The organism is Kingella denitrificans ATCC 33394, assembly GCF_000190695.1.
Lineage (GTDB): Bacteria > Pseudomonadota > Gammaproteobacteria > Burkholderiales > Neisseriaceae > Kingella_A > Kingella_A denitrificans.
Map to the genome: position 1 here is coordinate 1,296,253 of NZ_GL870929.1, position 47,664 is coordinate 1,343,916.

The following is a 47,664-nucleotide window of genomic DNA, read 5'->3' on the forward strand; positions in this document are numbered from 1 at the left end:
CTGAGCTACGGGTGCTTATTTGCGTCGCATTTGCTAGTGCAAATCAAGAAACCGTGATTATATGGACTTCGCATTTCCTTGTAAAGCCGAATTTGCGCTTTATTTTTATTCGGTTGTTTTATATCGGTATATTTATAGCATATTATTGCCGGAAAGCTCGCTGGACATCCGTGCGGCATAGTTGTCGGTCATGCCGCCGACAAAATCCAGCACTTTCATATACGCGGCATAAAGGCTGTCGCCCTTAGTAACCGATGTGCCGCCCAACAGCTCCAACGCAAGGCTGTGCTGGGGTTGCAGGCTGCCTTCTTGGGTGTTTTGGGCGTGCACGGCGGGAATCAGCACGTCCAAAATCGAGCCGATGCAGGGGAAGGCGGCCAATTCGTGAATCAGTTTGCTGCGGTGGCGGAAAATGCGTTCGCGCGCCAGTTTTTTGGCGGCCTGCAAGGTGTCGCGGATGTTGGCGGGGCACAGTTGCAGCAAATCGTGTTCGGGCAGCTGCCCGTGCAGCAAATCGTCGTGATGGGCGATGAAGGTGTCGGCCACGGCGGAAGCGGCGCGCCCGATGGACAAGCCGCGCATCATAGCGATGCGTTGGTGCAGGCTGCCTGCGGTTTGCAGCCGCTGCGGGTCGCACAGTGGGCCGAGCAAATCTTCAATATCCCGCGCGTGCAGCAATTCCAGGCTGACGGCGTCTTCCAAATCCATCAGCGCGTAGCAAATATCGTCGGCAGCCTCCATCAAATAGGACAGCGGATGGCGCGCCCATTGGTCGGCGTGAACGGCGTGCGCAATCAAGCCCAATTCGTTGGCGACGGCTTGGAAGATGGGCAGTTCGGTTTGGTAAATATTGAATTTCCGACGGCCTTTTTCGGGCTGGCTGCTGGTCCACGGATATTTGATGAGCGTGCCGATGGCGGCGGCCGTGAGCCGCATGCCGCCCTGCTGCTGATACATTTCCAAGCTGGCGATTTGCCGCAGGCTGTGCGCGTTGCCTTCATACGTTTGCACGTCGTTGCGTTCGGCTTCGGTCAGCCCGGCCAGATAGTGCTGATGTGCAGGCTGCTTGAACCAGTGGCGGATGGCCTCCTCGCCCGTGTGACCGAACGGCGGATTGCCCAAATCGTGTGCCAGACAGGCCGTCTGCACGATGGTGGCGATGTCGTGCGGGGCGATGTGCGGCGGGATATGCTGTTGCCGCTGCAACAAAATACCCACTTGGTTGCCTAAACTGCGCCCCACGCTGGCCACTTCGACACTGTGGGTCAGGCGGTTGTGCGTGTGGTCGTTTTGGGCGAGCGGGTGCACTTGGGTTTTCCGTCCCAAACGGCGGAAGGCGGGTGAAAATACCACACGGTCGTAATCTGTCTGATACGGGCTGCGGTATGGGTCGATGCTGCTTTCGTGCGGCACGATGCGGCCGTGTCCCTCTATGGGGAAGCGCGTGCTGGAAAGCAGTTGCCGCCAATTCATTTTGCTCATCATGTTTCCAATATCCATTCTGCAATACATGAAAAGTGCAGGCTGCTTTTGAAGGCCGAAAACGGCACCAAAAGCAGCCTGCACCCGCATCAACGCACGATACCGCGCTTCGATGTATTCAGAAAATCGCGTAAAACCAACAATTCAGGCTGGGTTTCCGCCAGCTTATCGATATTTGCCTTCGCTTCTTCCAGCGGCAAATCGCGTAAATAAATTTCTTTATAGGCGTGTTTCACATTGGTAATCTGTTCGGCGGAAAAACCGTTGCGGCGCATGCCTTCGCTGTTAAGGCCGGCCGGCTCGGCGCGATAGCCTGCGGCCATGAAATACGGCGGCACGTCTTTGTGTACGCCGGCGGCGAAGGCGGTCATGGCGTAATCGCCGATGCGACAGAACTGGAACACCAGCGTATAGCCGCCCAGCACGACATAATCGCCGATTTCCACATGCCCCGCCAAGCTGGAATTATTGGCGAAAATGGTGTGGCTGCCGATAACGCAATCGTGCGCGAGGTGGCAGTAGGCCATAATCCAGTTGTCGTCGCCGATGCGCGTTTCGCCGATACCGGTGACCGTGCCGGTGTTGAAGGTGGTGAATTCGCGGATGGTGTTGCCGTTGCCGATAATCAGCCGCGTGGGTTCGCCGCGGTATTTTTTGTCCTGCGGCTCTGCGCCCAAACTGGCAAATTGGAAAATGCGGTTGTTTTCGCCGATTTGGGTATGCCCTTCAATCACGGCGTGCGGGCCGATTTCGGTGTTCGCGCCAATTTGGACGTGTTCGCCGATAATGCTGTATGCACCCACGGAAACGCTGCTGTCCAGCTGTGCTTTAGGGTGGATGACGGCGGTGGGGTGGATTCGGGTCATTTTGTGTCTTTCGTTAAGGTGTGTGGGGTGCAGGCTGCCTGCACGGCGTGCCTCGGCAGATGGCAAATAGGCTTATTTACTGTTTGCGCTGTGCCAATGCGCACACTGCTTTGACCAGCGGATCGCCCGCATACATTTCGTGCAGCGTCCGCAGCTCATTGTGATCGTAATGTATATGGCGCAAGCCCGATTCGTACAGTTTCAACGCCCGATGCCGGCTGTCGAACGATACCCCTGCAAATGACTCGCTCATCCGGTATCTGCCGCAGGAAACATGATACGCCCAACGCACATAGCTTGCGCCTTTCACCAGCGGCCCGCCGAACGTGTTGTCCTCGCTCACCGGCTTGGCAAAGCGCGTTTCGCTGACAATATAATAGATTTTCCTTTCCGGATAGGCCGGGCGCAGGGTGGCGGGATAGATAAAATCAACGCCTTCTGAATCTGATGCTTTGCCCGGCTGAACGGCTTGCGCCGCGCCCAGTTTGTCGCCATCCAGCAGTGCGGCGGCAGCAGGGTTCTCGCGTTTGTCTGCCTCGCTGACTTGGGCGGCAACCAACGGGCTGCAAACAAGGATAATGACAGCCAACAATGATTTCATTTTACTTAATCCTTTTCTATTTGGCATGCTTGCTGGGCGGGTGCAGGCTGCTTTTTCATCCGCAGGCAGCCTGCACTTTCATCACACCGCCACTTTGCGTTTGGCGCACATAATTTCGGCTTCCACCGCCAGTTCGCCGGCCACAAACGCCTGCGCTTGGAATTTGCCGATGCCGCGTTTGCTTTGCAGCAGTTCGATTTTGAATTCGAGCTGGTCGCCGGGGATGACTTGGCGTTTGAAGCGGGCGTTGTCGATACCGGCGAAGAAATAGATTTCATCGGGGTTACGGCCGCCTTCGGTCAAAATGGCCAGTGCGCCGCAGGCCTGCGCCATCGCTTCGATAATCAGCACGCCCGGCATCACGGGGAATTCGGGGAAATGGCCGGTGAACTGCGGTTCGTTCATGCTGACGTTTTTAATCGCGGTGAGTGCTTTGCCGCTTTCAAAGGCGGTGATTCGGTCAATCAGCATGAAGGGGTAGCGGTGCGGAATGAGCTTTTGAATGTCTTTCGCTTCAATCGGGAGTGCGGGGGTGGTCATGGTGGGGTTCCTTGTTGGTTGGTTGGGTTTCTTCGCGTTTCAAACGGCGGTTGCGCAGCCGGATATAGGTCGCCCAAAAGGCGAACAGCGTGGGCAATACCGTCCAAAACACAAGATAAATCAATGCCCGTGCCAAGCTGGGCTGGGCAACGGAAAACATAAGTGTAACAAAAATATAGCCGATGAGTATGATGTGCCACATGGGTTTTTGGGGAAATGAAAAGCAGCCTGCACTTTATTCCGCGTCTGTTTCGGCCAGCTTCGCTTCCAGCGCCTTAATCCGCTTGTTCATTTCGTTCAAATGGTTGATGTGTACCGCGTTGCGCGTCCATTCGCGGAAGGTCTGCATGGGGAAGATGCTCGCATAATGCGTGCCGCTTTCCTTAATGCTGTGCGTTACCGACGTGCCACCGCCGATGGTGGTTTTGTCGGCAATCTCGATATGCCCCACCGTGCCCACGCCGCCGCCAATCACGCAATAACTGCCGACTTTCACGCTGCCCGAAATCCCCGTGCAGGAAGCAATCACCGTGTGTTCGCCGATTTGGCAGTTGTGTGCGATTTGAATCAGGTTGTCGATTTTCGTGCCGCGCCCCACTTGGGTGTCGCTCATTGCACCGCGGTCAATCGTGGTGTTCGCGCCGATTTCCACATCGTCGCCGAGCGTTACCGCGCCGGTTTGCGGGATTTTGAACCAGTCTTTGCCAGTGAACGCCAGCCCGAAGCCATCCGCGCCGATGACGCTGCCCGAATGGATTTCCACGCGTTCGCCCAAAGTGCAGCCGTGGTACACAGTAACGTTCGGATGCAGAAAGCAGCCTGCACCCAGCGTGCAGCCGTGTTCCACCACCGTGTTCGCCAAAATGCGGCAGCCTTCCCCCAGCACCGTATTTTCGCCGATATACACGTTCGCGCCGATTTCGCAGCTTGCCGGCACAACGGCGGTGGGCTCAATCACGGCGGTGGGGTGTACGCCCGCACGCGGTGCGACAATCGGATGGAACAGCCGCGCCACTTTGGCGAAATAAAGATAAGGGTCGTCCGCCACAATCAGGTTGCGGCCGGGGAAATGCTCTGCGGCTTTGGGCGACACGATGATGGCCGCCGCCGCGCTCTCTTCCGCTTCGGCCTTGTATTTGGGATTGGCCAGGAAGGTGATTTCCGTGGCGGCGGCGCGGACGGCAGGCGCGACAGCGGTGATTTCGGCGTCGCTGCCGATGAGTTTTCCGCCCAGTTTTTCAACGATTTGGGATAAGGTGTAGCGGGTCATCGTTTGTCCTTTCAATGAAGCGGGCGCAAAAGCAGCCTGCACTTTCGGCAAACCCGGTGCAGGCTGCCTGCATATTGCCAGACTTAATTTCGGTTGGCCGGGTCGTCTTGCGGGAGCACGGCTCGGGCGCGGACAACGTTCAGCGTGGCGCGCGCATTCGGTTGGCAGGCGAGTGTTTGCCCGTCCACGTTCAGCGCATAGCTTTCGCCTTTGCGGTTGAACGATGTGTCCGCGCGGGCATCGCCGCCGGTTTGCAGTATGGCGGAAATGTCGTGTTTCTGCGCCGCGTTCGGGCTCAAATGCAGGATGTGCACGGGCATTCCGCCTTGCGTGAACGTGCCGCCTTCATCGTCCGAACGTTCCACCGCGCCCTGCATTTGCGTGTAATACACCTGTTCGGCAGGCTGGCTGAATGCGATTTCGGGGCGGGCAAGGTTGGCGCCATAGCGGTACAGCACCGTTGCCGCACGCGCGCCCTTCGCCGCCTGATAGCGGATATCGACCCGTTTGCCGTTTTGCAGCGTGCAGGAGAATAGGGTTTCGTGATTCGATGCGGCTGCCGCATGAACGGCAGCAAAGGCAAGGATGGCGGCGAATGCAGATTTCTTCATTCAATCGTCCCTTTCATTCGTTTGAAAATATGTGCAGGCTGCTTTTGAAATACGCCAAAAGCAGCCTGCACCCCGTCATGGTTATTGAATCGCATCCAGCAATTTGATGACACGGTCGGTAATATCGTATTTACCGTTCACAAACACGGCTTCCTGCACGATGAAATCGTATTTCTCGGTTTCGGCAATGTTTTTGATGATGTCGTTGGCATTGCGTTGCAGCGAGGCAAATTCCTCATTGCGGCGCAGGCTGTATTCTTCCGCCAAACGTGTGGCCGCAATGCGGTATTCGCGGGCGGATTCCAGCAATTTGTTTTCGGCATTGCGTTGCGCCGCGCCGCGCAGTTTGCCCGACTGCACCTGCTGCTGCAACTGAATCCCGGCTTGCTGCATGGCGGCCAGCTTCTGCTGCTGTTGGCCGAACTCGGCCTGCAACGTGCGCTCAATGCGCTGTGCCGCCTGCGTTTCGGTATAGACGCGCTCCGGGTTCACATAACCCAGCTTTATATCCGCCGCCAAAGCAGAGCCGCTCAACAGGCAGCCTGCAACCGTCAATGCCAATGTACGTCTTGCAAAAGTGGATTTCATGATAAATGTCCTATGGAAAATGCCGCGCCTGCCGCCTTTCACAACAGGCCTGCGGAGTGGGGAAAATCAAAACACCGTGCCCAGCTGGAATTGGAAGCGCTGTACCAAATCGGTATCGCGTTTGCGCAGCGGATACGCATAACTCAATTTAATCGGACCCATCGGCGAAATCCAAGTGACCGCCGCACCGGCCGAATAACGCAATTCGTTAGAGAAGGTGGAACGGTGGTTGCCCGAATAATAGCCGTTGGTGCCGTTCGGGTTGGCGGAACTGTACGCGCCCGAATTATACGTTTTGCCGTCCCACACGCTGCCCGCGTCGGCAAACAGGCTCAAACGCACCGAACGGCTGTCTTTCACGCCGGGGAATGGGAACAGCAATTCCGCGTTCACGTTTGCGGCAAATTTACCGCCGTAGCTTTCCGTGCTACGCGAACCACTGGCATCGATATCGTACACTTTCGGGCCCAAAGAGCCGCTTTCAAAGCCGCGCACCGAACCCAAGCCGCCGCCGGTCTGATTATACATAAACGGCACTTCGCTGGTGCTGCCGTAATGGTTGCTGATGCCGATTTGGCCGTTCAGCATCAAGGTGAACGATTTGCTCAACGGGAAATACCAAGTCTGCTGGTGACCCAGTTGATAGTATTTGATGCCGCTGCCCGGAAGCGCAATTTCACCGGTGACGTTGGCTTGGTAGCCGCGTGTCGGCCAGTAGCTGTCGTCCGTCGTATTGCGGTACCAGCTCATCATACCTTTATACAGCCAGTTGCTCGCGCCGTGCGTGTCCACGAAATGCTGGTAGCGGTACGGCGGGTTGTTGCGCAGTTTCACCCGCATATTTTCCACGCCCAAACCGACATTGATACGGTCGTACTCGGTCACCGGAATGCCCATCATGGCCGTTGCCCCCAAGCGGCGCATGCCGTAGTTGCGCGGATTGTTGTCCAATTTGTAAGGCGAATAATTTGAACCGAACAGATTGTAGGTCATGCTCACGCCGTCGGTGGTGAAATACGGGTCGGTGAACGACAGGTTGCCGCTCTGGCGTACTTTACTACGCGACAGATTCAGGCTGGCCGATTTGCCCGTACCGAACAGATTGTCTTGCGACACGCCGGCCGCCAGCACCATGCCGTCGTCCTGCGACCAGCCGATACTGGCGTTCAGACTGCCGGTGGAGCGTTCTTTCACCACCACGTTCATATCCACCTGCTGCTCGTTTTCGGGCACGGTGACCATGTTGGTTTGCACGTCTTCAAAATAGCCCAGCTGGCGCAAGCGTTCCACGGAACGGTTAATTTTGGCCTGGTCGTATGTAGCGCCTTCCATTTGACGCAGTTCGCGGCGGATGACTTCGTCACGCGTTTTGTTGTTACCGCTGATGTCGATGTGGCGCACGGCAATGCGGTTGCCCAAAGCAGCCTGCACTTCGATATCGACAAAATGCTTGCCGTTTTCTTCGCGGCGTGTCGGCGAAGCCGTTACCTGTGCTTGCGCGTAACCGGCCGATTGCAGCTCCAGACGGACTTTGGCCAGCACTTCGTTCAGTTTGTCCAAATTGCTCAATTTGCCTGTTCGGATGGCCGACAGATGGCGCTGAACCGAAGCGGCCGGCACGTCCTTCAAATCGCCCGACAGGCCGACGTTGCCCCAATAATAACGCTCGCCCTCATAAACTTTGATGGTGATGTTTTCACGAGTTTTATCTTCGGAAAGCTGGCGGCGGAAACCTTCTTCGTCCAAGCGGAAATCGAAATAGCCGCGCTCATGGTAAAACGTTTCCAAACGCGCTTTATCTCGGGCGAATTTTTCCCATGAGAACACGTTGGATTTACTGAGCCATGAGAACAGTGTACCGTTGGTCAGGCCAATCACGCGGCGCAAACGTCTGTCGGTAAATTTTTCGTTGCCCTCGAAATCCAGCGTTTTGATTTTGGTGGTTTCGCCTTCTTTAATGTCGATGGTGATGGCGACGCGGTTACGCGCCAGCATTTGCACATCAGGCTTGATTTCCACGTTGTTTTTGCCCTGTTCGTGATACGCGCCCTGCAAAGAGGCCAGCGCGCGCGACAGCGATTCCTGATTGAAGAAATCGCCCTTCGCCAACCCGGAGCTTGCCAGCATTTGGGTGGCGTTGTCGGTAGCGGAACGGTCGAACGCGGCCAATTTTTGGTCATGACCCTGTTCGCGGCCGCCTTCAACCAAATCGGCGTCGTTACGAGTAGTGGCACCGGGCATTTGCGTCATCTGTTTCAGGATGACGTCGTTGGGCAGCACTTTCGCGCCGCGAATCACCAAATCGCTGATGATGGGGCGTTCCTGCACGGTAATAATCAACTGCGTGCCGTTTTGTTCCAACAGCACGTTTTCGTAAAAGCCGCTGGCATAAAGCGCGCGGATAATGCTTTCACCCGTTGCATCGGTATAAACATCGCCTGCTTTCACGGGAAGCAGGCTGCGCACGGTGGCTTCGGAAGTGTGTTGTTCGCCTTCGACGCGGAAATCGCTGATTGTAAAATCGGCTGCCCAAATCGGGGCGGCAAGACCCATGGCCATAAGTGCGATGGTAAGTTGCTTGAATTTCATCATCTCTTATCCAAAAAATAAACGGGTAATATCATTGAAAAATGCCAAAATCATCATGGTCAGCATGGCGGCCAACCCCAGCCGCAGCCCCATGTCTTGAATACGTTTGCTCAACGGGCGGCCGCGCAGCAGTTCTATCGTATAAAAAACCAAATGCCCGCCATCCAAAACGGGAATGGGCAGGAGGTTCATCACGCCCAGGCTGATGCTGACCAATGCCAAAAATTCCACATAAGGCTGCCAGCCGATTTGGGCGGTGGCGCCGGCCACTTCGGCAATGGTGAGCGGACCGGATATGTGGGACAGCGAGGCGTTACCGGTAATGAGTTTGCCAAAAAACGAGAACGTCATGCCAGAATAATCCGTCATTTTCTGCCAACCGTGCTGCAAGGCCTGCAGGCTGCTTGGTTGGTAGTGCACGCGGACTTGCTTGGCCCATTCTGGGTCGCTGCCCTGCCGCACGCCCGCCATGCCGATAATCTGGCTTTTGTCGGGCAACTCTATCGGCGTGGGCATGAGCTTCACCTGCATGGTGTCGTTGTCGCGCACGAAGCGCACGTCCAAATTCGCGCCGGCGTTTTCGCGGACGATTTTACTCCAACTCTCCCAAGTCGGCGTGGGCACGTTGTTGATGGCGATAATGCGGTCGCCCTTTTTCAGCCCTGCCCTGTCGGCGGCACTGCCGGGTTCCACCGCGCCAATCGCATCGGTGGTTTTAAAGGGCGACAGGCCGATGCTTTCGCGGCGTTTGGCAACGGCTTCGGCCTGTGGGCTGCCTACCGCGTCGATAATCCGTTGTGCAGGCTGCTTTTGTGCGGTTTGCACATCCACCGTTACCTTGCCGGCTTCCAATTCCAAAATGATTTGGGTTTGCGCATCGGAAAAATGGCGGATGGGTTTGCCGTTCACGCGCAGGATTTGGTCGCCCGGCTGGAAACCGGCCTGCGCGGCAATACTTTTGGGATACACCGTGCCCACCATTGGGCGCAGCTCATGGATACCGCCGATGCCGAAGCTGATCCAATACAGCAGCACGGCCAGCAGCAGATTGGTGAGCGGCCCTGCGGCCACGGTGGCGATGCGTTTGAGCGGATGTTGGCGGTCGAACGCATAAGGCAGGTCTTCTTCGGCCACATTGCCCTCGCGCGTATCGACCATTTTAACATAGCCGCCCAGCGGAATCGGCGCCAGGCACCAATCGATATTGCGCCAGCGTTTGGTATAAAACGGCGTGCCGAAGCCAACCGAAAAGCGCAACACCTTGATGCCGCACAGGCGCGCCACCAGCAAATGCCCCAGTTCGTGCAGGCTGACCAGCAATAAAATGGCCGCCAAAAACGCCGCTAATGTGTACAACAAAGACAAAGAAAACTCCTGAAATACAGCTTGGTTGCAGGCTGCTTCCAATGTGCAGGCTGCTTTTATCCTTGAGGGATGACCGATAGAAACACAGCTAGAATAACAGCTTTATGCCATTTTGTGTATGTTTTGCAGCCACAGTTTACCACAGCATCGGCAAACGCGCCCGCGCGCAAAAAAAGCAGCCTGCAATTTACATTTGCGTATGTATGTTTATAGGATTATAATCCTCCCCAATTCATCCGACACACGAAGCGCACAGCCGAACAGTGCGCTTTATTCATATATCACACAGGTAAACACAATGACAGAATCCACACGCACACCGCGCCGCAACAAGACACCGCTGCTGGTGCTGACCTTGATTTTCGCCGCCATCGGCATTTATTGGGGCGTGAAGCACTTCGGCACATGGCAATATCAGGAAAGCTCCGAAAACGCTTATGTGAACGGGCATCTGGTGCAGATTTCCGCACAGATTCCCGGCCGCGTCAGCCAGATTCTGGTGGACGACAACGACACCGTTCAGGCCGGGCAGGTGCTGGCGGTGCTGGACGACAACAACGCCGTGCTGGCATTGGAAAAAGCGCGCAGCCAGCTGATTCAGGCGGTGCGCCAAAACGCGCGGCTGCATTCGTCCGTGAACGCGGCGCAGGCACAATCGGCGGCGCAACTGGCCGACGTGAAGCGCGCCCAAGTCGCCGTGCAGAAAGCCGAAGCCGACTGGAAACGCCGCGAAGCCCTGCGCGGTGTCGATGCCGTATCGGCGGAAGAAGCGGCGCACGCCAAAAACGCTTTGGACAACGCCCGCGCCACATTGCAGGCTGCACAGGCCGCAGCACGTTCCGCCAAAGCGCAGGAACAGGCGCAACGCGACGCGGTGGGCAACGCCGTGCCTTTGGAACAGCAGCCCGACGTATTGGCGGCGGCCAGCCAGTTTAAAGAAGCATGGCTGGCGGTGCGGCGCACGCAAATTGTCGCGCCCGTGTCGGGACAAGTCGCCAAACGCAGCGTGCAGCTGGGTCAGCAAATCGGCGCGGGCGCACCGTTGATGGCGATTGTGCCGATGACGGAATTGTGGGTGGACGTGAATTTCAAAGAAACGCAGCTGGCGAATATCAAAGTCGGCCAAAGCGTGGATTTGGTATCGGATTTTTACGGCGATGACGTGAAATTCAAAGGCGTTGTGCAAGGCTTGTCGGCCGGCACGGGCAGCGCGTTTTCCCTGCTGCCGGCGCAAAACGCCACGGGCAACTGGATTAAGGTGGTGCAGCGCGTTCCGGTGCGCGTGCTGCTGGACAAACAGGAATTGGCGGCACATCCGCTGCGTATCGGCCTGTCGATGCACGCGGTGGTGGACACGCGCCAAGCCGGTCAGCTGGTCAATGCGGCCACACCGAAACGCAACAGCGCGCCGGTTTCGATTCCGGTGGAAGATTTGTCGCAGGCCGATAAATTGGTCGCCGAGATTATTGCTGCCAACCGTTAATGGAATGTGCAGGCTGCTTTTGGCGGGTTTCAAAAGCAGCCTGCACGGGTTATCCCCCCGTTCTGAAAGATATTTATGTCATCACAACCCAAATATTTAAGCGGCCTGCCTTTGGTGTTGCTGACAATGGCGCTGTCGCTGGCCGTATTCATGGAAGTGTTGGACACCACCATTGCCAACGTTGCCCTGCCGCACATTGCGGGCGACTTGGGCGCAGCCACATCGCAAGGCACATGGGTGATTACTTCGTTTGCCGTGGCCAATGCCATTTCCGTGCCGCTCACCGGCTGGGTGGCGCGCCGCTTCGGCGAAGTGCGGCTGTTTTTGACCGCCGTGCTGATGTTCGTCATCACTTCGTGGCTGTGCGGCATTGCCCACAACCTCACCGCGCTGATTCTTTTCCGCACGCTGCAAGGCCTGTTCACCGGCCCGCTCATTCCGTTGTCGCAAAGCCTGCTTCTGGCCGCCTATCCGCCGCACCGCCGCCACCTTGCCCTCGCCTTTTGGGGCATGACGGTGATTACCGCACCGATTCTGGGGCCGATTATCGGCGGCTATATCAGCGACCGCGTCCAATGGGGCTGGATTTTCTTCATCAACGTGCCCATCGGCATCCTCGCCTTCCTGCTGGCGCGGCATTTCTTGAACGGCCGCGAAACCCAAACCGAGCGCCATCCCATCGACACGGTGGGGTTGGTGCTGATGGTGCTGGGCGTCGGCAGCCTGCAATTCGTGCTCGACCACGGCCGCGAAGTCGATTGGTTTTCGTCCAACCTGATTGTCGCCATGTCGGTGGTGGCGGTGGTGGCACTGTCATATTTCATCGTGTGGGAACTGGGTACGCAAAACCCGATTGTCGATTTGCATTTGTTTAAAGAGCGCAATTTCACCGTCGGCACGCTGTGCCTGAGTTTGGCGTTTTTCCTGTATATGGGCACGGTCATGCTGCTGCCCATGCTGCTGCAAACCCAGTTGGGCTACACGGCGACTTGGTCGGGGTTGGCCGTCGCCCCTGTCGGCATCATGCCGGTGCTGCTCGCCCCCATCATCGGCAAACTGGGCAGCCGGCTGGATATGCGCTGGGTGGTCACATTCAGCTTTGTGATGTATGCCGTCTGCTTCTGGTGGCGTTCGGAACTGACCGCGCAAATCGATTTCTGGGGCATTGTGCTGCCGCAGTTTTTCCTGGGCTTTGCCATGGGCACGTTCTTTCTGCCGCTTTCCGCCATCACATTGGCCGGCATGGAAGGCAGCCGCATTGCCAGCGCCAGCAGCCTGTCGAACTTCACGCGCGTGCTAGCGGGCGCGGTCGGCTCGTCCGTCGCCATCACCCTGTGGGAAAAGCGCGAAGCCTTCCACCACGCGCGCCTTGCCGAAAACTTTACCCCATTCAGCCAGCAAACAGCCATGCTGCAATCCTTGCAGGAAACGGGCATCAGCAGCGCGCAAAGCTACGGCATTGCCGCCACCCAAATCACCCAGCAAGGCTTCATTATCTCGGCGGCGGAACTGTTTTACGTCTCTTCGGGCCTGTTCCTGTTCCTGATTATTCTGGTGTGGCAGGCCAAACCGCCGTTCGGCGCGCCGTCGGGCGGACATTGATTTTTTTCGGCAGACACGCAAAAAGCAGCCTGCACCTTGTTTTTCAGGGTGCAGGCTGCTTTTTGTTCTTGGAACGGATAAGGGTGCGGATGCGTATTCAAACATGGCAGACACTGCGCTTTGCCGCCGAACAAAGCAGCCTGCACATCGCCCCAATCAGCCCTTCCGCTTCACGCCGTCTTCAATCCGCTGTGCCATGCGCTCACTCGCGCCCTTGTGCTGCGCCACAAACTGCACGGCACGCTGCGCCAAAGCCACCGCTTCTTCGGGATTCTGCCACCAGCGGTACACCGTTTGCACCAGCTCGTCGGCAGACGCAATCTGCCGCGCCGCACCAAAGGCCAGCGATCCCGTGCAGGCTGCCTGAAAATTGTACACAGAAGTGCCGAACAGCACCGGCTTGCCGCACGACATCGGCTCGATAATGTTCTGGCAGCCCGTATCGACCAAACTGCCGCCCACAAACACCGCGTCCGCCAGCGCATAATACGCGAACATCTCGCCCATGCTGTCGCCCACCCACACCTGCGTGCCGGGGGCAACCGCTTCACCGCTGCTGCGCTTCTGCACCGTCAAACCCAGCGATTGCGCGCATTCCGCCGCCACACCGAAACGCTCGGGATGCCGCGGCACCAACACCAGCAAATCATCGGCGCAACCGTGCTGCCGCCATGCCCGCACGATTTCATGCGCCTCGTCCGTGCCGTCTTTTTCGCGCGTGCTGGCTGCCACAAACACGCGCCGCCGCCCCAACTGCCGCCGCCATTGCGCCGCCAGCTCGATTTTGTCTTCCGGCGGCGCAATGTCGTATTTGCTGTTGCCGCACACCGAAACATTCGCCGCGCCCAGTTGCCGCAGCCGTTCCGCGTCTTCATCGGTTTGCGCCAGGCAGCCTGCAAGGGTTTGCAGCGCGGGGCGGATAAGCGCGTCAATCCGCCGGTAGCCGCGCGCCGATTTTTCCGACAGCCGCGCATTGGCGACAAACATCGGAATCTTTTGCCGATGAGCTTCGTTCAGCAGGTTCGCCCACAATTCGGTTTCCATCACCACGCCGAACAAGGGGCGGTGCTCGCGCAGGAATTGCGCCACCCAATCGCGGCGGTCATACGGTAAATAGCGGCATTGCGCGTCGGGATAGAGCGCTTGCGCCGTTGCCCTGCCCGTGGGCGTCATTTGCGTGATGAGCAGCGGTGCATCGGGGAAACGGCGGCGCAATGCGGCAATCAGCGGCTGCGCGGCGCGTGTTTCCCCCACCGACACGGCGTGCAGCCAAACCGCGTCGGTAACGGGCGAAGGATGCGGCTGCCCGAACCGTTCCGCCCAATGCTCCGCATAAGCAGGGTTCTTTTGGGCGCGGCGGCGCAGATAATAACGGATGACCGGCGGCGCAATCTGCCACAAAATTTGATAAAACCAAGAAAGCATTGTCCAGAACCCTCGCAAAAAAGCAGCCTGCACTCTGAAAACCAAAGTGCAGGCTGCTTTTATACAGCAATCAATGATTATTTAACAGTCAATTTACCGTTCATCATTGCATAGTGGCCTGGGAATGAGCAGAAGTATTCGTATGCTTCGCCAGCTGCCAATTTAGACACGTCGAAAGTCAGAGTGTCTTCTTGACCGCCACCAATCAGTTTGGTGTGTGCAACTACGCGCTCATCGTTAGGTTTCACGAAGTTGTTTTCGATTTTTGCCGCAGCACCGTCAGCCAAAACGCCGTCTTTGTCGGCAGTTTTCGCGATAACTACGTTGTGACCCATTGCAGCGGCAGGCATTTTACCGTTGTGTTTCAATGTGATGCTGAACTGTTTGCAGCTTGAAGGCACAGTGATTTCTTTAGGATCGTATTTCATTGCATCGTCGCTGTCGATAGTGGCTTTGCAATCGCCGCTGGCAGCAGGTGCAGCGTCGGCAGTTTTCTCGGCAGGAGCAGCTTCAGATGCAGGTGCAGCCGGAGCAGCTTCGGAAGCGGCAGGTGCAGCTTCAGATGCAGGCGCAGCTTCGGAAGCAGGTGCAGCCTCAGAAGCAGGAGCGGCTTCAGATGCAGCAGCCGGAGTAGAAGAAGCAGCAGGAGCAGCAGGTTTTGAATCGCAAGCAGACAAAGACAAAGCGGCAGCCGCGATTAAAGACAGATACATTTTCATAATTCAATTTCCTCGGATGGAGAGTTAAAACAAAAAAAGATTTACAAAACACATCAGATATCTGGTCGGCCAAAATAGGTCATGCGTTTCATAAACGCAGTTATGCTGCGCGCATAATACTTGGCACATTGTTTCGTGTCAATAGACAGTAAAATCTTGTAAACACTTATTCGGGTTCGGACAAATGCTGCGCGAGCCGCTGCAATGCCTGCGACAGCTTGGGCGATGCCGCCACTTTCTGCGCCGTCTGTTCCAGCATTTGCGCCACTTGCGGGTCGGACGGGCGGCTGACGGGCGCTTTCGGCGCAATGTTGCGCGGTTGCAGATACACTTGGATTTGGCGGATATGCGGATTGATTTCCTGAATTTTCGGCAGCAGTGCAGGCAGCATCATTTTCAGGCGCGACGCCATGGCGGGCATATCGGCGTGCAACACCAGCGTTTGCTGCTCGATGCACGACACATGGAAATGCGCGTGCAAATTGGCCGGCAGCCACGATTTGAGCCGCCGGTCCAATTCGTTGAAATACTGGGACAAGCGCACCAAATTGTGCAGTTCGCTGTTAAATGCGCGGTCTTTGCTTTGGCGGCAGTTCGGAATCAGTTCCATCGGTTCTCTGCGGGGATTGGGTTGGCGGATTATATACCCAATTGGATTTTGCCGCGGCGGATTGCTGCTATAATGCGGCGTTTTCAAAGTGCAGGCTGCTTTTGAGAGTCAAACGGCCTGTTTCCGTTCAATCAGATACTAAGGAACAGTTTATGTGCGGTATCGTCGGCGCCATTCGCAGCGCCAATCACAATGTAGTCGATTTTCTCACCGAAGGCTTGAAACGGTTGGAATATCGGGGTTATGACTCATCGGGCATTGCCGTATTGTCCGAAGGCAAGGTAAAACGCGTGCGCCGTATCGGGCGCGTGGCCAATATGGAGGCCGCCGCCAAGGAAAAAGGCGTGTTCGGGCAACTGGGCATCGGGCACACGCGCTGGGCCACCCACGGCGGCGTGACCGAGCCGAACGCGCACCCGCATATTTCCGGCGGCAAAATCGCCGTGGTGCACAACGGCATTATCGAAAACTTTGAAGCCGAACGCGCCCGTTTGATTGGGCTGGGCTACGAATTCGAATCGCAAACCGACACGGAAGTCATTTCCCACAGCGTGCGCCACGAATACGACCGCAACGGCGGCGATTTGTTTGCCGCAGTGCAGGCAGCCTGCACCCGTTTCCACGGCGCATACGCCATTGCCGTGATGGCGCAGGACGATGCGGAACATATGGTGGTGGCGCGCATGGGCTGCCCGCTTTTGGTGGCATTGGGCGAAGGCGAAACATTTATCGCGTCCGACGTTTCCGCCGTGATTGCCTTCACGCGCAAAATCAGTTATTTGGAAGACGGCGACATCGCCCTGCTGGACGCGAACGGCTTTGTGAAGCTGACGGACAAATCCGGCAAACCGGCCACCCGCGCGGTGAAAAATTCCGAATTGTCGCTGGCATCATTGGAACTGGGCGCGTATAACCACTTCATGCAAAAGGAAATCCACGAACAGCCGCGCGCCGTGGCCGACACTGCCGAAGTGTTTTTATACGGCGGCTTCATTGCCGAAAATTTTGGCGCGAACGCCAAAGCCGTATTTGATGATATCGACAGCATCAAAATTCTGGCGTGCGGCACATCGTATTACGCCGCGCTCACCGGCAAATATTGGCTGGAAGGCATTGCCCGCATTCCGTGCGACGTGGAAATCGCCAGCGAATACCGCTACCGCGACGTGATTGCCAACCCGAAACAGCTCATCATCACCATTTCGCAATCCGGCGAAACGCTGGACACGATGGAAGCCCTGAAACACGCGCAATCGCTGGGACACAAGCACAGCCTGTCCATTTGCAACGTGATGGAATCCGCCCTGCCCCGCGCCAGCGAATTGGTGCTTTACACGCGTGCGGGCGCGGAAATCGGCGTGGCTTCGACCAAAGCGTTCACCACGCAGCTGGTGGTGCTGTTCGGCTTGGCGGTAACGCTGGGGCGTTTGCGCGGCCAAGTATCGGATGAGCGCACGGCGATGTACGCGCAGGAATTGCGCGAACTTTCGGGCAGCATTCAGCACGCACTGAATCTGGAACCGCAAATCGCCGCGTGGGCGCAGAAATTTGCCAAAAAATCCAGCGCGCTCTTTTTGGGACGCGGCATCCATTACCCGATTGCATTGGAAGGCGCGTTGAAATTGAAGGAAATCACCTATATCCATGCGGAAGCCTATCCGGCCGGCGAACTGAAACACGGGCCGCTCGCGCTGGTGGACGAAAATATGCCGATTGTGGTGATTGCGCCGAAAGACGGCCTGCTGGACAAAGTGAAGGCGAATATGCAGGAAGTGTCCGCACGCGGCGGCGAGCTGTTCGTGTTTACCGATTTGGACAGCGAATACGAAGGAGGCTCGGACAAAATCCACGTCATCCGCACGCCGCGCCACGTCGGCACGCTTTCGCCGATTGTGCATACGATTCCGGTGCAGCTTTTGTCGTACCACGCGGCTTTGGCTCGCGGTACGGACGTGGACAAACCGCGCAATCTGGCCAAATCGGTTACGGTGGAATAACAGCTTGACGATAGTTTGCCGATAAAAAAGCAGCCTGCACTTGGTTTTTCAATGTGCAGGCTGCTTTTTCAGATTCAGCGCATGAGTGGGGTGCAGGCTGCTTTTTATGCGTTATGCTATGCGGCTGATGCGGCGAACTATGGCACGGCGGCAACCTGCTCCCTCTCCCGTGGGAGAGGGCTGGGGTGAGGGCTTTTCGGGTTGCTTGCCAACTTGCGGGCGGGCAGCAGCCCAAAGAGTGGGTATGGCGGCGATACGCCATGCTCTGCCTTTGAATTTGCTGCCGCCGTTCGGATTTACTTTCTCTCATGATGTAATGGGGAATAGCTGGCGGAAACACATCAAAAAGCAGCCTGCACCCTGTTTTTTGCGTACAATTCGCCGTACCCGAACCATTCAGGAAATTGGATATGAAACTTTTCATCGCCCTATCCGCCACTCTGCTGCTTGCCGTGCATTCGTATGCCGCGCCTGTCGAAACCGTCGATTTTCAGCCCGACAATATCCCCGCTCAAGCGGTATTGAAACGCCATTCTCAAGGCTATTCGCTGACCGTTGCCCAAAAACAGTCGCGCAGAACCCTGCTGCACATCCGCGACTTTCTCCCCGCAAATGTTACCGTGGCCAAGCTGAACGCGCTATACGGCTCGTTCTCCGTCCACAGCCACACGGAAAACAACAATTTTGCCGACATCACCCTGCGTGTTGAAAACGGACGGCCGCGCATCGCTTCGATGACCTGCTATCCGCCTTTATTGGATGATAAGCCTATGCCGGAATATGACAGCGACAACCCGATGCTGCCCTACAGCCACGATAGCCAAATGCTGGAATACGATGAGGACAAGCAAGCGCTGCAAATCACAAAAACGCATTTTACCAACCGTCAGAGCACAAGCATTACAGAGGAATATCCGCTGCCCGAACCGCCTGCCGCCGCTTTGGACGGCAAACACAGCCTGCCGGAGATATGCCAGCTGTTTCTGAATATCGTGCCGGATTTGTAATCAATCTATTTAACGACTGAACGGTTGAAGAAGGAAAAGCAGCCTGCACTTTCGGAAAACCAAGTGCAGGCTGCTTTTGCCATATCTCCATTTCAGGCTTTCTGAAACTTTGGCAAAAATCCAGATTCTTCAGTGCAGGATAGCGCGGCGGTTCAACCTTTTGCGGCGGTAATACGAGTTTGTCGGATTTAATCCGCCATATCGCCATTTTTGCCATTACCGTGCGGATAATCCGTAAAAAAACAGCCTGAAAAACCGAAAACATCAGGTTTGCCGGTCTGACGGACAACTGCTATCGTATCCGCTGTTTTATTTTGGTATAAATTTTCACCGGTATAGCGGCAATAATCATGACGGCGACGATCAAGAAAAAATATAGCACAATCGTTATTACAAACGTCAGTAACAGCCACAGTGCCATTTCAAAAATCGCGGCAAGTCCCGTAGGTATCTTCCCGTATGCAACGGCTTTTTCCTGCATGTTGGGCGGCGGGAAATGCAGATGGAGCGGTTCACCTTGCAGGTTCTTTCCATGCAATTCAAGCACGAAGTATTGGTCGTGAAATTTCTCCAACCGCGCCCAGTCAATTTTGAGTGCGGCATACTTCCCCAACATCCGGCAAGTCGGAATGCCGAGCCTGTCGCGGACATCGTCTGTCATGCTGTCGGGCAGCAGCAGGTTATTGTCGTCCCTTTTGGTATGGACATATGCGATAGGGTAGATCGGATGCGGGATACCTGTGCATTTCACAAGAAAAATGATGGAAAAATTTTCCAACCTGACCGTTTCGCTGTGCGCCAATGCCGGGTTCTGGTAAAACTCGTGTTCACGGCGTTTGTTCCGCAAATGTTCCACATAGCCAAACGTTAAGTATGAGGCAATGACACAGGCTACTAGGATAATGGCAAAGATGGATAAAACAATAATGATTTGTTTAAACGCAGATGCTTCTTTTGTTTCATGGTTATTTGACATATTAAGGCTGCCTGCAAGCTGAAAACGGTTCACATCAAAATTTTATTTCAAAAAAGCAGCCTGCACTTTCATCATGCCAAGTGCAGGCTGCCTTCTTCGCTTCTTCGAAATTTCACGCAGGCTTACAGTGTGCGCGCCACTTCCACCACGTCGAAGCATTCGAGCACGTCGCCTTCGGCGATGTCGTCGTAGCCTTTAATCATCAGGCCGCACTCGAAGCCCATGCGGACTTCTTTCACGTCGTCTTTGAAGCGTTTGAGCGATGACAGTTCGCCGGTGTGCACCACCACGTTGTTGCGGATAACGCGCACGTGGCTGTCGCGTTTCACCACGCCGTCGGTCACCATGCAGCCTGCAATATTGCCGACTTTGGACACGGTAATGACTTGGCGGATTTCCACGCTGCCGGTAACCTGTTCTTTCTCTTCGGGCGAGAGCATACCGCTCATGGCGGCTTTCACATCGTCAATCGCATCGTAGATGATGTTGTAGTAGCGGATTTCCACGTCTTCGTTTTCAGCCAATTTGCGCGCCGCGCTGTCTGCACGGACGTTAAAGCCGATAATCAGCGCGCCGGAGGCAATGGCCAAGTTCACGTCGCTCTCGGAAATGCCGCCCACGCCGCTGTGAAGCACGTTCACTTTTACTTCGTCGGTGGACAGTTTTTGCAGGCTGCCTGCAAGGGCTTCGTAAGAACCCTGAACGTCTGCCTTGATGATGACCGACAGGTTTTGCGCGGCATTTTCGCCCATGTTGTTGAACATGTTTTCCAGCTTGGCCGCCTGCTGTTTGGCCAGGCGCACGTCGCGGTATTTGCCTTGGCGGAACAGCGCCACTTCGCGGGCTTTTTTCTCGTCTGCCAACACCAGCGCGTCTTCGCCTGCGTTCGGCACGTCTGACAAACCCAAGATTTCCACAGGGATGGACGGGCCGGCTTCGTCAATGGCTTTGCCGTTTTCATCCAACATGGCGCGCACTTTACCGAACGCCGTGCCGGCCAAGAGCATATCGCCTTTTTTCAGCGTGCCGCTTTGCACCAGCAGGGTCGCCACCGCGCCGCGTCCTTTGTCTAGACGGGCTTCCACGATAATGCCTTTGGCTGGCGCGTCCACAGGGGCTTTCAGTTCCAGCACTTCGGCTTCCAGCAGCACGGCTTCTAGAAGTTTGTCGATATTCAAACCTTGTTTGGCGGACACATCGACAAACTGCACATCGCCGCCCCATTCGTCGCACACCACTTCGTGCTGGGTCAGCTCTTGGCGGATGCGTTCCGGATTGGCCGCGTCCTTATCGATTTTGTTCACAGCCACCACCATCGGCACGCCGGCGGCTTTGGCGTGGGCAATCGCTTCCACGGTTTGCGGCATCACGCCGTCGTCGGCGGCCACCACCAGAATCACGATGTCGGTGGCCTGTGCGCCGCGTGCACGCATAGCGGTAAACGCTTCGTGGCCCGGCGTGTCCAAGAACGTTACCACGCCTTTGGGCGTTTCCACATGGTACGCGCCGATGTGCTGCGTGATACCGCCAGCTTCGCCCGCCACCACTTTACTGCGGCGGATGTAGTCCAGCAGCGAGGTTTTACCGTGGTCCACGTGGCCCATCACGGTTACAACAGGCGGACGCGGCAGCAGTTCGGCATTGACCGGCTGCGCTTCGTCCAAGAAGGCATCGGGGTCGTCAATCGCGGCAGGTTTGCCGATGTGCCCCATTTCTTCCACCACCAAAAGCGCGGTGTCTTGGTCGAGCGACTGGTTGATGGTTACCATCATGCCCATTTTCATCAGGGCTTTGACGACTTCCACGCCTTTCACGGCCATTTTGTGCGCCAAATCGGCCACGGTAATGGTTTCGGGCACCAAGACTTCGTGCACCACGGGTTCGGTCGGCGCTTGGAAACCGTGCTGGTTCGGCTCGAGTTTGAGTTTTTTGCCTTTTTTGCCGCCGCGCATGCGTTCGTCGTCGCCGCGTCCGCCGCGCGCATCTTTGCCTTTTTTGCCGTTGCGGCTGCTGCGGTTGTCGTCATCGTCGCGGCTGTGGCGGCGGTCGTCTTTTTTGCGGCTGCCGCTGGAAGGATTGTCGCTGCTCTCGCCTGCCGGTTTGGCGGCGGCAGGCTTGCTGCCGGCGGTTTTCGCCAGTTTGTTTTCTTGGGCTTTTTGCGCCAATTTTTCTTCGCTCGGCTTGGCGGTGCGCACGCCTTTGCCGTCTTTGCCGTCTTTTTTGGCCGCGGCGGCCAGGCGGGCTTCTTCGGCAGCCTGCGCTTTGGCGGCTTCGCGGCGCGCCTGGCGTTCGGCGCGTTCTTGTTTCTCGCGCGCCAGGGCTTCTTGGGCTTCGCGCATTTTGGCGGCACGGTCGGCTTCTTCAGCACGGCGTGCGGCTTCTTCGGCGTTCACCACTTCAACAGGTGTGGGCAGCGGTTCGTCAGCTTTGGCTTTTGCTTTGGTTTTGCCGCCGCGTTTGCGTTTTCCGCCTTCGGCCGATTCATCGCTGTCTTGTGCAGGCTGCTTTTCGGCTTCCGCCGCCGGTTTCGACACAGCTTCTGCGGTTTCTGCTTTCGCTTCGGCAGGTGCGGCTTTTTCGGCTTTGGCGGTTTTGCCGCCAGCTTTCACGCGTTCTGCTTCGGCTTGTGCGGCGGCAAGTTTTGCTGCGCGCTCCGCATCTGCAGCCGACACTTCCGGTGCGGCTTCAACGGCAGGTGCAGGCTGCTTTTCGGGTGCAGGCTGCTTTTGTTCGGCGGTTTGACCGGCTTTGTCGGCCAACAGTTGCGCCATCATTTCTTCACGGGATAATTTGATTTTTTTGCCGCCTTTTATCGCGACAGCAGGTTTTTTGTTTTGACTCATATCGTCTCCTTATTCTGCGTCTTGGGCAAACCAATGGGCGCGCGCGGCCATAATCACCTGTTCCGCTTCTTCATGGCTCACACCCGTAATTTCAATCAATTCGTCAATCGACAACTCGGCCAAATCTTCGCGGTTGGTGATGTTCGCATCGACCAAATCGCGCAGCATATCGTCGTCCACGCCTTCCAATTCGCGCAAATCGTCCGCCACGCTGTTCAGTTTTTCTTCGGCGGCCAATTCCGTCTGCAGCAGCACATCGCGTGCTTTCGCCCGCAGGGTTTCCGCCAGTTCGTCATCGATTTCTTCAATATCGGTCAAATCCGACATCGGCACGAACGCCACTTCTTCAATGCTGGTGAATTCCGCATCCACCAAGGCTTGGGCAACGGTTTCGTCCGCGCCCAGCTGTGATGTGAACAGTTCGCGCAATGCGGCGGCTTCTTCTTCGCTGCGCTGCTCTGCTTCCTGCACCGTCATAATGTTCAGTTGCAGGCCGGTCAGCTCCGCCGCCAGGCGCACGTTCTGGCCACCGCGACCGATGGCCAATGCCAGCTGGTCTTCGGTCACAATCACATCGACCGCATTTTTTTCTTCGTCAATCACAATGCGGCTCACCTGTGCGGGCGAAAGCGCGTTAATCACAAAATCGGCCGTATCGTCCGACCACAGCACCACATCGATGCGCTCGCCGCTCAATTCGTTGCTCACCGCGTTCACGCGCGAACCGCGCACGCCGATGCACGTTCCTTGCGGGTCGATGCGCTGGTCGTTGGATTTCACGGCGATTTTGGCGCGTTGGCCAGGGTCGCGCGCCACTTCGCGGATGTCCAGCAGGCCGTCTGCAATTTCGGGCACTTCCTGCTCGAACAGTTTGCGCAGGAATTCGCCGGATGTGCGGCTCAACAGGATTTGCTTGCGGCCGCCGTTAAATTCTTCCACGCGCAAAAACAGGGCGCGGATTTTGTCGCCGCCGCGATAGTTTTCGCGCGGCAGCATTTGGTCGCGCGGAATCAGCGCATCCAGTTTCGGTGCCAGTTCCACCACAATGCCGTGCCGCTCGACGCGTTTCACCGTGCCGACCACGATGTCTTCGCGCGTGGCCAAAAACGCATTCAGAATCTGCTCGCGTTCGGCATCGCGGATACGCTGCAAAATAATTTGTTTTGCGGTTTGCGCGGCTTGGCGGCCGAAGGCTTCGTTCGGAATGTCTTCTTCAAAATAATCGCCCACGTTGATGTCGATACCGGGGATTTCTTCCTGAATCTGCTCGATGGTTTTTTCCAGTTCGGGATAGGTATAGTCCAAATCCTCCACAATCAGCCATTTGCGCACGGTGCGGTATTCGCCCGTGTCACGGTTGATGCGCACTTCCAGGTTCATGTGTTCGCGGTCGGCCTTTTTCTTGGCGGCAATGCCCAGCGCCACTTCCAACGCTTCAAACACCACATCGGGCTCAACGTTTTTCTCGCTTGCCAAAGCCTCTACCAATGCCAAAATTTCACGACTCATTTGCAATGCTCCTTGCTTTTTCTGTTTCTTTCGATAACGGGTGCAGGCTGCTTTTCGGTTTCAAAAACACACCTGCCGTTGATTCGGAATGCGTCTGTGCGGCGCATTAAAATTTAAATTCGGGTTTGATGCGCGCCTTGTCCACGTTCGACAATTCAATCTGCGCCGTTTTGCCGTCAAACGCCAGCACAATGGTTTGCGCCGCTTCGTCAAACGACTCGATGCGCCCGATGAAGTTTTTCTGCCCGTCCACCGGCAGGCGCGTTTTCAATTTCACCATGCTGCCGGTAAAACGCACGAAATCGGCGGCTTTTTTCAGCGGCCTATCCAGCCCCGGGCTGGAAATTTCCAAATGTTTATAGTCCACGTCTTCCACCATGAACACGCGGCTCAAATGGTTGCTGACGGTGGCACAGTCTTCCACGGTGATGCCGCCTTCCTTGTCGATAAACACGCGCAAAATGCCTTGCGCCGTCAGCTCGACATCCACCAGCTCGTAACCCATGCCGGGCAGCGTGGTTTCTAAAATCTGCTGTAAATCCATGTTCTCGCTTAATTTTCGGTTTTAATAAAAACAAAAAAATGACCGCTTGGGTCATTTTTCGTTGGGATTGAAAAATTTTGCGGCAATTATACTATTGTATTGATTGGAAAGCAAAGATTTTCCCGATATTTATTTCCGATTTTGGAAGTCCGTCATAGGTATAAAATATTTTTTCGTTTAGAAACAATAGGAAATACGTTTCCACCAATAAAATGCTTTACAATATCGGCGATATTCGTATAATTCCATTTTCCGCTTACCGCCCAGGTGGCGAAATTGGTAGACGCAGGGGACTCAAAATCCCCCGCCGCAAGGTGTGTCGGTTCGAGTCCGACCCTGGGCACCAAATTCCAAAACCCGAATCCGTTTTCATGGATTCGGGTTTTTTCATGGCAGGGCGCTCAAAAATCCGTCATTTGCAACACGCCGACAGGCCTGCTGTGGTACACTTCCATATAATCAAATCTGCCGCAACGGCATGTGCAGGCTGCTTTGATTGACCCGTCCAACCAAAGGAAAAGGAAAAACGATGAAACTCAAAACATTAGCATTCACGCTTGCCACTCTTGCACTCACTGCCTGCGGCACGTCCGCACCGCAACATGCGCAATCGGCACCCAGCAGCGCCGGTTCGTCTATGAAAGCCGAATGTTTGGGCTACGTTATGGACGCTTCCCTGCTCCAAACCTACAACAAACACTGCCCAAGCCGCCAATCCCGTCGCTTTGCCGCCGCCGCTGCCGCTGCCGAGGCCAGATTCGCTCAGCCAGCCTGCCGCAATCAAGTCTCTGACCGCGACATAGAATCCGCCGCCAGAACGATGATGAGCCATGTAAAAGAAGGCGAAAACGTCTGCGTCGCCGTCCGTCAGGATGTTCAACGTGCCGCACAGCGATACAGCCGCTAAATAAAACCGTGCAGGCTGCCTGAAACGCCGCAAATCAACAATGCGTTTCCAAGCAGCCTGCATTTTTTGTAGCCCACCAAAGGATAATCCCATGCCATTCAAAACGCTGACCCTCACGCTTGCCGCACTCATGCTCGCCGCCTGCGGCACCACTTCCGCACCGCAACAGGCAAACCGCGCGCCCCAAACCGGAAAGCAGCAATGCCTTGAAAGCTTGGCACCTGTACTCGAAGTGGCCGTCTATGCCGACTACTGCGTTCGCGGCGAACAACAGCGGCGGCCTTTTTTCGAGTTTGCCCGCCGAGCCCCCACGCAAGAACCCTTGGCCAGCTGCCGCGGCACGCTGACCGTGCAGGAAGCCGGTGCATTGCGCGCACGGATAACCGCGCCTTATGCGGCCGACCCTGCCCGCCACTGCGCCGCCGTCCAAGGCAATATGCACCAACTCATGCGCCGCTACGGCATTACCCCTGCCGCCCGATAAACCGCAGGCTGCCTGAAACGGCTTTCCGCCGCACCGAAAGCAGCCTGCACTTTTTCATTCCGCCCGATTGATTTCGGTTTCCAAGCGGATAAACGCGGCAATCATCGCCTGCCACACGGCTTCGGCCACATCGGGCGACAGCCCTGCGGCGGCGGCCTGTTCTCGGCGGGCGGCAATCACTTGGGCAACGCGGTCGGGCGCGGCCACGGCTTGCGCATCGCCGCGCGGTTTGAGCCGCCCCGCCTGTTCCACCAACGCCTGCCTTTTGGCGAGCAGCGCAATGAGTTCGGCATCCAAGCCGTCTATGGCTTGGCGGACTTCGGTGAGGGTTTGCGGTAACATGATTCGGTCTCCTAATATAGTCGATTAAAATAAAAATGAGACAAGGCGGCAAGCCGCAAGGCGTATAGGTAGTACGTCAAGGCGAGCCAACGCCGTATCATTGCAATTTTAATCGACTATAAAATGAAAAAACACAGCGGCGGGCAACCCTGCCGCATCTAATAAAAAGCAGCCTGCACCCCGTTGTTCAAAGTGCAGGCTGCTTTTTTGCGCCTGATTTATTTGCGCTGCAACTGCTCGGCAGCCTGCAAGGCAAAATACGTCAGAATGCCGTCCGCACCGGCGCGTTTGAAAGCGAGCAGGCTTTCCAGAATCACTTTATCGCCGTCCAGCCAGCCGTGTTCGATGGCCGCCTGCAACATGGCGTATTCGCCCGACACTTGGTAGGCATACGTCGGCACGCCGAATTCGTCTTTCACGCGGCGCACCACGTCCAGATACGGCATGCCGGGTTTAACCATCACCATGTCCGCGCCTTCCTGCAAATCGAGCGCGACTTCGTGCAATGCTTCATCGCTGTTGGCGGGGTCTTGCTGGTATTGGTCTTTGGTGGATTTGCCCAGATTGCCCGCACTGCCCACCGCGTCGCGGAACGGTCCGTAAAAGGCGGAGGCGTATTTGGCGGAATACGCCATGATGCGCGTGTGGATGTGGCCGTGCTGCTCCAAGGCTTGGCGGATGGCGCCGATTCTGCCGTCCATCATGTCGGATGGGGCGACGACTTGCGCGCCAGCTTCGGCATGGCTCAATGCCTGTTTTATCAGCACTTCGATGGTTTCGTCATTCAATACGTAGCCCGTGTCGTCCGTCAAACCGTCTTGGCCGCTCAATGTGTAAGGATCGAGCGCGACGTCGGTCATGATGCCCAATTCGGGAAACTCGCGGCGCAGCGTGCGCACGGCGGTCTGCACCAAGCCTTCGGGGTTGTAGGCTTCCTGCGCGTCGGCAGTTTTGTTTTGGGTGACGACGGGAAACAGCGCCAGCATGGGAATGCCCAGTTGTACGGCGCGTTCGGCGGTTTTGAGCAGCAAATCCAGGCTTTGGCGCTTAATGCCACGCATGGACGAGATTTCCTGCTCGCGGTTTTCGCCTTCCAGCACGAACACGGGGTAAATCAAATCGTCGGCGGTCAGGGTGTTTTCGCGCATCAGGCGGCGGGAAAAATCGTCGCGGCGCATACGGCGCATACGGGTCAGGGGGAGGTGTCGCGGTGGGAAGTTCATGGCGTTTCTTTCGTGAGTCAATCATGTCAATCAAATGAAAAAGCAGCCTGCAACCGGTTCGAATGTTCATCGGGCATCGGGTGCAGGCTGCTTTTTATCGTGCGGGCGCGGCGGGGCTCATATCGGCCATAATCCGGTCGAACTCTGCCAAATGCGCTTTTTGGATATACGGGCGCACCAGGCTCAATGTGCGGTACACCCCGCGCGATTGCGCCCGTTCGTCCAAACAGTTGTCTTGGTCCAGGCTGCGGTCGAAGTCGAACCAGTATTTGGTAATCAGCCACATATTGACCGACAAATCGCGAATGCCGATTTCGTCAATTTCGATAATGCCTTTTTCGTTCAATTTCCGCAGCAGCTTGATAATCAGCGGCGCCACGCGTTCGCGCGTGAATTGGTTGTGTTCGCCCAGCAGTTCGGTGCTGCGCATCAGCAGCGCGTTCACATCGCTGAACAAAAAGCGGTAGGCCCACAGCACGCGGTACACGCCGGCCATATACGTCGTCATTTTGGCAATGTCATCCGGCAGCTCGGTTTGGGTCAGATACGTTTGCAATTCTTCGCTATACCGTTTGAACAACTGCACGACAATCTCGTCCTTATTGCCGAAATGGTAATACAGGTTGCCGGGGCTGATGCCCAGATAGTTGGCGATGTGGTTGGTGCTGACATTGCGCTCGCCCTGCTCGTTGAACAGTTGCAGGCTGCTTTCGATAATCCGCAAATAAGTGCCGCCGGGGCGTGTTTCTCTGCTCATTTTAATATTTTTCCTGTTATTTTTTGATTTCATTGCCGATGGCCGCGCACAGTGCAGGCAGCCTGCACACCGATTAAGCCAACGCCAGCACCGCCGCATACACGCACACGGCGGCAATCAAGCTGTCGATACGGTCGAACACGCCGCCGTGCCCGGGCAGCAGGTTGCTGCTGTCTTTAATGCCGGCCGCACGTTTCAGCCAGCTTTCCAGCAAATCGCCGCCAATGCTCACCCACGTTAAAATGCAGGCTGCCGCCAATGTGGCCGCCACGCCCGATTCCTGAAACAACCAGCCCATGTGCCGCGCCCACAGCGCATACACCAGCACCGCCGCCATGCCGCCGACCGCGCCTTCCCAGCTTTTTTTCGGGCTCAATACGGGGGCAAGGCGGTGTTTGCCGAAGGTGCGCCCCGCGAAATACGCGGCCGTATCGGCAATCCACACCACCGCCATTAAGGCCAGCAGGCTGCCTGCACCCTGCGTTTGCCGCAAATGCACCAGCGCAAACCACAGCGGCAGCATCAGCAGCCAGCCCACCGCCCAGCCGCGCGCATTGGCGGAAACGCGCCATTTGCCGCTCAGCCAGGCGGGCATGACCAGCAGCCAAAACGCGGCCACCGCCGCCCAAGCCAAAGGCGGCAGCTGCCAGCCGCCCAAATATGCCAGCCACAAAAAAAGTGCGGTGCCGACCAAATACGGAACCTGCTGCGTTTGGGCAATGCCTGCCATGCGGCCGTATTCCCACAGCGCCAGCAAAACCATCAGTCCGCAAAACGCCGCCCACAGGCCGCTGCCTGCGGCAAACAGCATCAGCAGCATGAGCGGGATTAACACCAAGGCGGTAAGGATGCGTTGTTTCAACATAACTCTCTATCCGGAAAAGGTGCAGGCTGCTTTTTACGGCGCGCGCTGCTGTTCGACAGGTAATTGCTCGGAAGTACGGCCGAAGCGGCGTTCGCGCTGCGCAAAAGACGACAGGGCGCGGTGAATGTGTTCTTCGTCAAAATCGGGCCACAAGGTATCGGTAAAATAAAATTCGGCGTATGCCATCTGCCAGAGCATGAAGTTGCTGATGCGCGTTTCGCCGCCGGTGCGGATAAACAAATCGGGTTCGGGCACATCGGCCAGCATGAGTTTGCCGCTCAAATCGCTTTCGGTGATGTGCTGCACGCCCTCGGCAATTAAGGCATTGGCTGCCTGCAAAATATCCCAGCGGCCGCCGTAATCGGCTGCGATGGTGAGCGTGAGACCTGTGTTGCCGCGCGTCATTGCTTCGGCTTCGTCAATGCTGCGGCGCATGGCTTCGCTGAAACGGCTGCGGTCGCCGATGACGCGCAGGCGCATATTGTTTTGGTGCATCTTCACGACACGCTTTTGCAGCGCCATTAAAAACAGGTTCATCAAAAACGATACTTCGTCTTCGGGACGGCGCCAGTTTTCCGTGGAAAAGGCAAACACGGTTAAAAAACGGACACCAGCGCGGTCGCACACGCGGCACATATTTTCCAAAACGTCCAGCCCTTTTTTGTGCCCCATCACGCGGGGCATGAAGCGTTTTTTCGCCCAGCGACCGTTGCCGTCCATAATCACGGCGACATGGTGCGGCACGGTGTGGTGTTCCGGAATGGTTTGCGTACTGCTGGGTGGTGTCATGTGGATACCTTCGTGTTCAAACATGGGCAGAAGCGTTGATTATAACGGAAGTGAAGTGAATGCACTATACGGCTGTTTTTCATGTGCAGGCTGCTTTTTTCTGCCGCCGCAAGCATGAAGAATATCGGCAAATGGCGTATAATTGCCGCCGTTTTCTCCAAAACAAAGGGATTAAAAATGAGCACTGTGCAATACCGCCGCGTTTTATTGAAACTATCCGGCGAATCGCTGATGGGCAAAGACCCGTTCGGCATCAACCGCGACACCATCATGCAGACGGCGCGCCAAATCAAAGAAATTTCGGATTTGGGCGTGGAAATCGCCATCGTGGTGGGTGGCGGCAACATTTTCCGTGGCGTGTCCGCACAAGCCGGCAGCATGGACAGGGCCACTGCCGACTATATGGGCATGCTGGCCACCGTCATGAACGCATTGGCATTGAAAGACGCGCTGGAAAGCATCGGCGCGAAAGCCCGCGTGCAGTCTGCTTTGGCCATGCAGCAAATTGCCGAAACCTACACCCGCCCCAAAGCCATCCAATATCTGGAAGAAGGCAAAATCGTGATTTTCGCCGCTGGCACGGGTAACCCGTTCTTCACCACCGACACCGCCGCCGCCCTGCGCGGTGCCGAAATGGGCTGCAACGTCATGCTCAAAGCCACCAACGTGGACGGCATCTACACCGCCGACCCGCGCACCAACCCGAATGCCACGCGCTATAAATCCGTTACCTTTGCCGAAGCCATCGACAAAAAACTGAAAGTGATGGACGCCACCGCATTCACCCTGTGCCAAGAGCAAAACCTGAACATCGTCGTGTTCGACATCCACAAAGAAAACGCGCTGCGCGATGTGGTACAGGGCAAAGACGAAGGCACGCTGGTGCATAACTAACCCGCAAAAAGCAGCCTGCACTCCGAAAAACAAAGTGCAGGCTGCTTTTTATTGCCGCGCAACCCTTGCCGTTGCCGTGCAAACGCTTTACCATTAACCGTTTACTATTTCATTCCACTATTAATATTGATTGAAGGACGACACATGATTAGCGACATTCAAAAAACCGCCGAAAACAAAATGCAGCGCTCGCTGGAAGTGCTGCGCGAAAACCTGGCCAAAGTACGCACCGGCCGCGCCCACACCGGCCTGCTCGACCAAGTAACCGTCGAATACTGGGGCAGCGAAGTCCCCGTCAGCCAAGTGGGCAACGTTACCCTGCTGGACGCACGCACCATCGGCGTCAAACCCTTTGAAAGCAACATGGCCGCCAAAATCGAAAAAGCCATCCGCGATTCCAACCTGGGCCTGAACCCTTCGTCCGTGGGCGACTTAATCCGCGTCCCCATGCCCATGCTCACCGAAGAGCGCCGCAAAGACCTGATTAAAGTCGTGCGCGGCGAAGCCGAAGACGGCCGCGTTTCCATCCGCAATGTGCGCCGCGATGCCAACGACCATGTGAAAAAACTGCTCAAAGACAAAGAAATCTCCGAAGACGAGGCACGCCGCGCCGAAGAATCCGTGCAAAAGCTGACCGACAAATACATTGCCGATGTCGATAAAATGCTGGCTGCCAAAGAAGAAGACCTGATGGCGATTTAAAACCTTTGCATAACAAGCACAAACCTTGTATAATTCGCCGTTTTCGCAGGCAAAACTTATTTTCCTGATAAGCATTTCAACGGGCAATCCGCACTGAAATACAGCTAGGTCGTTGTAAGGATTGCCCTTTTTGCGGCGGATGGCCGCAGTTTGTTTAACCCGTTTATTTTTAAAGTTTGGAGACCAATCATGGCAAAAGTTTGCAAAATCACCGGCAAACGCCCCGTGTCCGGCAACAACGTATCACATGCCAACAACAAAACCAAACGCCGTTTTTTGCCTAACCTGCAATCACGCCGTTTTTGGGTAGAGAGCGAAAACCGTTGGGTTCGCCTTCGTGTATCAAATGCTGCTTTGCGCACTATCGATAAAAACGGTATCGATGCCGTTTTGGCTGATTTGCGTGCACGCGGTGAAGCTATCTAATTTAAAGGAATACGATTATGCGCGATAAAATCAAATTGGAATCATCTGCCGGCACTGGTCATTTCTACACCACGACCAAAAACAAACGCACAATGCCCGGCAAATTGGAAATCAAAAAATTTGACCCTGTTGCCCGCAAGCACGTGATTTACAAAGAAACCAAATTGAAATAATCCGGCTTCAAAAAACAAATCCCTAGTCCGCAGACTAGGGATTTTCTTGTTGCCAATTTATGGCTGGGCAGCAGCACCACGGGCGGCCTCTTCCAACATCTTCCTGATGAACTCCATTACGCTGGGGTGCAGGCTGCCTGACGTATAGAGAAAATACAAAGCAAAATAGTAAACGAAAAAATAAGCCAAAATGCCGAAAATGATCCACTTCACGACTTTGCTCCATTTTTTGCGCATGTAATCATTGCCGGCTTCTCGGCGCAGAAAGTCGATTTGGTTTTTGCCGATACTGAAAAACCAGCCCAGCGCAATCGACCAACCCATAATAGGAATTTCGATTGCGGCAAAAAAATAAAGGAGCGTACTCAATATGCCGAACACAATCGTGCCATACACCACATACATATTCTGCCGTGCGGCATCTTCATTGCCCAATTCGCGCCAGTTAATGGCATGCAGCCATGCGCCGATGATGGGGGATAACAGAATGCCCAGCACGGCGGCCACGGTGGGGTTATACAATTTGGGCGTGTAATAACCGCCGTGCCCGCTGTGGGACGGAGCGGCAGGTGCAGGCTGCTTTTGCGATGGAATAAAGAAACTCGGTTGTTCTTGGCGCAGTCTCGCATCATAGCGATAACGCACTTCATTGACCAGCAGCCATTCCTGCACGCCGCGGATTTCGGCATCGCTAAGCTCGGAATGGTATTGCGCCAATGCGGCTTCAATTTCGGCACGGCTGGCGGTGGGCGGAAGGTTCAGTCGTTGGTACAAGTTAATCATTGGGTTTCCTTTGAGCTTGATGGCTGCATTATAGTGAAATCTGCAATGCGCCGCTACGGCATGGGCATGATTGGGCATTTGTAATGTCGCACGAATAAAAGTGCAGGCTGCTTTTTCGGTTACCAAAAGCAGCCTGCACTTTATTCTACGCTTCAATCATCACGTTTTGCTTTGAGCAAATGTACCAGCGAGGCAATCAATCCGCCCCAGATAATCACAATCGCCACCAGCATCATAATGACGGCACTATTGTTCATGGTTGTTCTCCTCTGCTTGGTCGCGACCGTGCCATGCCAGGCGCGACAAAATAATCGCTAACACAATCAATCCCCCTGCCATGCCCCAGCCGAACGTATTCACAAACCAATCGGGATAATTTTCATATCCTTCTTTGATAATCTTGGTCAGTTCGCTGAACAGCATGTAACCCAACACCACCGGCGTCAATATGCCGGACACCAACACCCACATTTTGCCAACCTTAAAAGATGATGTGCGGTTGATATGCTCTGCCAATGTAGGCAGATATTTGCCGATTGCCATTGCCACCAACGAGAAAAAGGCAACGGCGACAATGCCGAAATTGGTTACGAATTTGTCCAACACGTCCAACATGGGCAAGCCCGTGGTGGTGCCGAACAGCGCAATGGACAACAACGCCATCGGTACGCACACGACGATGGTCGAAACCACGCGTCCCCAGTGCAGCTTGTCCTGCACGGCGGCAATAATCACTTCCAGAATCGAAATCAGCGAAGTGACGCCGGCAAACAACAGCGAACCGAAAAACAGCACGCCCAGCAGGCTGCCCATCGGCGCTTGGTCGATAATGGCAGGGAAGGCGATAAACGCCAAACCGATGCCCGATGTCGCCACCTCGCTCACTTCCTTGCCGCCCGCCTGCGCCATAAAGCCCAATGCGGCAAACACGCCGATACCGGCCAGCAATTCAAAGCTGCTGTTGGCGAAACCCACCACCAAGCCGGAGCCGGTCAAATCGGTATCGCGTTTCAAATAAGATGCATACGTTACCATGATGCCGAAGCAGATGGACAGCGAAAAGAAAATCTGCCCGTAGGCGGCAATCCACACGGCCGGTTCAAGCAGTTTGTCCCAGTTCGGCGTGAACAGCGCATTCAAGCCTTTGGCCGCGCCCGGCAGAAAGAGCGAGCTGACCACCAAAATACCGAACATGACGGTGAGCAGCGGCATGAAAAATGCCGAAGATTTGCCCACGCCTTTTTGCACGCCCAGCGCCATGACAATCAAAATAAACGCCCACACACCGATTTGTGGCAAAGTCACGGCAGAGACGAAGTCCATGCTGACGCCGGCACCATCCGCCATCCGCAGATATTCTTTAAAGAAGAAATCGGCATGATTGCTGCCCCACGCTTTGTTGAGCGAGAAATAGGTGTAGCTGGCCGACCAACCCAAAATCACGGCATAATAAATACCGATGATGACGTTAATCAGCACCTGCCACCAGCCGAATGCTTCCAACTTAGAACTCATGCGGCGGAACGACAGCGGCGCAGAACCACGGTATTTGTGCCCGATGGCATAATCCAAAAACAACAGTGGAATGCCCGCCGTCAGCAATGCCACCAAATAAGGAATGATGAACGCGCCGCCGCCATTATCATACGTTACATAAGGGAAACGCCAAATATTGCCCAAGCCCACTGCCGAGCCGATGGCGGCAAAAATAAACGCTTTTTGTCCCGAGAAAGTTTCCCGTTTGGGTTTTGCGGTCGATGTCTGTTGATTCGACATAATACGCACCTCTGTTTTGACTACTGAAATCTGAAAGTTGCTAACTATGCCAAAATTTTTAAAAAAAGTAAAGATAAGTTAAGCCAATTCGATTAGAAAATTTTATCGCATTGCCGAAGAAGAAAAAAAGCAGCCTGCACTTCAATAAACAAAGTGCAGGCTGCTTTTCCAATATGCCCTATTACGCTTGTTTGCGTGCAGGCAGTTTTTCTTTAATACGAGCCGCTTTACCAGTCAGACCGCGCAAGTAGTACAGTTTCGCACGGCGCACATCACCGCGGCGTTTCACTTCGATTTTCTCTACGCGTGGTGAGTACAGCGGGAATGTACGCTCAACACCTTCGCCGTTCGAAATTTTGCGGACGATGAAGTTGCTGTTCAAGCCACGGTTGCGGCGAGAAATCACAACGCCTTCATACGCTTGCAGACGGGTACGGTTACCCTCCACCACGCGCGCCCATACCACCACGGTATCACCGGGTGCAAATTCAGGGATGTCTTTGTTCAAACGGGCAATTTCTTCTTGCTCCAATTGTTGGATCAGATTCATGTTTTTTTCCTTAATATGATATGGATTCTCCGTTGCTTTCCTGACGGATTTTGTCTAAAAGTCGGATTTCCTGTGGGAGTAAATCGCGCTTTTCCAGCAAATCTGGTCGGCGCATCAATGTGCGGCGCAACGATTGTTCCAATCGCCATTCCGCAATCAACGCATGATTGCCCGAAGTTAAAACTTCCGGCACACCCATGCCCTGAAATTCTGCCGGCCGCGTGTAATGCGGATAATCCAGCAAGCCGTCGGCAAACGAATCCTGTTCGGCTGACGCCATGTCGCCTAGCACATCGGGCACAAAACGCAACACCGCGTCCATCAGCATCATGGCGGGCAATTCGCCGCCCGACACCACAAAATCACCAATACTGATTTCTTCGTCAACGCAGCTTTGCAGCACGCGCTCGTCCACGCCTTCGTAACGGCCGCATAGCAAAACCAAATGGCTCAGCTGCGACAATTCGACCACTTTTTTGTGTGTCAATGGCGCGCCCTGCGGGCTTAAATAAATCACCCGTGCAGGCTGCAGGCTGCTTTGCTTGGCAAATTCGACCGCCTTGCACAAAGGCTCCGCCATCATCACCATGCCGGCACCGCCGCCAAACGGCCTATCATCGATATAGCCCAGTTTGTTATCGGCGAACTGCCGCGGATTAATGGCGGAAAACTGCCAAAGGTTCTGTTTGTGCGCCCGTCCCGTCACACCGTATTCGACGATGCTGCGGAACATTTCAGGAAACAGCGTAACGGCTTGAATCAGCATCAGTAATCCACGCCCCAATCGGCGGTAATTTTGCGGTTTTCCGCGTCCACGCCGTCAATATAGTGCGACACGAACGGAATCAGTTTTTCGCCGTATTCGCCGCGCACCACCAAAACATCGTGCGCGCCGGTTTCCATGAGTTTGACCACTTCGCCCAAAACCGCCTGTTCGCGGTTCACAACGCTCATACCGACCAAATCCGCCCAGTAATACTCGTCTTCTTCGGTTTCGGCAAAGTTTTCGCGTGCGATTTCGATGGTGTAGCCGCGCAATAATGCGGCTTCGTCGCGGTCGTTAATGTGGGCGAATTTAACTTGCAATTCGTCGCCGGCCACTTTGCTGGCTTCGATTTCGGCAACCCGGACATTGCCACCTTTGGTCAAACGCCATTCGGGGTAATCCAACAGGCTGTCGGCATATTCAGTTCCGGCGTGGACTTTAACCCAGCCTTTAACACCGAATGCGCCTTTGATATAGCCCATGGCGACCCAGTTTTGACTGCCGCTCATGGATTAAGCGGCAACTTTTTGCTCTTTAACCAATTTGGCAACGGCTTCGCTCACTTGCGCGCCTTGTGCAACCCAGTGGTTCAAACGGTCTGCGGCGATGCGGATGCGCTCTTGTTTTTCATTGGCAACGGGGTTGTAGAAGCCCACGCGCTCAATGAAGCGACCGTCGCGACGGCTGCGGCTGTCGGCAACGATGATGTTGTAAAAAGGACGTTTTTTAGAGCCGCCACGGGCCAAACGGATAACTACCATGCTTATATTCCTTGTAAATTCGCAAAGCTTTGCGAGTTGAGTGGATATAGAAAACCGTGCATTTTATTAGCTTTTGTATTGTTTAGGCAAGTGCTTTATCCATTCTTTTCGCACTGCGGGCGGTAAAGCTGAAAAAAGGGAACGGTTTTCGTCTATAATAGCGCTTTTGCAGGCTGCCTGCGCGTTCATTTTTCCTTTCGGAGTGAAATCATGCGTCCTTTAGTTGCAGAAATCAGACTGGCGCACCTGCGCCACAATTACCGCGTGCTCAAAGAAATGCACGGGCAGAATTTGCTGGCCGTCGTGAAGGCGGATGCCTATGGGCACGGCGCAGTGCAATGCGCAAAAGCCTTGGACGACATGGCCGACGGTTTTGCGGTGGCGTTTCTGGAAGAAGCCGTCACGCTGCGCGAAAACGGGATTAAAAGCCCGATTCTGCTGCTGGAAGGCGTATTCGAGCCGCACGAATATGCGCTGGTGGAACAATACGGCTTATGGACGGTCATCCACCAGCAAACGCAGCTGGAAGACTGCTTGGCGCACGATTGGAAGCAGCCTGCAACCGTGTGGCTGAAAATGGACAGCGGCATGCACCGCGCCGGCTTTTTCCCGCACAACTATGCCGCGGCTTACCACGCGCTGCAACAAAGCCCCAAAATCGGCAAAATCGTTAAAATGACCCATTTCGCCTGCGCGGACGATGCGGAACGCGGCATGACGGAAATGCAAATCGACACGTTCGACACGGCATGTGAAGGACTGGGCGGCGACAGCAGCCTGGCCAATTCGGCGGCGATTTTGGCCTATCCCGAAGCCAGACGCGAATGGGGGCGCGCCGGTTTGGCGTTATACGGCGTATCGCCCTTCGCCGCAGGTGCAGGCTGCTTTGAAGCCGATTTGAAACCCGTGATGCGCGTTGCCTCCCAAGTGTTTGCCGAACGCGTTTTGCAGCCGCACGAACCGATTGGTTACGGCGCATCGTTTTACACGAAACGTTCCACGCGCGTGGGCTTGGTGGCGTGCGGCTATGCGGACGGCTATCCGCGCAACGCCCCCACCGACACGCCCGTGTTCATCAACGGTATGCGCTCACGCTTAATCGGCCGCGCGTCCATGGACATGCTAACCGTCGATTTGAGCCACGTCCCCGCCGATTCGGCCTACGAAGTCGAGCTGTTCGGCGACAGTGTTTCCATCAACGAACTGGCGCAGTCCGCAGGGCATATCCCCTATGAAATCCTGTGCCACATCAAACGCATGCGGCGCGTGTATCAGGCATAAATATAGTGAATTAAAATCGCAATGATACGACGTTGGCTCGCCTTGACGTACTACCTGTACGCCTTGCGGCTCGCTGCCTTGTCTCATTTTTATTTTAATCCACCATAACGGGCGACCAGATTCCCGCGATACAAAAGCAGCCTGCACTCCGGAACACGCGCTCCTTAAAGTGCAGGCTGCTTTTTGCCTGTTGCCGCAACCGACCAATTCACTTTTTCCGATATCTCCATGACCGCCAACGACACTATCCGACAACAATTCCGTGAAGCCATGTCATTTTGCACATCGGGCGTGCACATCATCACCACCGACGGCGAGGCGGGACGATACGGCATCACCATGACCGCTGTGGCCGCCGTGACGGACGAACCGCCGACCATGTTGCTGTGCGTGAATCAGAAAACACGCATCCACCCGATTTTGCAGAGTAACCGCCATTTGTGCATTAACGTATTGGCGGCACACCAGCAGGATGCGGCCGAACATTTTGCCGGCATGACCGCGCTCACACCCGCCGAACGCTTCGAGCAACACATCTGGCACCGCGGCAGCACGGGGCAGTTGCAGATTGAAGGCGCGCTGGCGCATTTGCACGGCCACATCACCGCAGAACACAGCATCGGCACCCACAGCGTTTTTTATGTGCAGTTGGACGAAATCTCCGCGCCGAACGCCCAGCAGCAACCGCCGCTGGTTTACTACCGCCGTCAGTTCGGATTGTCCGACTGACGATAAATGCAGCGGCCGCCTGCCGCTTTGTCCAAGCCATCCAAATAATTCTCGTGTGCCGCGCATTCTTCTTCAGAAGCAGCCTGCACTTTCAATTTTCCTGCCGACAAAGGCGCTGCCAGCGCACCTTTTGCCGCATTTCCCGCCGACACGGCATTATCCGCCGCAAACGCATCGTCCAAACTGAATTGGCCGCGCGTCATCGCCAAATACACGCCGCCGAGCAGTTCGCAGTCAATCAACGCGCCGTGCAGCACGCGGCGGCTTCTGTCCACGCCCAGCCGCGTACACAGCGCGTCCAAACTGTTTTTCTGGCCAGGATAACGCTTGCGCGCCATTTCCAGCGTATCGACCACCGTGCAGACGCTGTCGATATTCGGCAGCCCGACACGGGCAAATTCGGCGTTCAGGAAACCCACGTCGAATTTCGCATTGTGGATAATCAGTTCCGCGCCTTTCAGAAAATCGAAAATCTGCTGCGCCACGTCGGCAAACACGGGTTTGTCGGCCAAATCGTCCAGCGTGATGCCGTGCACGGCAGTGGCTTCGGCGGGAATATCGCGCTCCGGATGAATATAAAGGTGCAAATCGTTTTGCGTGAATTGGCGGTTCACCATTTCCAAACCGGCAAATTCAATCATGCGGTCGGGATTGTCCGCGCGGCTGTGCTCGAAACCCGTGGTTTCGGTATCCAATATAATTTGTCGCTGATTCATAAATACAGATTCTTCAGAAAAGTGCAGGCTGCTTTTTCGTGCCTACCGATACGGGTTTTCCACACCGCGAACCAACTGCTGCAAATATTCGCGCACCTGCGCTTCGCTGCACCCCATCAGCAGCGCGTCTTCAAATGCATCTTGCGCTGCTTGGAACAGCTCGTCCATATTCTGCGACATCACTTTGATTTTTTCGGTGCACGACACGGGCGAACCGTCATCGCCGAACCATTTGGGCATTTCGGGTTGTGCCATTCATTCTCCAAACACGGTTAGTTGCGGATAAAGTTCTGCGCGTTTTGGCGTTTCACACGGCGCGCCGTTGCGTAACGCGCACTCCAATAACGGTTGGACAGGCTGGTGATTTCGATACGCTTGCCCGTTCTGGGCGCGTGGATGAAGCGGTCGTTGCCGATATACATGCCCACATGGGAAATGCGGCTGCCTGCCGTGCGGAAAAACACCATATCGCCCGGCTGCAACTGGCTGCGGTTCACCGCCACGCCCACATTTGCCTGCTCGGCCGAAGTGCGCGGCAGGTTCACGGCAAACGCCTTGCGGAAAATATACTGCATGAAACCGCTGCAATCGAAGCCTGAAGGCGACGCGCCGCCAAAACGGTAGGCCACGCCCAAAAAGCCCATTGCGCTGCCAATCAAATCATCCACATCGCCGCGCCCCGCCGATGACGATACGGCAGGCGGTGGGCTTTCGGTAACGCTACTTTGGCGCGCAATCCGACCGATTTCGTCATCATTGCTGCGCGCCGTATTTTCTGTGCGGCTGGTAGTGCTGCCGCTCCCTGCCTGGCGCGCAATCTGACCGATTTCATCGTCATTGCGGCGTGCACGCGGCGGGGTGCTGCTGCGCGAATTGGCATTGCTGCCGCGGCTGTTGGCACGATTATTGGCATTGGCTGCCTGACGTGCCGCACGGCCGATTTCGTCGTCATTATTGTTGCGCTGGGTGCGCGATGAAGTGTTGTTGCGGGATTTGTCGTTATTGGAACGTGAATTGGCGCGGTTGTTGGCATTGGCTGCCTGGCGCGCCGCACGGCCGATTTCGTCGTCGTTGTTGCGCTGATTGCGCGATGAAGTGCTGCTGCGGGATTTGTCGTTATTGGAACGTGAATTGGCAGGCGTTTTGCTGCTCTGTGCCGGCTTGGCGTTTGGGGCAGGCTTTGCGTCCCGTCCCGTCTTCGCATTTTGTGCGGGCTTTGCATTTTGCGGCGGTTTGGCGTTTTGTGCGCCTGCCTTGGGGCGTGCCGCTTGCTGTGCCGGCTTTGCCTTCGGTGCGGCTTCGGCAATGTTGGTCAATGCCAAGCTCAATGCCAAACTGCCTGCAAAATGGTAAAAATAAGGTAAAAACTTCATATTCGGATGTTCTTGGATTGCATGAAATGTGTTGCCGGTTTGCGCATGGTGTTGCAAAAAAGCGGCTTGCACATTTTACCTGATTTGTCGCAAGAAAGCGTTAAAAACAGTCAAGATACGCCCTGCAAAGGTTAAGGCAGACACAAAAAAGTGCAGGCTGCCTTACAAAAAGCAGCCTGCACTTCGCGGGCAAGGATTATTTACGCAGACCCAAGCGCGTAATCACGTTGCGGTAAGTGTCCGCATCGGTACGGCGCAAGTAAGCCAACAAGCGGCGGCGTGCGCTCACCATTTTCAGCAAACCGCGACGGCTGTGTTTGTCTTTCGGATTTGCTTTGAAGTGGGGAGTCAAATCATTGATACGGAATGTCAGCAATGCGATTTGCACCTCTGAAGAACCGGTATCGCCTTCTTTGCGCTGGAAATCTTTAACGATTTGCGCTTTTTGTTCAACGGTCAATGCCATTTTGTTTTCCTAAAATAAAATAAGCCTTTCGGCGGACAAGTTTGCACAGTTCGGAACGAACCGGCCGCAAACTCCAAAATTATCTCTCGACAAAGCGAGAGATGGCGCATTATGCCACAATTTTCGCCATTTGTGCAGTGTGCAGGCTGCTTTTGCTTATTGTTCGGCTTCTGTTTCGGTTTCCGTTTCAGTTTCCGCCTCTGCCGCGCTTTCTTCGGCAGCCTGCTCCGTTGCCAGCCGGCCGGCCATCGCCGTCATTTCTTCCGCCGACAGCGCGTCAAACCCTGCCAATTCCAAATCCATCAAAATCCGCTTTCCTTCGGGCGATTCGTCCAATTTGGCGAATGCCTCCGTGAATGCAGGCTGCTTTTCCGCATAATCCGGATGCAGCAACACTGCGTGATGCAAACCGCCCATCTGGCTTTGCGCCAATATTTTCAGTCGGTTGCGCGTTCCAGGCAAAAGCAGCGCAAAAGTGCTGTTCAGCAACACGGCTGCATCGGCTTCCTGATTGGTCAGGCGGCGCGCCGTTTCCTGAAACGTTTCCACATTCACCCATTCCACATCCGCTTGGGTTAAATCCGGCAGCAAGCGCAAACCTGCCTGCCGCAAATGAACGCTGTCGGCCGCCAGAATTTTGCAGGCTGCTTTCACATCCGCCGCGCCCTGATACGCACCTTCCGCCGCACCGACCAACAGCACTTCATCCGATTCGCCACGCAGGCGCGCCACCGGCAGATAGCCTTGCTCCTGCACCAGCTGCACCGCGTCCATCGGGTCGGCATAGACTAACGGATTTTTTTGATGGAACAAGCCGTCTTTCTGCTCGCTGCGGCTTTCCGCCACCACCATGTGAATCGGCAAATCGGTTACTTTCTGCAAATGCGCATTCAGCAAATGCCAGCCGCCGAAGCTGATGGGGGAAAAGTCGGCCGCTACTAAAAATTTTATCATTCCATCCTCCTTAATGGATGACATTGTTTTAAAGTGCAGCGCAAGGCATACACTGCGTAAAAACACCCCGCGCGTTTTGCAAAACGGTTGTTTTTACAGACTCCTGACAATATTTTACCGCATTCAATGATTTCAGATGAATTTTTATGAAAGATAAATTGGTTTTCATCAAATACAAGATAAAACGGCCTGAAAGTTTAACATAAATCAAACAATTCCTATTTCCTTTTATTAGCAAGCAGTTAAACCAACCAGCCATTCTTGACAGCGACCATTTTAATCGATTGATTTGGCTGTTGTTTTGCCGATACACGCAATGCGTTGCATTTACAGCGGCAAAATCGCCTCCAAAGAAATATCAACCGCTTCCCCGAACATGAAAAAAACCGCACCGCCAGTTCCGCAAAGCGTGCAGGCTGCTGTAAAATGTGCGGTATTTTTCCAAATTTAACGAAACGAGAACAAGATGAGCGAACAACAACAAAATCCGCAAACCGAGCCGCAGTTGGACGAAAACCAAATCATCGCCCTGCGCCGCGAAAAACTGCACAACATCCGCCAACAGCGCATTGCCTATCCCAACGACTTCAAGCGCGACAGCTTTGCCGCCGATTTGCACGCCCAATACGGCGAAATCAGCAAAGAAGAACTCGACCCGCAAGCCGTTCCCGTCAAAATTGCCGGCCGCATAATGCTCAAACGTGAAATGGGCAAGGCGAGCTTTGCCACCATTCAAGACGTGACCGGCCAAATCCAGCTTTATCTGAACAACAAAGGCGTGAGTCAGGAAGTTTTGGACGATTTCAACCATTGGGACTTGGGCGACATCATCGGTGCGGAAGGCACTTTGTTCAAAACCGGCAAAGGCGAATTGACCGTGCGCGTGTCCGACATCCGCCTGTTGTCCAAATCCCTGCGCCCGCTGCCCGACAAACACAAAGGCTTGAGCGATCAGGAAACCAAATACCGCCAACGCTACGTCGATTTGATTGCCAACGAAGAATCACGCAATACGTTTATCAAACGCAGCCAAATCATCCAATCCGTGCGCAATTTCATGGTGAACGAGCATTATCTCGAAGTCGAAACCCCGATGATGCACCCGATTCCCGGCGGCGCGACGGCGAAACCCTTCGTGACCCATCACAACGCTTTGGACATCCCGCTCTACCTGCGCATTGCGCCCGAGCTGTATCTGAAACGCCTGGTGGTCGGCGGTTTGGAGCGCGTGTTTGAAATCAACCGCAGCTTCCGCAACGAAGGCATGTCCGTGCGCCACAACCCTGAATTCACCATGATTGAATTCTACGAAGCCTTCTCCGACTACGAACGCATGATGCAGATGGCGGAAGACATCATCCGCAACGCATCGCGCACGGTAAACGGCACGGCGAAAATCAGCTACAACGGCAAAGAAGTCGATTTGGAAAGCCCGTTTGAGCGCCTGACCATTCTCGAAGCCATCAAAAAATACAATCCGCACTACACCGACGAACAGTTGAACGATGCGGAGTGGCTGAAAAAAGAAGTCGTCAAACACGGCGAAAGCCTGCCGCCGTCTCCCGGCATCGGCAGCCTGCAACTCGCCCTGTTTGAAGGTTGCGCCGAGAGCAAATTGTGGAACCCGACCTTCATCGTCGATTATCCGGTTGAAGTTTCCCCGTTGGCACGCGCTTCGGATACGAAACAAGGCTTAACCGAGCGTTTCGAATTGTTCGTTGTCGGCCGTGAGCTGGCAAACGGCTATTCCGAGTTGAACGATCCCGAAGACCAAGCCGAACGCTTCAAAGCGCAAGTGGCGCAAAAAGACGCGGGCGATGACGAAGCCATGCACTACGATGCCGACTACATTCGCGCCATGGAATTTGGTTTGCCGCCGACAGGCGGTTGCGGCATCGGCATCGACCGCTTGGTGATGCTGCTGACCGATTCGCAAACCATCCGCGACGTGATTTTATTCCCGCAGATGCGTCCCGAATAAGGCGGCGAACAGAGCAAAAGCAGCCTGCACTTGATTTTTAGAGTGCAGGCTGCTTTTCAATCTGAATTGGAACGGCAAGCTGCGGTAATCAGCGCCCATATAGAACTGTTGCATGAACATGTCCGTCAGTATTTGCATACAAAAAAGCAGCCTGCACTTCCAAAACCAAGTGCGGGCTGCTTTTGATTGTCCGTATTACGAAAACAGGCGTTTGGCCAATGCGCTGCCCGGTTCGATGTTCGCGCGCAGCATTTCTTCCTGCCGGTCCTGAACGTAGCTACGCACCTCTTTGAGCCAATCGGTGGACAGCTGGCGCACATGATCGTCCACCAACTGCAAATTCATCGCGCCCGACAGTTTCACCGCCAATGCCATGAACTGGTTGAATTTGTCCGCACCATCGGCAATGCGCGTGATATCGAACAACATGCTGAATCCTTTATAGGACTGCTGCGCCAGCAAAGCCTCGGTAAATGCCGTGCCATCCAGCGTAACCACCACATATTCCGGGTCACCCGCCTTGTTGCGCGTTGCAAAACTGCCGTCTTCCTGCAACACAAAACCCGAATTTTCCAATTCGTGACGCAACAAATCGCCCGCAATCTGCGTGCTCGATACCAAATGAATGGCGATGGTTTGATCCACGCGCTCACACAATTCGTCAAACGGCTGCGCGGCTTTCAGGAAGCGGTGCAGCGGCTTGAAGTGTACGCGGCCGTCCATTTCTTCGGCAAACTGCTGCACTTGTTTTTGGAAATAATGCAAATCGCCATCCGACAGCAAACCTGCGCGGCTGATGGCCTGCAAACCAATCACAAAGGCCTGATAATGCACGCCCGGAATCGGCTCGGCCAACTGAAAGCGTCCGTCCATCGTGCAGCCTGCAATTTGAAAGCGGCCGTTGCCGTTGCCCGACAGGCGCGGCAGGCGTTGCAATTCTTTGGGCTGATACAGGGCCACATAGGCCAAATAATCAAAACGTTCGTCAAACCATGGCAGCTCTGCGCGTGCCAATCCGTCCAATTCCACCAAAAGGCGGCGTGAAGAGGCCTCTTTGTTGGGAGTGGCCGAAGTTTCATTGTCGAACTGGAATTTTTTCTGCCCGTCGGCTGCCAGTTCGGCCGTTTCGGTTTCCGCAGCGAGCAATTCTTTCAATTCTTCCGCTTCTTCTTCAATCAGCGAAAACGGCATGGTGTGCGCCGTGTGCAAAGGCTCGGAAGATTCGGCGGCGGCAGGTGGTGCAGGCTGCTTTTCCAAAACGGGATTTTCTTCGGCAGCATCAGCGGCTTTCCGCAACGGCGTTTCCTCTGCCAACTCTGGCTGCACCTTGCCGAACTCGGCCACTTTGGCCACCATGGGCGCAGCAGATTCTTCCTCGCCCGCTATTTTACGCTTGCCGGTGAGATATTGCCCGTCGCGCACCGATTGCGTCTGACTGCCCAGCAGCGCATCATGGTCGGAATGACCGAATTGGCGGCGAATCTGACGGCGGTATCTTTGTTCCTGATAAAAGTTGTACAGCATGACTGCCAACAAAACGGCCAACAACAAAATTATCATCAGAGGGAAAGTCATACGTGCTCTCTTATGGTCGATATTTACATTATTATAACGGATTTAACGTTGGCTGGCAGCCTGCAAACTTGGCAAACCCGAAATTTATGGGCGGGTATTCCGGTCGATGGGCAGCCCGCTCCGTTGCAGCCTGCACCAGTCAAAAAAATGTCCGGGATCGGTTTTCCGCTGCGGTGCAATGTCTTGATGTCCGGTAATGGCAGCAATCGGATAAACCGCGCAAATATCGTGCAACAAGGGCAGCAGTGCGGCATATTGTGCTTCAGTAAACGGCTCGAAATCACAGCCCTCCAACTCGATGCCGATGGAAAAACGATTGCATTTTTCCCGCCCGTGAAATTGCGAAATCCCTGCGTGATACGCCATATCATCGCACGACACGAACTGCTGCACCTGCCCCGTGCGCAAAACCACAAAATGGCTGGACACGCGTAAATCAGCCAACTGGGCAAAGAACGGGTGCTGATCCGTTTGAATTTGATTGGTGAACAATCGGGCAATGGCGTCCGAACCATATTCAAAAGGCGGCAGCGAAATATTGTGCAGCACAATCAAATCGACCGGTTCGCCCACAGGACGCGCTTCGCAGTTGGATGATGCGTATTGCTGCGCCGCACCATAGCGCCCGTTTTGCCAAATTGCCATAAGTGACTCGTTTTAAAAATAAAAGATTATAGCGATTTTTATTGCTTTGTGTAGGCTGCTTCTTGCGCTACAATGATTCTCTTTGCAGGAAAAAATCATGATTATTTACCACAACCCACGTTGCAGCAAATCCCGTGAAGCCTTGCAATGGCTGACGGAGCACGGTTTCACGCCCGAAATCCGCTTATATTTGGAAAAACCTTTAAGTTTGGAAGAAATAACGCAGTTGAAACAAAAATTGAATTTGGGCAGCATTCGCGAAATCTTGCGCCAAAAAGAAAACGTTTATCAAGAACTGCAACTGGATCATGCAGACGAAAGCAGCCTGCAGGCTGCTTTATTGGCAACGCCGCAATTATTGGAACGCCCGATTATTGTTACGCAACACGGCGCAGTCGTCGCGCGCCCTCTGGAACGGCTAATCCAATGGCTGGAAAATACTTCTGACAAAGCATGAATATTCAACGAAAAAAACGGCATTATTGGCTACGCGGCCTTGGGTTGAGCCTGCTCTTAATTGGCAGCCTGCAACTTTGGTGCGCGTGGCAGGTTTACCGCTTTTCGCAACCGAAAAATGACTTGCCGCAGGCAGATGCCGCCGTTGTTTTGGGCGCCGCCGCATGGGGCAACAGGCCGTCTCCAGTTTTCCGCGAGCGTATCAATCACGCACTTACTTTATATCAAACGGGCTATGTCCGAAAACTCATCTTCACCGGTGGCACACCGAAATCGGGTTATGAAACCGAAGCCGAAGTGGCGCGGAACTTTGCACTGAAACAAGGTATTCCAGAACAAGATATTTTAATTGAGATGCGTTCCAAAGATACCTATCAAAATCTGGTCAATACCCGTTTTTTAATGCAAAAACATCATCTGCACGATATTGTAATTATTTCCGATCCCTTGCATATTGCCAGAGCAATGGCGATTGCCGAAGATTTAGATATCAAAGCCAACTACTCTCCTACACCCACCAGCCGCTACCACAATGCTTCTTGGCAAACGCAGGCTGCTTTTTTTATCCAAGAGAGTTACGCCCTGTTTATTTATCATTTGCTTCATTTTGGTCGAAGCATTTCCAAAATGATTATTTGAGAAATTTATACATATAAAAGCACC

At 54.9% G+C, this 47,664-nt stretch carries 52 protein-coding genes and 2 tRNA genes (1 of these 54 only partly in view); 16 read left to right on the forward strand and 38 right to left on the reverse strand.

Annotated features, from left to right (window positions below):
• From HMPREF9098_RS12085 to rseP, 11 genes are all read right to left on the reverse strand, one after another.
• A tRNA-Arg gene (locus HMPREF9098_RS12085) sits at positions 1-15 on the reverse strand; it reaches 112 nt to the left of the window's first position.
• 117 nt (positions 16-132) lie between these two features.
• The gene (locus HMPREF9098_RS06525; protein WP_172460026.1) at positions 133-1,485 is read right to left on the reverse strand and encodes a deoxyguanosinetriphosphate triphosphohydrolase; all 1,353 of its coding nucleotides are present in this window, start codon (positions 1,483-1,485) and stop codon (positions 133-135) included.
• A gap of 86 nt (positions 1,486-1,571) precedes the next feature.
• Positions 1,572-2,348, reverse strand: coding sequence for an acyl-ACP--UDP-N-acetylglucosamine O-acyltransferase (gene lpxA, locus HMPREF9098_RS06530; RefSeq protein WP_040564327.1), 777 nt, complete (start codon positions 2,346-2,348; stop codon positions 1,572-1,574).
• 76 nt (positions 2,349-2,424) lie between these two features.
• Positions 2,425-2,949: a hypothetical protein gene (locus HMPREF9098_RS06535; RefSeq protein WP_003783112.1), complete on the reverse strand. Its 525-nt coding sequence runs from the start codon at positions 2,947-2,949 to the stop codon at positions 2,425-2,427.
• Positions 2,950-3,030: 81 nt separating this feature from the next.
• Positions 3,031-3,489: a 3-hydroxyacyl-ACP dehydratase FabZ gene (gene fabZ / locus HMPREF9098_RS06540; RefSeq protein WP_003783114.1), complete on the reverse strand. Its 459-nt coding sequence runs from the start codon at positions 3,487-3,489 to the stop codon at positions 3,031-3,033.
• Complete coding sequence (locus HMPREF9098_RS06545; protein WP_003783116.1) at positions 3,464-3,691, reverse strand: hypothetical protein; 228 nt, start codon at positions 3,689-3,691, stop codon at positions 3,464-3,466. Before HMPREF9098_RS06545 ends, fabZ begins: the two co-directional genes overlap by 26 nt.
• Before the next feature lie 33 nt (positions 3,692-3,724).
• Positions 3,725-4,759, reverse strand: a complete 1,035-nt coding sequence (gene lpxD, locus HMPREF9098_RS06550) for a UDP-3-O-(3-hydroxymyristoyl)glucosamine N-acyltransferase (RefSeq protein ID WP_040564328.1) — start codon at positions 4,757-4,759, stop codon at positions 3,725-3,727.
• Between the two features lie 83 nt (positions 4,760-4,842).
• On the reverse strand, positions 4,843-5,370 hold the full coding sequence (locus tag HMPREF9098_RS06555) for a hypothetical protein (RefSeq protein WP_003783120.1): 528 nt from the start codon (positions 5,368-5,370) through the stop codon (positions 4,843-4,845).
• 81 nt (positions 5,371-5,451) lie between these two features.
• Positions 5,452-5,958 (reverse strand): OmpH/Skp family outer membrane protein, encoded by a 507-nt coding sequence (locus HMPREF9098_RS06560; protein ID WP_040564329.1) that lies wholly within the window; start codon positions 5,956-5,958, stop codon positions 5,452-5,454.
• 66 nt (positions 5,959-6,024) lie between these two features.
• Entirely contained in the window at positions 6,025-8,550 is a 2,526-nt protein-coding gene (bamA, locus tag HMPREF9098_RS06565; RefSeq protein ID WP_003783125.1) for an outer membrane protein assembly factor BamA, read from the reverse strand.
• A gap of 3 nt (positions 8,551-8,553) precedes the next feature.
• Positions 8,554-9,903, reverse strand: a complete 1,350-nt coding sequence (gene rseP, locus HMPREF9098_RS06570; RefSeq protein WP_040564814.1) for an RIP metalloprotease RseP — start codon at positions 9,901-9,903, stop codon at positions 8,554-8,556.
• Between the two features lie 307 nt (positions 9,904-10,210).
• On the opposite strand from rseP, the gene HMPREF9098_RS06575 reads away from it, so the two are divergent.
• Both HMPREF9098_RS06575 and HMPREF9098_RS06580 read left to right on the forward strand, forming a co-directional pair.
• Complete coding sequence (locus HMPREF9098_RS06575) at positions 10,211-11,395, forward strand: HlyD family secretion protein (protein ID WP_040564330.1); 1,185 nt, start codon at positions 10,211-10,213, stop codon at positions 11,393-11,395.
• 75 nt (positions 11,396-11,470) lie between these two features.
• Positions 11,471-12,997, forward strand: coding sequence for a DHA2 family efflux MFS transporter permease subunit (locus HMPREF9098_RS06580; protein ID WP_003783131.1), 1,527 nt, complete (start codon positions 11,471-11,473; stop codon positions 12,995-12,997).
• A gap of 156 nt (positions 12,998-13,153) precedes the next feature.
• Here the strand turns inward: HMPREF9098_RS06580 and waaA are convergent, their stop codons facing one another.
• The 3 genes from waaA to HMPREF9098_RS06595 all read right to left on the reverse strand — a co-directional run bounded on the left by waaA (position 13,154) and on the right by HMPREF9098_RS06595 (position 15,751).
• Entirely contained in the window at positions 13,154-14,422 is a 1,269-nt protein-coding gene (waaA, locus tag HMPREF9098_RS06585; protein ID WP_003783132.1) for a lipid IV(A) 3-deoxy-D-manno-octulosonic acid transferase, read from the reverse strand.
• Positions 14,423-14,499: 77 nt separating this feature from the next.
• Complete coding sequence (gene azu / locus HMPREF9098_RS06590) at positions 14,500-15,141, reverse strand: azurin (RefSeq protein WP_040564331.1); 642 nt, start codon at positions 15,139-15,141, stop codon at positions 14,500-14,502.
• Positions 15,142-15,307: 166 nt separating this feature from the next.
• Positions 15,308-15,751: a DciA family protein gene (locus HMPREF9098_RS06595; protein ID WP_003783139.1), complete on the reverse strand. Its 444-nt coding sequence runs from the start codon at positions 15,749-15,751 to the stop codon at positions 15,308-15,310.
• A gap of 152 nt (positions 15,752-15,903) precedes the next feature.
• On the opposite strand from HMPREF9098_RS06595, the gene glmS reads away from it, so the two are divergent.
• Positions 15,904-17,748 carry a glutamine--fructose-6-phosphate transaminase (isomerizing) gene (glmS, locus tag HMPREF9098_RS06600; RefSeq protein ID WP_003783141.1) on the forward strand — a complete coding sequence of 615 codons (1,845 nt, stop codon included), beginning with the start codon at positions 15,904-15,906 and terminating at the stop codon, positions 17,746-17,748.
• Positions 17,749-18,158: 410 nt separating this feature from the next.
• On the forward strand, positions 18,159-18,755 hold the full coding sequence (locus HMPREF9098_RS06605) for a hypothetical protein (RefSeq protein WP_003783145.1): 597 nt from the start codon (positions 18,159-18,161) through the stop codon (positions 18,753-18,755).
• A 292-nt stretch (positions 18,756-19,047) separates the two neighbouring features.
• On the opposite strand, the gene HMPREF9098_RS06610 is transcribed toward HMPREF9098_RS06605, so the two are convergent.
• The 4 genes from HMPREF9098_RS06610 to rimP form a co-directional block, all read right to left on the reverse strand.
• Complete coding sequence (locus HMPREF9098_RS06610) at positions 19,048-19,731, reverse strand: hypothetical protein (RefSeq protein WP_003783148.1); 684 nt, start codon at positions 19,729-19,731, stop codon at positions 19,048-19,050.
• A gap of 122 nt (positions 19,732-19,853) precedes the next feature.
• Positions 19,854-22,574: a translation initiation factor IF-2 gene (gene infB / locus HMPREF9098_RS12090; protein ID WP_003783149.1), complete on the reverse strand. Its 2,721-nt coding sequence runs from the start codon at positions 22,572-22,574 to the stop codon at positions 19,854-19,856.
• A 9-nt stretch (positions 22,575-22,583) separates the two neighbouring features.
• Positions 22,584-24,083 carry a transcription termination factor NusA gene (gene nusA, locus HMPREF9098_RS12095; RefSeq protein WP_003783151.1) on the reverse strand — a complete coding sequence of 500 codons (1,500 nt, stop codon included), beginning with the start codon at positions 24,081-24,083 and terminating at the stop codon, positions 22,584-22,586.
• 106 nt (positions 24,084-24,189) lie between these two features.
• The gene (gene rimP / locus HMPREF9098_RS06625) at positions 24,190-24,627 is read right to left on the reverse strand and encodes a ribosome maturation factor RimP (protein ID WP_003783153.1); all 438 of its coding nucleotides are present in this window, start codon (positions 24,625-24,627) and stop codon (positions 24,190-24,192) included.
• A 261-nt stretch (positions 24,628-24,888) separates the two neighbouring features.
• On the opposite strand from rimP, the gene HMPREF9098_RS06630 reads away from it, so the two are divergent.
• The 3 genes from HMPREF9098_RS06630 (at position 24,889) to HMPREF9098_RS06640 (ending at position 26,018) form a co-directional block, all read left to right on the forward strand.
• A tRNA-Leu gene (locus HMPREF9098_RS06630) sits at positions 24,889-24,973 on the forward strand.
• Positions 24,974-25,156: 183 nt separating this feature from the next.
• Positions 25,157-25,534 carry a hypothetical protein gene (locus HMPREF9098_RS06635; protein ID WP_040564332.1) on the forward strand — a complete coding sequence of 126 codons (378 nt, stop codon included), beginning with the start codon at positions 25,157-25,159 and terminating at the stop codon, positions 25,532-25,534.
• A 91-nt stretch (positions 25,535-25,625) separates the two neighbouring features.
• Positions 25,626-26,018 carry a hypothetical protein gene (locus tag HMPREF9098_RS06640; RefSeq protein WP_003783158.1) on the forward strand — a complete coding sequence of 131 codons (393 nt, stop codon included), beginning with the start codon at positions 25,626-25,628 and terminating at the stop codon, positions 26,016-26,018.
• 54 nt (positions 26,019-26,072) lie between these two features.
• On the opposite strand, the gene HMPREF9098_RS06645 is transcribed toward HMPREF9098_RS06640, so the two are convergent.
• The 5 genes from HMPREF9098_RS06645 to uppS form a co-directional block, all read right to left on the reverse strand.
• Positions 26,073-26,360, reverse strand: a complete 288-nt coding sequence (locus tag HMPREF9098_RS06645; protein WP_003783160.1) for a chorismate mutase — start codon at positions 26,358-26,360, stop codon at positions 26,073-26,075.
• Positions 26,361-26,578: 218 nt separating this feature from the next.
• Positions 26,579-27,583, reverse strand: a complete 1,005-nt coding sequence (hemB, locus tag HMPREF9098_RS06650; protein WP_040564334.1) for a porphobilinogen synthase — start codon at positions 27,581-27,583, stop codon at positions 26,579-26,581.
• A gap of 94 nt (positions 27,584-27,677) precedes the next feature.
• On the reverse strand, positions 27,678-28,340 hold the full coding sequence (locus HMPREF9098_RS06655; RefSeq protein WP_040564335.1) for a TetR/AcrR family transcriptional regulator: 663 nt from the start codon (positions 28,338-28,340) through the stop codon (positions 27,678-27,680).
• A 73-nt stretch (positions 28,341-28,413) separates the two neighbouring features.
• Complete coding sequence (locus HMPREF9098_RS06660) at positions 28,414-29,205, reverse strand: phosphatidate cytidylyltransferase (protein ID WP_003783168.1); 792 nt, start codon at positions 29,203-29,205, stop codon at positions 28,414-28,416.
• Between the two features lie 33 nt (positions 29,206-29,238).
• Positions 29,239-29,994 carry an undecaprenyl pyrophosphate synthase gene (uppS, locus tag HMPREF9098_RS06665; protein WP_040564815.1) on the reverse strand — a complete coding sequence of 252 codons (756 nt, stop codon included), beginning with the start codon at positions 29,992-29,994 and terminating at the stop codon, positions 29,239-29,241.
• Positions 29,995-30,171: 177 nt separating this feature from the next.
• Between uppS and pyrH the strand changes: the two genes are divergently transcribed.
• The 4 genes from pyrH to rpmG all read left to right on the forward strand — a co-directional run bounded on the left by pyrH (position 30,172) and on the right by rpmG (position 32,189).
• Positions 30,172-30,888, forward strand: coding sequence for a UMP kinase (gene pyrH / locus HMPREF9098_RS06670; protein ID WP_040564816.1), 717 nt, complete (start codon positions 30,172-30,174; stop codon positions 30,886-30,888).
• Positions 30,889-31,032: 144 nt separating this feature from the next.
• Positions 31,033-31,590, forward strand: a complete 558-nt coding sequence (gene frr / locus HMPREF9098_RS06675; protein ID WP_003783173.1) for a ribosome recycling factor — start codon at positions 31,033-31,035, stop codon at positions 31,588-31,590.
• A gap of 189 nt (positions 31,591-31,779) precedes the next feature.
• Positions 31,780-32,016, forward strand: coding sequence for a 50S ribosomal protein L28 (gene rpmB / locus HMPREF9098_RS06680; RefSeq protein WP_003783176.1), 237 nt, complete (start codon positions 31,780-31,782; stop codon positions 32,014-32,016).
• Positions 32,017-32,033: 17 nt separating this feature from the next.
• The gene (rpmG, locus tag HMPREF9098_RS06685) at positions 32,034-32,189 is read left to right on the forward strand and encodes a 50S ribosomal protein L33 (RefSeq protein WP_003684373.1); all 156 of its coding nucleotides are present in this window, start codon (positions 32,034-32,036) and stop codon (positions 32,187-32,189) included.
• 57 nt (positions 32,190-32,246) lie between these two features.
• Here the strand turns inward: rpmG and HMPREF9098_RS06690 are convergent, their stop codons facing one another.
• From HMPREF9098_RS06690 to rpsP, 7 genes are all read right to left on the reverse strand, one after another.
• Positions 32,247-32,972, reverse strand: a complete 726-nt coding sequence (locus tag HMPREF9098_RS06690) for a hypothetical protein (protein ID WP_040564336.1) — start codon at positions 32,970-32,972, stop codon at positions 32,247-32,249.
• A gap of 152 nt (positions 32,973-33,124) precedes the next feature.
• A complete protein-coding gene (locus HMPREF9098_RS11445) occupies positions 33,125-33,229 on the reverse strand; it encodes a methionine/alanine import family NSS transporter small subunit (protein ID WP_040564337.1) in 105 nt (34 codons plus the stop codon).
• Complete coding sequence (locus HMPREF9098_RS06700; RefSeq protein ID WP_040564338.1) at positions 33,219-34,748, reverse strand: sodium-dependent transporter; 1,530 nt, start codon at positions 34,746-34,748, stop codon at positions 33,219-33,221. Before HMPREF9098_RS06700 ends, HMPREF9098_RS11445 begins: the two co-directional genes overlap by 11 nt.
• A gap of 181 nt (positions 34,749-34,929) precedes the next feature.
• A complete protein-coding gene (rplS, locus tag HMPREF9098_RS06705; protein WP_003783182.1) occupies positions 34,930-35,298 on the reverse strand; it encodes a 50S ribosomal protein L19 in 369 nt (122 codons plus the stop codon).
• A gap of 10 nt (positions 35,299-35,308) precedes the next feature.
• Complete coding sequence (gene trmD / locus HMPREF9098_RS06710) at positions 35,309-36,064, reverse strand: tRNA (guanosine(37)-N1)-methyltransferase TrmD (RefSeq protein ID WP_003783184.1); 756 nt, start codon at positions 36,062-36,064, stop codon at positions 35,309-35,311.
• Positions 36,064-36,573, reverse strand: coding sequence for a ribosome maturation factor RimM (gene rimM, locus HMPREF9098_RS06715; RefSeq protein ID WP_003783185.1), 510 nt, complete (start codon positions 36,571-36,573; stop codon positions 36,064-36,066). The genes trmD and rimM overlap by 1 nt, the downstream gene beginning before the upstream one ends.
• Before the next feature lie 3 nt (positions 36,574-36,576).
• Positions 36,577-36,825: a 30S ribosomal protein S16 gene (rpsP, locus tag HMPREF9098_RS06720; RefSeq protein WP_003783187.1), complete on the reverse strand. Its 249-nt coding sequence runs from the start codon at positions 36,823-36,825 to the stop codon at positions 36,577-36,579.
• A 210-nt stretch (positions 36,826-37,035) separates the two neighbouring features.
• Between rpsP and alr the strand changes: the two genes are divergently transcribed.
• Positions 37,036-38,106 carry an alanine racemase gene (gene alr / locus HMPREF9098_RS06725; protein WP_003783191.1) on the forward strand — a complete coding sequence of 357 codons (1,071 nt, stop codon included), beginning with the start codon at positions 37,036-37,038 and terminating at the stop codon, positions 38,104-38,106.
• 228 nt (positions 38,107-38,334) lie between these two features.
• The gene (gene hpaC, locus HMPREF9098_RS06730; protein ID WP_081457197.1) at positions 38,335-38,835 is read left to right on the forward strand and encodes a 4-hydroxyphenylacetate 3-monooxygenase, reductase component; all 501 of its coding nucleotides are present in this window, start codon (positions 38,335-38,337) and stop codon (positions 38,833-38,835) included.
• Here hpaC and dnaQ read toward each other — a convergent pair.
• The 5 genes from dnaQ to HMPREF9098_RS06755 form a co-directional block, all read right to left on the reverse strand.
• Positions 38,814-39,551: a DNA polymerase III subunit epsilon gene (dnaQ, locus tag HMPREF9098_RS06735; RefSeq protein ID WP_003783195.1), complete on the reverse strand. Its 738-nt coding sequence runs from the start codon at positions 39,549-39,551 to the stop codon at positions 38,814-38,816. The genes hpaC and dnaQ overlap by 22 nt on opposite strands.
• A 42-nt stretch (positions 39,552-39,593) precedes the next feature.
• Positions 39,594-39,806, reverse strand: a complete 213-nt coding sequence (locus HMPREF9098_RS06740; protein WP_003783196.1) for a hypothetical protein — start codon at positions 39,804-39,806, stop codon at positions 39,594-39,596.
• A gap of 17 nt (positions 39,807-39,823) precedes the next feature.
• Positions 39,824-40,378: a C40 family peptidase gene (locus tag HMPREF9098_RS12390; RefSeq protein WP_370889897.1), complete on the reverse strand. Its 555-nt coding sequence runs from the start codon at positions 40,376-40,378 to the stop codon at positions 39,824-39,826.
• A 742-nt stretch (positions 40,379-41,120) separates the two neighbouring features.
• On the reverse strand, positions 41,121-41,390 hold the full coding sequence (gene rpsO, locus HMPREF9098_RS06750) for a 30S ribosomal protein S15 (protein ID WP_040564339.1): 270 nt from the start codon (positions 41,388-41,390) through the stop codon (positions 41,121-41,123).
• A 156-nt stretch (positions 41,391-41,546) separates the two neighbouring features.
• Positions 41,547-42,344 carry a PhnD/SsuA/transferrin family substrate-binding protein gene (locus HMPREF9098_RS06755; protein ID WP_081457166.1) on the reverse strand — a complete coding sequence of 266 codons (798 nt, stop codon included), beginning with the start codon at positions 42,342-42,344 and terminating at the stop codon, positions 41,547-41,549.
• Positions 42,345-42,810: 466 nt separating this feature from the next.
• On the opposite strand from HMPREF9098_RS06755, the gene lysS reads away from it, so the two are divergent.
• Positions 42,811-44,325: a lysine--tRNA ligase gene (gene lysS, locus HMPREF9098_RS06760; protein ID WP_003783203.1), complete on the forward strand. Its 1,515-nt coding sequence runs from the start codon at positions 42,811-42,813 to the stop codon at positions 44,323-44,325.
• Here the strand turns inward: lysS and HMPREF9098_RS11740 are convergent.
• From HMPREF9098_RS11740 to ampD, 3 genes are all read right to left on the reverse strand, one after another.
• On the reverse strand, positions 44,299-44,439 hold the full coding sequence (locus tag HMPREF9098_RS11740; RefSeq protein ID WP_155803284.1) for a hypothetical protein: 141 nt from the start codon (positions 44,437-44,439) through the stop codon (positions 44,299-44,301). The genes lysS and HMPREF9098_RS11740 overlap by 27 nt on opposite strands.
• 81 nt (positions 44,440-44,520) lie before the next feature.
• Entirely contained in the window at positions 44,521-45,900 is a 1,380-nt protein-coding gene (locus tag HMPREF9098_RS06765) for a cell division protein ZipA C-terminal FtsZ-binding domain-containing protein (RefSeq protein ID WP_003783207.1), read from the reverse strand.
• Between the two features lie 84 nt (positions 45,901-45,984).
• Positions 45,985-46,545 (reverse strand): 1,6-anhydro-N-acetylmuramyl-L-alanine amidase AmpD, encoded by a 561-nt coding sequence (ampD, locus tag HMPREF9098_RS06770; RefSeq protein WP_003783208.1) that lies wholly within the window; start codon positions 46,543-46,545, stop codon positions 45,985-45,987.
• A 97-nt stretch (positions 46,546-46,642) separates the two neighbouring features.
• On the opposite strand from ampD, the gene arsC reads away from it, so the two are divergent.
• Positions 46,643-47,002 carry an arsenate reductase (glutaredoxin) gene (gene arsC / locus HMPREF9098_RS06775; RefSeq protein ID WP_040564340.1) on the forward strand — a complete coding sequence of 120 codons (360 nt, stop codon included), beginning with the start codon at positions 46,643-46,645 and terminating at the stop codon, positions 47,000-47,002.
• 122 nt (positions 47,003-47,124) lie between these two features.
• The gene (locus HMPREF9098_RS06780) at positions 47,125-47,640 is read left to right on the forward strand and encodes a YdcF family protein (protein ID WP_370889893.1); all 516 of its coding nucleotides are present in this window, start codon (positions 47,125-47,127) and stop codon (positions 47,638-47,640) included.
• Positions 47,641-47,664 lie beyond the last annotated feature (24 nt).

Excerpts from the sequence above, each read along its gene's own strand:
- HMPREF9098_RS06525 (WP_172460026.1), bottom strand. The coding sequence starts at position 1,485 with ATGATGAGCAAAATGAATTGGCGGCAACTGCTTTCCAGCACGCGCTTC.
- lpxA (WP_040564327.1), bottom strand. The coding sequence starts at position 2,348 with ATGACCCGAATCCACCCCACCGCCGTCATCCACCCTAAAGCACAGCTG.
- HMPREF9098_RS06535 (WP_003783112.1), bottom strand. The coding sequence starts at position 2,949 with ATGAAATCATTGTTGGCTGTCATTATCCTTGTTTGCAGCCCGTTGGTT.
- fabZ (WP_003783114.1), bottom strand. The coding sequence starts at position 3,489 with ATGACCACCCCCGCACTCCCGATTGAAGCGAAAGACATTCAAAAGCTC.
- HMPREF9098_RS06545 (WP_003783116.1), bottom strand. The coding sequence starts at position 3,691 with ATGTGGCACATCATACTCATCGGCTATATTTTTGTTACACTTATGTTT.
- lpxD (WP_040564328.1), bottom strand. The coding sequence starts at position 4,759 with ATGACCCGCTACACCTTATCCCAAATCGTTGAAAAACTGGGCGGAAAA.
- HMPREF9098_RS06555 (WP_003783120.1), bottom strand. The coding sequence starts at position 5,370 with ATGAAGAAATCTGCATTCGCCGCCATCCTTGCCTTTGCTGCCGTTCAT.
- HMPREF9098_RS06560 (WP_040564329.1), bottom strand. The coding sequence starts at position 5,958 with ATGAAATCCACTTTTGCAAGACGTACATTGGCATTGACGGTTGCAGGC.
- bamA (WP_003783125.1), bottom strand. The coding sequence starts at position 8,550 with ATGATGAAATTCAAGCAACTTACCATCGCACTTATGGCCATGGGTCTT.
- HMPREF9098_RS06575 (WP_040564330.1), top strand. The coding sequence starts at position 10,211 with ATGACAGAATCCACACGCACACCGCGCCGCAACAAGACACCGCTGCTG.
- HMPREF9098_RS06580 (WP_003783131.1), top strand. The coding sequence starts at position 11,471 with ATGTCATCACAACCCAAATATTTAAGCGGCCTGCCTTTGGTGTTGCTG.
- waaA (WP_003783132.1), bottom strand. The coding sequence starts at position 14,422 with ATGCTTTCTTGGTTTTATCAAATTTTGTGGCAGATTGCGCCGCCGGTC.
- azu (WP_040564331.1), bottom strand. The coding sequence starts at position 15,141 with ATGAAAATGTATCTGTCTTTAATCGCGGCTGCCGCTTTGTCTTTGTCT.
- HMPREF9098_RS06595 (WP_003783139.1), bottom strand. The coding sequence starts at position 15,751 with ATGGAACTGATTCCGAACTGCCGCCAAAGCAAAGACCGCGCATTTAAC.
- glmS (WP_003783141.1), top strand. The coding sequence starts at position 15,904 with ATGTGCGGTATCGTCGGCGCCATTCGCAGCGCCAATCACAATGTAGTC.
- HMPREF9098_RS06605 (WP_003783145.1), top strand. The coding sequence starts at position 18,159 with ATGAAACTTTTCATCGCCCTATCCGCCACTCTGCTGCTTGCCGTGCAT.
- HMPREF9098_RS06610 (WP_003783148.1), bottom strand. The coding sequence starts at position 19,731 with ATGTCAAATAACCATGAAACAAAAGAAGCATCTGCGTTTAAACAAATC.
- infB (WP_003783149.1), bottom strand. The coding sequence starts at position 22,574 with ATGAGTCAAAACAAAAAACCTGCTGTCGCGATAAAAGGCGGCAAAAAA.
- nusA (WP_003783151.1), bottom strand. The coding sequence starts at position 24,083 with ATGAGTCGTGAAATTTTGGCATTGGTAGAGGCTTTGGCAAGCGAGAAA.
- rimP (WP_003783153.1), bottom strand. The coding sequence starts at position 24,627 with ATGGATTTACAGCAGATTTTAGAAACCACGCTGCCCGGCATGGGTTAC.
- HMPREF9098_RS06635 (WP_040564332.1), top strand. The coding sequence starts at position 25,157 with ATGAAACTCAAAACATTAGCATTCACGCTTGCCACTCTTGCACTCACT.
- HMPREF9098_RS06640 (WP_003783158.1), top strand. The coding sequence starts at position 25,626 with ATGCCATTCAAAACGCTGACCCTCACGCTTGCCGCACTCATGCTCGCC.
- HMPREF9098_RS06645 (WP_003783160.1), bottom strand. The coding sequence starts at position 26,360 with ATGTTACCGCAAACCCTCACCGAAGTCCGCCAAGCCATAGACGGCTTG.
- hemB (WP_040564334.1), bottom strand. The coding sequence starts at position 27,583 with ATGAACTTCCCACCGCGACACCTCCCCCTGACCCGTATGCGCCGTATG.
- HMPREF9098_RS06655 (WP_040564335.1), bottom strand. The coding sequence starts at position 28,340 with ATGAGCAGAGAAACACGCCCCGGCGGCACTTATTTGCGGATTATCGAA.
- HMPREF9098_RS06660 (WP_003783168.1), bottom strand. The coding sequence starts at position 29,205 with ATGTTGAAACAACGCATCCTTACCGCCTTGGTGTTAATCCCGCTCATG.
- uppS (WP_040564815.1), bottom strand. The coding sequence starts at position 29,994 with ATGACACCACCCAGCAGTACGCAAACCATTCCGGAACACCACACCGTG.
- pyrH (WP_040564816.1), top strand. The coding sequence starts at position 30,172 with ATGAGCACTGTGCAATACCGCCGCGTTTTATTGAAACTATCCGGCGAA.
- frr (WP_003783173.1), top strand. The coding sequence starts at position 31,033 with ATGATTAGCGACATTCAAAAAACCGCCGAAAACAAAATGCAGCGCTCG.
- rpmB (WP_003783176.1), top strand. The coding sequence starts at position 31,780 with ATGGCAAAAGTTTGCAAAATCACCGGCAAACGCCCCGTGTCCGGCAAC.
- rpmG (WP_003684373.1), top strand. The coding sequence starts at position 32,034 with ATGCGCGATAAAATCAAATTGGAATCATCTGCCGGCACTGGTCATTTC.
- HMPREF9098_RS06690 (WP_040564336.1), bottom strand. The coding sequence starts at position 32,972 with ATGATTAACTTGTACCAACGACTGAACCTTCCGCCCACCGCCAGCCGT.
- HMPREF9098_RS11445 (WP_040564337.1), bottom strand. The coding sequence starts at position 33,229 with ATGAACAATAGTGCCGTCATTATGATGCTGGTGGCGATTGTGATTATC.
- HMPREF9098_RS06700 (WP_040564338.1), bottom strand. The coding sequence starts at position 34,748 with ATGTCGAATCAACAGACATCGACCGCAAAACCCAAACGGGAAACTTTC.
- rplS (WP_003783182.1), bottom strand. The coding sequence starts at position 35,298 with ATGAATCTGATCCAACAATTGGAGCAAGAAGAAATTGCCCGTTTGAAC.
- trmD (WP_003783184.1), bottom strand. The coding sequence starts at position 36,064 with ATGCTGATTCAAGCCGTTACGCTGTTTCCTGAAATGTTCCGCAGCATC.
- rimM (WP_003783185.1), bottom strand. The coding sequence starts at position 36,573 with ATGAGCGGCAGTCAAAACTGGGTCGCCATGGGCTATATCAAAGGCGCA.
- rpsP (WP_003783187.1), bottom strand. The coding sequence starts at position 36,825 with ATGGTAGTTATCCGTTTGGCCCGTGGCGGCTCTAAAAAACGTCCTTTT.
- alr (WP_003783191.1), top strand. The coding sequence starts at position 37,036 with ATGCGTCCTTTAGTTGCAGAAATCAGACTGGCGCACCTGCGCCACAAT.
- hpaC (WP_081457197.1), top strand. The coding sequence starts at position 38,335 with ATGACCGCCAACGACACTATCCGACAACAATTCCGTGAAGCCATGTCA.
- dnaQ (WP_003783195.1), bottom strand. The coding sequence starts at position 39,551 with ATGAATCAGCGACAAATTATATTGGATACCGAAACCACGGGTTTCGAG.
- HMPREF9098_RS06740 (WP_003783196.1), bottom strand. The coding sequence starts at position 39,806 with ATGGCACAACCCGAAATGCCCAAATGGTTCGGCGATGACGGTTCGCCC.
- rpsO (WP_040564339.1), bottom strand. The coding sequence starts at position 41,390 with ATGGCATTGACCGTTGAACAAAAAGCGCAAATCGTTAAAGATTTCCAG.
- HMPREF9098_RS06755 (WP_081457166.1), bottom strand. The coding sequence starts at position 42,344 with ATGATAAAATTTTTAGTAGCGGCCGACTTTTCCCCCATCAGCTTCGGC.
- lysS (WP_003783203.1), top strand. The coding sequence starts at position 42,811 with ATGAGCGAACAACAACAAAATCCGCAAACCGAGCCGCAGTTGGACGAA.
- HMPREF9098_RS11740 (WP_155803284.1), bottom strand. The coding sequence starts at position 44,439 with ATGCAACAGTTCTATATGGGCGCTGATTACCGCAGCTTGCCGTTCCAA.
- HMPREF9098_RS06765 (WP_003783207.1), bottom strand. The coding sequence starts at position 45,900 with ATGACTTTCCCTCTGATGATAATTTTGTTGTTGGCCGTTTTGTTGGCA.
- ampD (WP_003783208.1), bottom strand. The coding sequence starts at position 46,545 with ATGGCAATTTGGCAAAACGGGCGCTATGGTGCGGCGCAGCAATACGCA.
- arsC (WP_040564340.1), top strand. The coding sequence starts at position 46,643 with ATGATTATTTACCACAACCCACGTTGCAGCAAATCCCGTGAAGCCTTG.